This is a genomic window from Halobacillus sp. Nhm2S1 (assembly GCF_019599545.1).
In the GTDB taxonomy this organism is placed as follows: Bacteria; Bacillota; Bacilli; order Bacillales; family Halobacillaceae; genus Halobacillus.
The window spans coordinates 1-56,287 of the sequence record NZ_JAIEZV010000007.1; the positions used below are offsets into that span (position 1 = coordinate 1).

The following is a 56,287-nucleotide window of genomic DNA, read 5'->3' on the forward strand; positions in this document are numbered from 1 at the left end:
CTTGCATGTATTAGGCACGCCGCCAGCGTTCGTCCTGAGCCAGGATCAAACTCTCCATAAAAGTTAAGTTTGACTTGCTCATTTGCACACCGAATGTGCTTTGTTTCAAATCTCTTCTATAAAAGAAGAAATGTTTTGACGTACTGGTTGGTTCGTTCAGTTTTCAAAGATCAAATGTCTTGCCCGCCGCTTTGTCAGCGACTTTATTAGTTTATCACTTTCGGTTGTTTGTGTCAACAACTTTTTTGTGATGTTTTTTCTGTGTCGTTTTGGCGACAAGTAATAATTTATCATGTCTGCCTTGCAGTGTCAACAACTTTTTCCGAAATAAATTCTGTTGTTTCGCTGCTTTATTTTGTTTTCCGACAACGTTTAATAATATATCACAGACTAAAAAAGAAAAGCAATGCCTTTTTTGAAATTCATTAAAAAAAGTTGGTTCAATGAGCAAACATGCATATGAAAAGCCCTGATCTACATTCAGGGCTCTATTTTTGACCTATAACATTATTGATAAGCTGAAATGATTATAGCATTAATTTTGCTTCTTCTTCCTGGGCATATACTGTAGACATTCTTCTCTGGTTGCAAATCTGCGGAAGATTTGAAAAAGAACTTCATACCTTTCTTCCATCGCTTTTTTCAGTCCTTGGTCGATTCTGTGGTCTCCGAGGTCAAACGTGATTTCTTCCATTTCTCTCTTTAGTAAGTATTCAATTTCACGACGTTCCTGTTCATTAATCATTAAACCATGCACCTTAAAGGACCTCCCTTGAACAACTCTCTATATTTTTACCCTAAATCTTGTGTTTTTAGCATAGGTTGTCCTTTTTTTCATATGTATAGAACATATTGGAAGGAAGGTGAACCGTGCAATGAGTTTCTACACATGGAAAGCTGAGCGGATGAAACGCTATGGAGTGGTGGTGGCTTTGGCATTTTTTTGTGCCCTCTTCTTGTGGATCGGACAATGGAGTCAACTCCCCGTGTTTTCTAATGAAGGATCGCCCCGTGCGTTAACACAAGGAAGTGATAAAAATCCGAACGTTGCACTGACATTTAATATAAGCTGGGGAACTGAGAAGGTCCACGATGTGTTGAAGCAGCTAGAGGCAAATAAAGCCCAGGCAACTTTTTTCGTAAGTGGAGAATGGGCGGAGCGTCACCCCGATATTATTAAGACGATTCATGAGGGAAAACACGAAATTGGAATGATGGGTTATAAATACGAAAGTTACCTTGAACAGAAGCCTGCACAAGTACAACAAGACTTAAACAAAGCAAAGGATGCATTCGGGAAATTAGGTTTTGAAGAGATCAAATGGATCCGACCTCCTCATGGTCATATGGATAAAGAGGTCTTAAAAGTCATTGAAAACGAGGGATTGCAAGCGGTTCAATGGAGTATCAACCCTAGAGACTGGGAGAATCCAGGAACCAATACCATCATAGATACCGTCCTGAATGAGGGTTCTGAAGGAGATATCATTTTGATGCACGCTTCTGACTCAGTGAAGCAGACAGCGAAAGCACTTGAGGTGATCTTACCCGGTTTGAAACAAAAAGGACTGAAATTTGTAAGTATTACAGAGCTGGTTAGTGGCACAGAATCAGAAACCACACAAGTTGAATAATGCTTAAAAAACAACCACCGCTTTTTTTAGGCGGTGGTTGTTTTTTAAGCAGCTTTTTCAGATGGTTTTGTTATACGGTGAAGTAAAATGAGTTGATAGGCATTACAGATAAACAAAGGAATAATCATCAACCACACATAATCACTGCCCTGAGCCCTTAAAGCAGGGACCCATTCTACACTCGTGACTACGACCATAAAGAATAGTGCAGGAATAAACGCGTGCCACTTCGTTTCCTTTGCTTTTATGTAAGCAACGACCACGGAAAGACCAAGCAGACCTAAGGCTGTCCATAAAAATGGCCAGATCGATGCGCCTTCTGCTGCTTGATATCTAAAGTACACAAGATCAAATAGTGTAAAAGCGATTAAGAAGAGCTGGACAGGGACCCACAAAGAACGGAAAATTCCCTTCCCGAACTGATTGACTGTCAGGTAGGCGAAGAACCCCATTTGACTAATAATGCTGAATATAAACCCAAGACCTGCAAAAAATAACAATAAGCCAAAGAGCTCAAAGAGTTGGAAGGGCTTCAGCACTTCAGCATATGAATCATATTTAAAAACAAAACTGATGATCAACGTCGTCAAACCGCCAATCCATAAGGTCGTTAAAAACAACCTGACCCATTTACGACTATTCACGGAATTTCCCCCTATATATACAAAAGACTTTTCCACCGTATTTTACCACGAAGTCGAGCTTTTTTCCTCCGGTCTTCGTATAAATTCTCCCGAATCGCAGATAGTAAACGTAAGGAGAACTTAAGAAAGGGGACATGCAAAATGTCCAAACTCCGATTCTTATGTCCCGTCCTGCTCCTTGTACTACTGGCTGCTTGCAGCGGCGCTTCCAGTGCAAGTGAACAGACGGATTATGATACAACGAAAAAAATGATCGTTGATATTCTGAAATCGGACGACGGGAAGAAAGCAATGACTGAAGTCCTTTCTGATGAGAAAATGCAGCAACAGATGGCCCTTGAGTCAGAAGTTGTATCGCAGGCAGTCCAAAAGACACTGGTATCTGAAGAAGGAAAAGCTTTTTGGAGTAAATTGTTCTCCGATCCGAAGTTCGTCCAAGAGTTCAGCAAAGTCCTTGAAGATCAGCAGAAAAAGCTGATGAAAGGATTAATGAAAGATGCCGAGTACCAAAAATTGATGATTGAGCTTTATAAAAACCCTGAAATGATGAAGGAAATGGTCACCGTCATGGAAGGGCAGCAATTCCGTGCGCACCTGCAAAAAACAATTGAAGAAACATTGAACAGCCCTGTTTTCCAAGCGAAAATGAGTGAGACCTTATTGAAAGCAGCGGAAAAAATGCAGAGTGGTGGCGGAGAGAAATCTGATTCTTCCGGTGAAGGTGGAGGAAGTAGCAGCGAAGAACAATCTGGCGGTGGCAGCAGTGGTGAAGGCGAAAAAAGTCAGTAAGGCTGACCACAAGCCAAAAAAACACGCACTTCTTTGAGAAGTGCGTGTTTTAGTATTAATACTTATCGATTACTTTTGCAGCCATATTACGGTAAATAACACCGATTGGATGATCTGCCTGGTAGACAGATGGCGCGAAAACGTCCTCTTCTTCGTACGGCTGTTGAAGCGGCACATGCCCAAGTACTCCAGTCTGCAGAGTTTCTGCGAGCTTCACACCGCCTCCTCTACCGAAGACGAACTCTTTGTTCCCTGTCTCTTTACTTTCAAAATAAGCCATATTTTCAACGACACCAAGAATTTCATGTTCCGTTTTCAGAGCCATTTGCCCTGCCCGTGCAGCTACAAAAGCGGCCGTCGGGTGCGGAGTCGTGACGATGATTTCTTTAGAAGACGGAAGCATCGAGTGTACATCCAATGCCACATCCCCCGTTCCTGGCGGCAGATCAAGAAGCAGATAATCGAGGTCGCCCCATTCTACTTCTTTGAAAAAGCTCGTCAGCATTTTACCGAGCATAGGTCCACGCCAGATGATTGGAGAGTTATCTTCCACAAAGAAGCCCATCGATACAAGCTTGACTCCGAATCGCTCGACAGGAATAATCTTCTCCCCGCGTACGACCGGCCGTTCTTCTACACCCATCATATCCGGCACACTGAATCCGTAAATATCCGCGTCAATGATGCCAACTTTCTTACCAAGGCGTGTCAAGGCTACAGCAAGGTTAACAGTGACCGTAGATTTTCCTACGCCACCCTTACCACTCGCAATGGAGATGAATTTCGTCCCTGTATTTCCACCTAGAAGAGAAGCTTCTTGATCCTGCTCCGCTTCTGGTTGGAATCTTTGAATCACTTCATCTGGAAGCTGATCGAAACGTAAGCCGACCGTTGCCGCTCCACCACTTTTCAGCGCATTGACAATTTTCTGCTGCAATTCCATTTGTTCAGCCGTGTTTGTCTTTCCGATCAAGATCTTTACGCTGACGTGATTTTTTTCTTCCTTAATTTTTATCTCTTCAACTCCACCGGTTTCTTCCAACGTTTTATGTAAAAACGGGTCTTCGATTGAATGGAGGATTTCTAGTACTTTTCCTTCTGTCAACAAGCCGGTTCACCATCCTTAGAAATATGTTTCACTATGGCTAGTATAACATATATGAAACGCTTTCTAAGTGATTTGCTTCAATCAGTCTTCAGAAGGCAGCTCTCTTTCTGTGACATAGCGGAGCACTCCTTGATAGATGGACGCTGACATTTTTCTTTGGTAGTCATTATCCTTTAACAATTCCCGCTCCCCTGGGTTTGATAAAAATCCAGCTTCCACTAAAACCCCCGGGGCTTTTGCGTGCTTTAGAATATAGATACTGGACAAACCAAAAGCTCCCCGATCCGTGTTCCCTATATTCTCTTTGATTTCAGATTGAATAAACTTGGCCAAAGTTTTACTTTCCTCGTTCTTTGGATAATAAAAGGTCTGGGCCCCGCTCCATTTTTCAGATGGAATCGCATTCAGATGTAAACTGATGTATAAATCCGCTTCCTTTTCTTCGATGTACTGTACTCTGTTCCTGACATCTTCCGCCTGCCTGCGCCGCGCTCTTTCTGCTTCGTCGGATGCAAGGTCATTGTCATCATCACGGGTGAGATACACGAGTGCTCCTCCTTGCTGCAAATAATCACGAAGGTACTCAGCCATTTGCAAAGTAATGACTTTCTCTTCCGTACCATCTTTGCCAGAAGCACCAGCATCAGGTCCTCCATGCCCTGGATCCAGTACAATCACTTTCCCGGACAGAGGAGATGACCATACCGTCCACGCATCCTTCGCTTCCTGAATCGGATAGGACACAGCGCACACCAGTACAATGATCCCTGCTAACCATAAAAATGTCTTCAACCTAGGTTTTCGCATGCCTCACACTCCCTTATACTCCTCCCTTTTTCACTATATGGGACAGGGTGGACAAATATGAGAAAGCATAAGGTAGCTTTTTTCAGCAAGGGGAAAGGCTCTCAAACCTTGTTTTCATTTTAGACAAGCAGCCTGATGCGATTCTTTGAAGGGTCTAAGGTGTAAATCACCCCTTCATGTTCATCGACAGCAGCCCCCATTCGCCGGATTCTATCCATCGCTTCTTTCCTAGAGTGGTCCTGAGGAAAATGAATATCAAACCATTTCAACCCTGCTTCCTGATCCCCTGCAGGCGGGGCATCGGCACCCTTCCATGTGTTGAGGCCGATATGGTGATGATAGTTAGCCGATGATATAAACAAGGCCTCACCACCGAGCCTGCTTACTAAATCGAATCCTAAACCTTCACAATAAAATTGCTTCGCTTTTTCAAGATCGGAGACATGGAGATGTATATGTCCCATCACCGTCCGATCCGGAAGCCCCATCCACCCGGCGTTGGTTTCAAAGCGAAACAACTCCTCAATATCCAATGGGTCAACCGCCATCTTCACCTCACTCCCGAACCATTCCCATAGTGATGAGGGGCGATCGATATATACTTCAATGCCATTACCATCAGGATCCGAAAAGTAGATCGCTTCACTAACGAGATGATCTGCCGACGCTACCTGGATGTTATTCCTGGTCAAGTGTTTGACCAAATCGGCAAGGTCTGCCTTTTCCGGCAGAAGAAGAGCAAAGTGATACAACCCTGTTGCTTTTCTGTTTGGTGGTTTAACATCCTTATCCTCTTCAAGGACGAGAAGCGGCCTTTCTTCCCCTGCACTTAAATAAACAGCACCATCGGACTGATTCCATATTTGAAACCCGATCATGTTTGTATAAAACTTTATGGATTGCTTCAGATCCATGACCCTCAAAGTGACCTGTGTGACATGGGTGTTTTCTTTTTCATGAAAAAGCATGTGAACCCCTCCATACGGATATCTTTTCCCTCAGTATATCGGAATAGGAATTCTGCAGGTATTCATATGCTTTTAAGCATGCCTGACCCCGGTTTTGCTTTCATTGGCGCCAGGCACCTATCCGCGAGATTCAGTGTCTGGCACCATGTGTCCGACACCACCTGTCAGCAACCAAAGTCATGACCATGAGCTAAACGCACAAAAAAAGACTCCCAACCGAGTCGGTTGAGAGTCTTTTGTATAAGCATCGATTAACGCTTGGAGAATTGTGGAGCGCGACGTGCACCTTTAAGACCGTATTTCTTACGCTCTTTCATACGTGCGTCACGAGTCAATAGACCAGCGCGCTTCAATGGTGTACGGTATTCAGGATCCGCTTGTAACAATGCACGAGCGATTCCGTGACGGATTGCACCTGCTTGTCCTGTGAATCCACCGCCATCTACGTTTACATATACATCATAGTTACCTTCAGTTTCTGTAACAGCTAGAGGCTGTTTCAGAATCATACGAAGAGTTTCATATGGGAAAAAGTCTTCAGCATCACGTTTGTTTACTACTACACGACCAGTTCCTGGAACAAGACGTACACGAGCTGTTGAGCTCTTACGACGACCAGTACCTGAGTATTGTACTTGTGCCACTAAGATTACCTCCTTTGATTATCCGCGAAGTTCGTAAACTTCTGGTTTTTGTGCTTCATGCTTGTGGTCCGCACCAGCGTAAACATGAAGTTTCTTGCCCATCTTACGTCCAAGACTTCCTTTTGGAAGCATCCCTTTAACAGCAAGTTCTAGCATTTGCTCAGGGTATTTCGTACGCATTTCGTTAGCCGTACGGGATTTCAAACCACCTACGTGGTTAGAGTGACGATAATAGATCTTATCGTTGATTTTGTTACCTGTAAGTTGGATCTCACCAGCATTGATGATGATGACGTGGTCACCTGTGTCAACGTGTGGTGTGTATGTTGGTTTATTTTTACCGCGAAGGATCGCAGCAACTTCGCTCGCTAAACGGCCGAGTGTTTGCCCTGCAGCATCCACAACATACCATTTACGTTCAACGTTGTTTTCATTTGCCATGAAAGTTGTGCGCATATCGGTTTCCCTCCTGAAATGTTTGATTTCTCATAGACTTCGTTACTACTTTATCATTTATCTCGAATACGATTAGTTTTCCGGGGCTAACCGTGGTACAGAAATAAAATGCCATAGAATATAATATAACACCTTGTAACTATATGTCAAGGGCATGCACACCTGGATTCGTTGTTTTTTTAAAAAGAGTTCCTCATTTTCGGGGTCCAACCCCAACTAATAAAACACTTCCCATAAAAACAAGCCTTGCGGGGGTGCCGTCTTGCCTGCTTCGTTACGGTTTTTCGCTTCGATGATCCGCTTTACATCTTTGGGATCACGTTCGTTCCTTCCAACCTCTAACAGAGTTCCGACAAGAATCCGGACCATGTTATAGAGGAACCCTGACCCCCGGAAGACAAATACAATGTCATTTCCCTCTTTTGATACCTCCGCTTTATAAATCGTCCGAACCTTGGTCCCTTTGAGGTCTGTCTTCGGTGAACAAAAAGAGGTGAAATCATGCTCTCCCTCAAGGTGTCTGCATGCTTCTCTCATCCTTTTGATATCGAGTTCTGCGCGGACATGATGCGTATAATGACGGCGGAAGAGATCAGGCCCATGAGCCTGATGCACATAATAGCGGTACTCTTTTCCCTTCGCATTGTATCTCGCATGAAATTCTTCAGAAACCTGGTCCGCAGAAACGACTTGAATATCGTCCGGAAGAAGCGAGCCTAATGCTCTTTTCCAATTAGCGATTGGAATATGAAGAGGAGTGTCGAAGTGAATCACCTGACCGACGGCGTGAACCCGTGCATCCGTCCGTCCAGAAGCGACCACTTTTACCTGGTCCCCTTTATGCATTTTCCTTAATGCTTTTTCAAGTTCTGCCTGAATGGTATTTCCATTAGGCTGAACTTGATAGCCGGCATAATTCGTCCCATCATAACGAATGACCATACGAATTCTTTTCATAAAAAGTTCCTCCCCGTCAGCTTCTCGTCATGAATAGGGCGATGACTAATAGAGCGAACAGAACATACAAAGAAATATCAAGCTTTGATATCCTCAGTTCCCTGAGCTTCGTACGACCTTCCCCTCCTCGATAACCACGTGCTTCCATAGCCATAGCAAGCTCCTCAGCTCGTTTGAAGGCGCTCACGAACAACGGGACTAAGAGAGGGACTATCGCCTTCACACGGTCCTTTAACGCGCCTGTGCGGAAATCTACCCCTCGGGAGGCCTGGGCTTTGGAAATCTTCTCTGTCTCCTGCATCAAAGTTGGGATAAAGCGGAGAGAGATCGACATCATCAACGCCAGTTCATGGACAGGGAACTTCACTTTTTTCAAAGGACCTAACAACTCCTCAATGGCATCTGTAATTTCAATCGGCGTTGTTGTCAATGTAAGCAGCGAGGTTACAAGGATCAGGAGGAAGAACCGTAATGAAATGGCTCCCCCCTGGACAAGACCTTCTCTGTAGACATCCCAGCCCAATATGGAAAACACGACGTCCCCTTCCCTCGTGACAATCAAATGGAGAAGGAACGTAAACACAATAAGGAACCATACCGGTTTCAAACCTTTCATAATGTAACGGAATGGCACCCGGGAAAGCAACGCACTTCCAACAGCAAAGAGTGCAAGTACCCCGTAGCTCATAACAGAGTTAGCAAAAAATACGATCACAACATAAAAGAAAATGATAGCGATTTTTGAACGAGGGTCAAGGCGGTGGATCACGGAATCTGACGGTATATATTGGCCGATAATCAAAGAACTACTCATGATCGCTGTCCCCTCTCACTTTGCGGGCTAATTCTTTTGCTAACTCAGCTATGGTCTGTCCTTTATATTCAAGTTCAATCCCATACTCTTTCTCCGCTTTACTCAGGAAAGCAATAACTTCGGGAACATCCAACTGTACATTTTCAAGGTCTTCCTTCTGGCGAAAGATCTCCAATGGTGTCCCTTCCTTATAAAGTTCCCCTTGGTTCATAATTAAAATATAATCCGCATAGGCAAGAGCATCTTCCATACTGTGAGTGACTAAGATGGTCGTCAGCCCCTTTTCATGATGAAGGTCATGAAACATGTCCATTACTTCTCTCTGCCCGCTGGGATCTAGTCCTGCGGTCGGTTCATCCAAGACAAGGACCTCGGGATCCATCGCCAGCACACCTGATATAGCTACACGGCGCATCTGCCCGCCGCTCAAGTCGAATGGTGAACGGTCGAGCAAATCTTCAGGGAGCTTTGTTGCCTTAACCGCAGCTTTCGTACGTCGCTCAATTTCTTCTTGGGGAACACCGAAATTTTGTGGACCGAAGGCAATGTCTTTGGCGACTGTTTCCTCGAACAATTGATGCTCAGGATATTGGAAAACAACCCCGACTTTTTCACGCAGGTCTCTCAAGTTCTTGTTTTTAACTCCAGCTTCAATAGTATAATCACCCAGCTGTATTTTCCCTTCGGTTGGTTGCAGCAGTCCGTTTAAGTGCTGGATCAATGTCGACTTTCCTGAACCTGTGTGGCCGATGACAGCTACAAATGATCCCGATTCGATCGAAAACGACAAATCATTCAGTGCTTTGTGTTCGAATGGGCTGTTCGGTTGATAGGTATAGCTTACGTGGTCAAACGAGATGTGCATAAGTCCTCCAACAACTCCTGGTGATTGAGTGGCTCACGAGATAGGCTTAAACCTTCTTCTTTAAGGTGGTCAGCCATTTTACTTACAAACGGAGTATCCAAGCCAATTTCAGTCAACTGTTCTTTTCTTGAGAATACGTCTCTGGGTGTTCCTTCCATCCAAACCTCTCCACCATTCATGACGATCACTCTTGAAGCCATTGTCACTTCTTGAAGATCATGGGTGATGGTCACTAATGACAGATCTCTTTCCTGCTGCACATCGCTTACGGTCTGCATGATTTCTTTTCTTCCTTTTGGATCAAGCATGGCGGTTGCTTCATCAAGAATAATGAATTCCGGTGACACAGCAAGAACGCTGGCGATAGCAACCCGCTGTTTTTGTCCTCCTGATAACCGATGGGGTTCATGGCTCTCGTATGCTTCCATACGGACAGAGTCCAGGCTTTCTTTAATGCGCTCAACCATAAGTTCCCGAGGCATGCCGTGGTTTTCCATACCGAACGCAACGTCATCTCTGACCGTGGTCCCTACAAATTGGTTATCCGGGTTTTGAAAAACCATCCCCACCTGTTTTCTGACATCCCACACTGTCTCATGTGTCACTTTCATTCCATTGACGATGATTTCCCCTTCCTGAGGAAACAAAAGTCCATTCATTAATTTAGCAATTGTCGATTTGCCTGATCCATTATGACCGATGATGGCTACCCACTCATCCGGACCTATGGTGAAGCTCACGTCCTTTAACACCCAGGGCATGTCTTCCTGGTATTTAAAAGACACATGACGAAACTCGACTTGTCTCTCTCCCATCTGTGTTCCTCCTCTGCTCAACTGACTATTTCCCAGGAAATATGACATCATTTCCTATCAACCGGAGGATGGGTCATTTAAAAATCGACGCCATCCCAACGGCATTTCCTTCGATTTGGATATAAAAAAAGGGCTGGATGTAACCTCGCGATGAGATTCAGTCCTGCCCTTTAACCCTCATGGTATTCATTAAACTAGTTCAATGATCGCCATTTTCGCTCCATCACCTTTACGCTCGCCTAGCTTAAGCACGCGAGTGTAACCACCTTGACGGTCTTCATAACGTGGGCCGATGTCAGAGAATAGCTTTTGCAAAGCTGTTTGCTCTCCTTCTTCGTCCGCTTGCGCATTGTAAAGGAATGATTCAGCTTGACGACGGGCATGTAGATCGCCGCGTTTCCCTAGTGTAATCATTTTTTCTACAACAGATTTAAGCTCTTTCGCTTTAGCTTCTGTTGTTTCCAAACGTTCGTGAATGATCAAGTCTGTCGCTAAGTTACGAAGTAGCGCCATACGCTGATCTGTTGTACGTCCTAGTTTTCTAGCCATTGATAATCCCTCCCTTATCTGAATCTCTTAGATGTGTTCTATCAATCAATCGTCTTTTCTTAGACCTAATCCAAGTTCGTCCAACTTGTGCTTCACTTCTTCAAGTGACTTGCGACCAAGGTTACGTACCTTCATCATGTCTTCTTCAGACTTATTCGCAAGTTCCTGCACTGTATTAATACCAGCGCGCTTCAAGCAGTTGTAAGAACGGACAGATAGATCAAGTTCTTCGATCGTCATTTCTAGAACTTTTTCTTTTTGGTCCTCTTCTTTTTCAACCATGATTTCAGCTTTTTGAGCTTCATCTGTAAGGCCTACAAAGATATTGAGGTGTTCCATATAGATTTTAGCCCCAAGAGAGATCGCTTCTTCCGGACGAATGCTGCCATCCGTCCATACATCCAACGTCAACTTATCAAAGTTAGATGTTTGACCGATTCTAGTGTTCTCTACTTGATACGTTACACGGGATACCGGCGTAAAAATAGAGTCAACTGGAATAACGCCAATTGGTTGATCCTCATGGTTGTTTCCTTCAGCCGGACGATATCCTCGGCCGCGTTCTGCTGTAATACGTGCACGGAAGCTGGAGTTGCTATCTAATGTTGCGATGTGGAGGTCCGGATTAAGGACTTCTACATCACTGTCGTGCGTAATGTCAGCCGCTGTAACTTTTCCTTCACCCTGTACATCAATCTCCAAAGTCTTCTCTTCGTCGGAATAAACCTTCAAAGCTAGTTTCTTCAGGTTAAGAATGACTGTGGTTACGTCTTCGACGACACCTTCAATGGTTGAGAACTCATGAAGGACCCCGTCAATTTGAACTGATGTGACAGCAGAGCCGGGAAGTGAGGATAATAGGATACGACGCAAGGAGTTCCCTAGAGTTGTACCATACCCACGCTCAAGCGGTTCTACGACGAACTTACCAAAAGTAGACTCATCGCTGATCTCGACCGTTTCAATCTTTGGCTTTTCAATTTCGATCATTTACACTAAACCCTCCTTCAAAACGTCGAAACCCCGGTTAGACAATAGGTCTAACCGAAATTCCTCAGGTAGGCAGTCCCGATAAAAAGACAACTGCATATTTTCTCTGTCTAAGACGGTGATGATATAAAAGCTATCATAAACCATTATAGACAGGGTGACAAATTCTATTCAGAACTATTATACGCGACGACGTTTTGGTGGGCGGCAACCATTGTGTGGTACTGGAGTTACGTCACGGATTGCCGTAATTTCAAGACCTGCTGCTTGTAGAGAACGGATTGCTGCTTCACGACCAGCACCAGGGCCTTTAACTGTTACTTCAAGAGTTTTCATACCGTTGTCCATAGCGTCTTTCGCTGCAGCTTCAGAAGCCATTTGAGCAGCGAATGGAGTAGATTTACGGGAACCTTTGAAACCAAGGGATCCGGCACTGCTCCATGAGATAACGTTACCTTGAACATCAGTGATCGTTACGATTGTGTTGTTGAAAGTAGAGCGGATGTGTGCCACACCGGACTCTATATTCTTTTTCACGCGACGCTTACGACTACGAGTGTTTCCTTTACGTGCCATATAGTTAGCTTACCTCCTTTGTGTTGCTTATTATTTACGTTTGTTAGCCACGGTACGACGTGGGCCTTTACGTGTACGAGAGTTGTTTTTTGTCTTCTGTCCGCGAAGTGGAAGTCCACGACGGTGACGGATACCGCGATAAGAACCGATCTCGATCAAACGCTTGATGTTAAGAGAGTTCTCACGACGAAGGTCACCTTCCGTGTTGTGTTGTTCCACTGCTTTACGGATTTTACCTAGTTCGTCTTCTGTAAGATCGCGAACGCGAGTATCTTCAGAAACGCCAGCTTCAGCTAGTACGTCTTTGGCAAGGGATTTACCGATACCGTAAACGTAAGTTAGGGATACGACTACTCGCTTGTCACGAGGAATATCTACACCTGCAATACGTGCCATAAGTTACGTGCACCTCCTTCAGTTTTAGCCTTGTTTTTGTTTATGCTTAGGGTTTTCACAGATAACCATGACTTTACCTTTACGTTTGATGACTTTGCATTTTTCGCAAATTGGTTTTACAGAAGGCCTTACCTTCATCATCCATACCTCCTTTAAGATCGGAGTTTTATTTATAACGGTACGTAATACGTCCTTTAGTTAAGTCATAAGGGGAAAGTTCTACCGTTACCTTGTCTCCTGGTAAGATTCGAATGAAGTGCATGCGAATTTTACCGGAAACGTGAGCTAAAACGGAGTGACCGTTCTCGAGTTCAACCTTGAACTGTGCGTTCGGTAAGGTTTCAACGACGGTCCCTTCTACTTCAATTACATCGTCTTTCGCCATCGAGTTGATCTCCCTTCTTCAAATCAGTCACTGCTTCATTGACATATTTTGATACGGCAAATCGAAGCTTGCCATTTGTGACACGACCAGTTTCCAGAAGGCTGTCCTGGACTTCCGGAGAGATGAAATCCATAAGCTCAACATGTTGCAAATTCTTTTTCTTTGGTCGATCATACTTACGTTTCTCTCCGTCGGCAAGCAGCACAAAGCGGCCATCCAGTACATCGATTACTACCGCGTACTGTCCTGCCTCACGCCCCTGCACAATACGAACAATTTGACCTATTCGCGGACTCGACTCAGATTCGTTCAAAAACGATCACCTTCATTTAGGATTTTGTAAGGATTTCGTATCCTTCATCCGTAATTGCAATCGTGTGCTCAAAGTGAGCGCACTTTTTACCATCTTGAGTGACTACCGTCCAATGGTCGCCGAGCGTCTTCACATAGCGAGAGCCTGCGTTCACCATTGGTTCTACAGCCAATACCATTCCAGGCTTAAGACGTGGTCCTTTGTTTGGCGGGCCGTAATGAGGAATTTGAGGATCCTCATGAAGCTCCTGCCCTACGCCGTGTCCCACATACTCTCTTACGATTGAAAAACCTTCAGGCTCAACGAAGCTCTGGATGGCATGAGATATATTTGAAAGGCGTACACCTGGTTTTGCTTCATCAAGTCCTTTAAACAATGATTGCTCAGTAACTCTCAACAATTCCATGGTTTCATCATCGACGGTTCCGACCGGATACGTCCAGGCCGAGTCTCCGTGATAACCTTTATATTTGGCACCAATATCGATGCTGATGATATCACCTTCGTTCAACACCCTGTCTCCAGGGATGCCATGAACGAGTTCTTCGTTGACAGATGCACAGATACTTCCACGGAATCCATTATAACCTTTAAAAGATGGGATTGCATCCATACTGCGTATGAATTCATCTGCAATCTTATCCAATTCCCCGGTTGTTATACCTGGTTGGATCTTTTGTTCCAGCTTTTGGTGCGTCAAGGCGACGATCCGCCCTGCTTCTCGCATAATATCTAATTCCCGTGAAGTCTTACAAATAATCATTCAGCTAGTTCTCCCAGCTTTTGATCGATGTCTTGGAATACTTCGTTGATATCTTTGTCACCTTCGAATGATACCAAGTACCCTTTTTCTTGGTAGAAATCAAGTAGAGGTTGTGATTGCTCAACATTGACCTCCAGGCGCTTTCTTACGGTGTCAGGCTGATCGTCTTCGCGCTGAATCAACTCAGAGCCATCGTGATCACATTTGCCGTCTTCTTTCGGCGGGTTGAAGACCACGTGATAGGTAGCACCGCACGTCGGGCAGATGCGTCGTCCAGTAAGACGCTCGATGAGTTGCTCCTTAGGAACATCGATATGAAGAACATAGTCCAAAGACTCTTCCATATCAGTCAAGAGGTTCTCAAGGGCTTCTGCTTGGGCGATTGTTCTTGGGAAACCGTCTAACAGGAATCCTTTTTGACAATCGGGTTTACTTAGACGCTCACGAACGATTCCGATGGTCACTTCATCGGGAACCAATTCGCCTTTGTCCATATAGGATTTGGCTTCTTTGCCCAGTGCTGTTCCTTCTTTGATAGCTAATCGGAACATATCTCCAGTTGAGATATGAGGGATGTCATATTTTTCGACTATCTTCTCAGCCTGAGTACCTTTACCGGCACCAGGGAGACCCATCAGAATTAAATTCAACGTGTTCCCCTCGCTCTCATTTATTCATTAGCTTTCACACTAATTATTTAATGAATCCTTGATAGTGGCGTTTAACAAGCTGACTTTCCAGCTGCTTCATAATCTGAAGGGCAACCCCTACAACGATTAGAAGACCGGTTCCTCCGATTTGAATACTTGGCGGCAACTGCGCAGCAGAGCCCAAGATGATCGGTAGGATAGAGACAGCTGCTAGGAAGATGGATCCTACGAACGTCAAACGGTACATCACACGAGTCAAGTACGTTTCCGTATTTGCTCCAGGACGAATCCCCGGGATATACCCGCCTTGCTTCTTCAAGTTTTCAGCCATTTGTTCCGGATTGACTTGAACAAATGTATAGAAATAAGTGAAGGCAATGATCAACGCTACATAGATAATCATTCCAGGCCAGTTTTGATAATCAAATATATATTGAATGACGGAGGCGACTTCACTGTTCTCAAAGAGACCAGCTACGGTTCTTGGTGCGATAATGAAAGATATCGCAAAGATGACCGGGATGACTCCTGCAGCATTCACTTTTAGTGGTAAGTGAGTGGAATGCCCACCTACTGGCGAACGGTTAACCAAACGTTTTGCATATTGAATAGGAATTTTACGAAGGGCTTGTTGGATGAAGATGACTCCCACAACAACCGCAATAATAACAAGTACAATCAGAGCGATGATAACCAAGTTAATGAACAACTCTTCTCCGGCACCGGAGATGTATTGATCATACAACTGGTTCACACCGTTCGGGATTGCAGCAACAATTCCTGCAAAGATTAGAATGGATATACCATTTCCAACGCCGTGTTCAGTGATTTGCTCACCAAGCCACATTAGAAACGCTGTACCGCCTGTCAAGACAAGAGCAATGATTAAGAATTTTGTAACCCCTGGATCAGCGATCAATTGACCACCAGCCAGCGCATTAAAACCTATAGACATGCCGATGGCTTGAATGAAAGCGAGCACGATCGTTCCATAGCGGGTAAACTGAGCTAATTTTCGACGGCCGACTTCACCTTGCTTCTTCCATTCCGCAAACTTAGGAACAACGTCCATCTGCAACAATTGCATGATGATGGAGGCAGTAATGTAGGGCATGATCCCCATAGCAAAGATGGAGAAGTTTTGTAATGCCCCGCCTCCGAATGTGTTCAGGAAACCGAACGCATTCTGTTCATCCATGAAATTGATGGCTTCTCTATTTGTAAAAGGAACCGGGATGAATGTTCCCAGGCGAAAAACAATGAGCATCAACATAGTGAAAATAATCTTCCGTCGAATATCACCCACGCGCATAAAATTGGAGATTGTCCGGAACATTAAATCACCTCAGTTTGACCGCCCGCTGCTTCAATTGCTTCTTTCGCGGAAGCAGAGAACTTGTGAGCTTTCACTGTAAGTTTCTTTTCGATTGAACCTTTAGCTAGCACTTTGATTCCGGCTTTTTGGTTGCTTACCACACCAGACTCAAGCAATAGCTCAGGAGTAACCTCTGTGCCTTCTTCGAAGCGATTCAGTGCATCAAGGTTGATAATCGCAAATTCCTTACGGTGAACGTTAGTGAAACCACGCTTAGGCAGGCGTTGGAAAAGTGGCATTTGACCACCCTCGAAACCTGGGCGAGTTTTGCTTCCTGAACGCTGGCCTTGACCTTTGTGACCACGGCCGGAAGTTTTACCGTTACCAGATGCCATACCACGACCTACGCGGTTACGTTCTTTACGAGTACCTTTAGCAGGTTTTAGTTCATGCAGTTTCATGCGTTGCACCTCCTTATATCTTTTGTAGAATTAAACTTCTTTAACCGAAACTAGGTGAGACACCTTATTAGCCATACCTCGGATCGCTGGGTTATCTTCAAGTACGACAGTTTGACGGATCTTGTTCAGACCTAGCGCCTTGACAGTAGAGCGCTGATCTTGCGGTCTACCAATAACACTGCGCGTGAGGGTAATTTCTAACTGTTTAGCCATTTTATTTCCCTCCTTATCCTACAGTTCTTCTACTGATTTACCACGAAGTTTAGCGACGTCTTCTGCACGCTTAAGCTCGCTAAGTCCAGTGATTGTAGCACGTACCATGTTGATTGGCGTGTTAGAACCAAGTGACTTAGATAGGATGTCTTGAACACCTGCAAGCTCAAGTACCGCACGGACAGGTCCACCAGCAATGACTCCGGTACCTTCTGCTGCTGGTTTCATAAGAATGTTACCTGCACCAAAACGTCCATTGATTTCGTGTGGAATTGTCGTGTTCTTCACTGGTACTGTGATTAGATTTTTCTTAGCATCATCAATGGCTTTTTTGATCGCTTCCGGCACCTCTTGGGCTTTCCCTGTACCGAATCCGACATGACCATTTTTATCTCCTACTACAACCAAAGCAGCAAAACGGAAACGACGTCCACCTTTAACTACCTTAGCTACACGGTTGATGGTAACTACGCGTTCTTCAAGATCAAGTTTGTTAGGGTCGATGTTTGTAATCATTTATGTCCCTCCTTTAACTATTAAAATTCTAGGCCGGCTTCGCGAGCGGCTTCAGCTAGTGCTTTCACACGTCCATGATACAAGTAACCTCCACGGTCGAATACAACAACTTTAAAACCGTTGTCGATCGCACGCTTAGCCACTAATTCACCGACTTTTTGAGCAGCCTCGACATTGCCTGTAGCATCAAGGTTGAAGTCATTGTCGACAGTAGACGCACTGGCTACTGTTACTTGGCTTTCATCGTTGATTAGCTGAGCATAAATGTGTTTGTTAGAGCGATATACGTTCAAGCGTGGGCGTTCAGCGGTGCCAAAGACATTCTTACGAACGCGTGCATGACGCTTTTTACGTACGACATTTTTATCTGCCTTCGTGATCATCAGGGTCACTCCTTTCTATACGTTAGCTACGAAACTTACTTAGCTGTTTTACCTTCTTTTCTGCGTACATATTCGCCTTCGTAGCGAATTCCTTTACCTTTATAAGGCTCTGGAGGACGGATCGCACGGATCTTCGCAGCTACAGCACCAACAAGTTCTTTGTCGATTCCTTTAACTGTTACTTTCGTGTTGGATGGAACCTCGATTTCGATACCTTCGTGGTTATCGACTTCAACAGGGTGAGAGTAACCAGCATTGATTACAACATTTTGACCCTGTTTCTGCGCACGGTATCCTACACCGATGATTTCAAGACTCTTCTCATAGCCTTTAGAAACACCTTCAACCATGTTACCGATCAGGCTGCGTGTAGTACCATGAAGAGCACGGTGTTCTTTGTGGTCGCTCGGACGAGCTACAGTAAGAACGTTGTCCTCAACTTTAACTGTGATGTCCTTGTGGAATGTACGAGTCAATTCCCCTTTAGGACCTTTAACTGTAATCGTGTTGTTATCCTGGATGATTTCTACACCTTCAGGAATTTCAAGTGATTTTAAACCTACGCGAGACATATGTTTGCACCTCCTGTCTGATCTGTTTTTTTACCAGATGTAAGCTAGAACTTCGCCACCGATGGCTTGTTCACGAGCTTCTTTATCTGTTAATACACCTTTTGAAGTGGATACAACGGCTACACCTAGACCGTTAAGAACTTTCGGAAGTTCTTCAGCGTTAGCGTAAACACGTAGACCTGGCTTACTGATACGCTTCACACCAGTAATTACACGCTCATTGTTTTGGCCGTACTTAAGGAAGATGCGAAGAACTCCTTGCTTGTTGTCTTCAACAAACTCGTAGTCACGTACAAAACCTTCACGCTTAAGGATATCAGCGATTTCTTTTTTAACGTTGGAAGCTGGAAGCTCAAGCTTCTCGTGACGCACCATGTTAGCGTTACGAATACGTGTCAGCATATCTGCAATTGGATCTGTCATTGTCATAACTCATTAACCTCCTTCCCTGTTTCGGGTTTACCAGCTGGCTTTTTTGACACCAGGGATTTGACCTTTATATGCAAGTTCACGGAAACAAATACGGCAAAGCTTAAACTTACGAAGTACGGAGTGCGGACGTCCGCAGCGTTCACAACGCGTGTATTCGCGCACTTGGTACTTCTGTTTACGCTGTTGCTTCGCGACCATTGATTTTTTAGCCACTATTTTCCCTCCTTATAGTTAGCTCATTATTTTTGGAACGGCATACCGAACTGAGCTAGAAGTTCACGTGCTTCTTCGTCAGAGTCAGCTGTAGTGACAATAACGATATCCATACCACGCACTTTGTTTACTTTATCGTAATCGATTTCTGGGAAAATCAATTGCTCTTTAACACCAAGTGTGTAGTTTCCACGACCGTCGAAAGCTTTCTTAGAAATACCACGGAAGTCACGCACACGCGGAAGAGATACAGCAATCAGCTTTTGGAGGAATTCGTACATGCGCTCTCCACGAAGTGTAACCTTCGCACCGATTGGCATACCTTCACGTAGGCGGAATCCTGCAATTGATTTCTTCGCTTTAGTGATGACTGGTTTCTGACCAGTGATCAATGTTAGTTCTTCTACAGCTGTATCAAGTGCTTTCGCGTTTTGAACAGCGTCACCTACACCCATGTTGACAACGATTTTCTCAACTTTTGGTGTTTGCATGATGGAATCATATTCAAATTTGTTCATCAAAGATGGAACAACTTCTTCTTGATATTGTTTCTTTAGTTCGTTCATCGTGTGGCCCTCCTTTCTTCTATGGCTTATTTATCTAGTGCTTCACCAGATTTTTTCGCGATACGAACTTTCTTGCCGTCCTCGACTTTGTAACCAACACGTGTCGGCTCACCAGTCTTAGGGTCGATTGGCATTACGTTGGATACGTGGATCGCAGCTTCTTGTGTTAGGATTCCACCTTGTGGATTTTCCTGAGAAGGCTTCGCGTGCTTTTTCACTTCGTTCACACCTTCAACAAGAACACGATCTTTCTTCGGATAAGCTTCAAGGATCGTTCCTTGCTTGCCTTTATCCTTACCAGTAATCACCATTACTTTGTCACCTTTTTTTACGTGCATTCTTCGCGCACCTCCTTAACAAGGCATTTCATTCAGGCTTTTATAATACTTCTGGAGCTAGAGATACAATCTTCATGAATTTAGCATCACGAAGTTCACGAGCTACCGGTCCGAAGATACGAGTACCGCGTGGTCCTTTGTCATCACGCACGATTACTGCTGCGTTTTCATCAAAACGGATGTAAGAACCATCTTTACGGCGTACTCCACTCTTAGAACGTACGATAACAGCTTTAACAACTTCACCTTTTTTAACAACGCCCCCTGGTGTTGCCTGCTTCACAGTAGCAGTGATGACATCACCAATGTTAGCTGTTTTGCGGCCGGATCCACCCAATACTTTAATCGTTTGGATTTCACGAGCACCAGAGTTATCTGCGACTTTCAGACGAGATTCCTGTTGAATCATACCATGTAACCTCCCTTCGGATTAACTCCGAGCGAACTTTAATTAGATAATGACAGACTCTTCAACAACTTCTAGAAGACGGAAACGCTTAGAAGCAGACAATGGACGAGTTTCCATGATGCTTACGATGTCGCCGTTTTTCGCTTGGTTGTTTTCGTCATGCGCTTTGAACTTTTTGGAATACTTTACGCGCTTGCCGTAAAGTTTGTGGAACTTATAAGTTTCTACTAGTACAGTGATGGTTTTATCCATCTTGTCAGAAACGACACGGCCAGTATAAACTTTACGATTATTACGTTCAGTCATGTGAGGGTGACCTCCTCTCATCTATTAGTTATTTACGCCTAGCTCACGTTCACGAGCAACGGTCTTCATACGTGCGATGGACTTGCGAACTTCACGGATACGTGCAGTGTTCTCAAGTTGACCTGTTGCCAATTGGAAGCGTAGGTTGAAAAGTTCTTCTTTAAGAGACTTAACTTTTTGTTCAATTTCGGCAGTGGTTAATTCACGGATCTCATTAGCCTTCATTGATTTCACCACCAATTTCTTCACGTTTTACGAATTTCGTACGGATCGGCAGTTTGTGTGAAGCAAGACGCAACGCTTCGCGTGCAACCTCTTCAGATACACCTGCGATCTCGAACATGATTTTCCCTGGCTTCACGACAGCTACGAAACCTTCTGGAGCACCTTTACCGGAACCCATACGTACTTCTAGGGGTTTAGCAGTATAAGGCTTATCAGGGAAGATTTTAATCCAAACTTTACCGCCACGCTTCATGTAACGAGTCATCGCAATACGCGCTGCCTCGATTTGGCGGGCTGTGATCCATGCTGGATCGATTGCTTGCAAACCATATTCACCGAAAGCTACTTCAGTACCGCCTTTTGCACGGCCTTTTAAGCTTGTACGGTGTTGACGACGATATTTAACACGTTTAGGCATTAACATAATGCTTTTCCCCCTTCCTTACTTGTCAGTTTTAGTTGGAAGGACTTCTCCACGATAGATCCACACTTTAACACCAAGTTTACCGTAAGTGGTGTCAGCTTCTGCAGTTCCGTAATCGATGTCTGCACGAAGTGTGTGTAGTGGTACTGTTCCTTCACTGTAATATTCAGCACGAGCGATATCCGCGCCACCTAGACGACCAGATACTTGGGTACGAATACCTTTAGCTCCTGCACGCATAGCGCGTTGGATTGTTTGTTTCTGAGCACGACGGAAAGATACGCGGTTTTCCAATTGACGTGCGATATTGTCAGCTACAAGAGTAGCGTCAAGATCTGGTTTTTTCACTTCAACGATGTTGATGTGAACGCGTTTACCAGTTAGTTGGTTTAGTGCTTTACGAAGTGCTTCTACTTCAGAACCGCCTTTACCGATAACCATTCCTGGCTTAGCTGTGTGCACAGTAATGTTTACACGGTTTGCTGCGCGTTCGATTTCTACCGTAGAAAGAGCAGCATCTTTAAGACGATTTTCAACATATTCACGAATCTTAATGTCTTCATGTAACAAGTCTGCATAGTCTTTGCCAGCGTACCACTTGGATTCCCAATCGCGGATGACGCCGATACGAAGACCTACCGGATTAATTTTTTGACCCACTGATTATCCCTCCTTTTTTTCTGATACGACCACTGTGATGTGGCTTGTGCGTTTGTTGATTTGGCTTGCGCGGCCCATTGCACGAGGGCGGAAACGTTTAAGAGTTACGCCTTCGTTTACAAACGCTTCGGAAACGTATAGGTTTTCCGGGTCCATTTCATAGTTGTGTTCTGCGTTAGCGATCGCGGAGTTAAGAAGTTTCTCAACTACTGGAGATGCGCCACGCTGTGTTAGACGTAGTGTAGCTAGAGCTTCACCAACATTTTTTCCTCGAATTAAATCAATTACCAAACGAGCTTTACGAGGAGCGATACGAACGGTTTTAGCAACTGCTTTAGCTTGCATTAGAGTGCCTCCTCTCTATATTAACGTTTTGTTTTCTTATCGTCGCCAGAGTGTCCCTTGAACGTACGGGATGGCGCGAATTCACCTAGTTTGTGACCAACCATGTCTTCAGTCACATAAACTGGTACGTGCTTACGACCGTCATAAACGGCGATTGTGTGTCCGACGAAGTTAGGGAAGATCGTAGAACGGCGAGACCAAGTCTTTACGACCTGCTGTTTATTATCTTCGTTCAACTTCTCGACTTTTTTCATTAAATGATCATCTACAAAAGGTCCTTTTTTCAGGCTGCGGCCCATGAATAAACCTCCCTTCGCGATTGAGAGACGGGTGTTATTGCCCGCCCGACAATCCCGTTATTTTTTACCGCGTCTACGCACGATATATTTATCAGACGGCTTGTTGCGTTTTCTCGTTTTGTATCCAAGAGTTGGTTTACCCCATGGAGATACTGGAGATGGCATACCGATTGGTGCGCGTCCTTCACCACCACCGTGTGGGTGATCACTAGGGTTCATTACGGAACCACGTACTGTAGGGCGCTTACCTTTCCAACGAGAACGTCCAGCTTTACCTACGCTGATTAGTTCGTGCTCAAGGTTACCAACTTGACCGATCGTTGCACGGCAAGAGCTTAGTACCAAACGAACTTCACCAGAAGTTAGACGTACAAGCGTGTATTTCTCTTCACGACCAAGGATTTGTGCAGAAGCACCTGCAGAACGGACAAGTTGTCCTCCGCGTCCCGGCTTAAGTTCTACGTTGTGTACGATTGTACCAACTGGAATGTCTTTCAACTGAAGTGCGTTACCTGGTTTGATATCTGCACCTTCACCAGAAATAATTTCCGTTCCAACCTTCACACCTTTTGGAGCTAGGATGTAACGTTTTTCACCATCAACATAATTGATTAGTGCAATGTTAGCGGAGCGGTTCGGATCATATTCGACTGTAGCAACGCGTCCAGGTATTCCATCTTTGTCACGCTTGAAGTCGATAATACGATACTGACGCTTGTGGCCTCCGCCCTGATGACGAACTGTCAGCTTACCCTGGTTGTTACGTCCACCTTTTTTATGAAGTGGAGTGACAAGGGAGCGTTCAGGCTTATCAGTTGTGATTTCAGCGAAATCAGATACTGACATGTGTCGACGACCGTTAGTAATTGGTCTGAACTTTTTAATCGCCATCTTTATTTCCCTCCTTCATATTTCAATTCGTGTATTTTATGCTTCGAAGATTTCTAGTTCTTCGCTGTCCTGAGTCAATGTGATGACTGCTTTCTTACGATCGGAGCGGTAGCCGCCGTAACGACCCATACGCTTGAACTTACCTTTAAGGTTCATTGTGTTGACTTGTGCAACTTGAACGCCAAAGATTTCTTCAACTGCTTTTTTAATTTCAGTTTTGTTAGCTTTCGGGCTAACTTCAAACGTATATTTCTTTTCTCCCATAAGATCAGCAGAATGTTCAGTAATGACAGGGCGCTTGATAATATCGCGTGGTTCTTTCATTATGAGAGCACCTCCCCTGCTTTTTCAGCTGCTTCCTTAGTAAGGATCAGCTTGTCATGCGTTAGCAAGTCTAACACACTTACTTGTTCTACAGGAAGACTTTTCACTGTAGGGATGTTGTTAGATGAAAGAGTTACATTTTCGTCTGCTTCAGCAGTAACGATCAATGCTTTCTCGTTAACATCTAGTGCCTTCAGGATGTTTGCAACTTCTTTTGTTTTTGGAGCATCAAGAGATAGGCTCTCAAGAACAATGATGTTATCTTCTTTCACTTTAGAAGAGAAAGCAGATTGAAGTGCTAAACGACGTACTTTTCTAGGCATTGTGTAGCTGTAGCTGCGTGGTGTAGGACCGAATACAGTTCCGCCACCTACCCATTGTGGTGAACGGATAGATCCTTGACGCGCACGGCCTGTACCTTTTTGGCGCCATGGTTTGCGTCCGCCGCCACTAACTTCAGAACGTCCTTTTACTTTGTGTGTGCCTTGGCGAAGATTCGCGCGTTGCATCAACACAGTTTCGTGTAATACGTGAGTATTGGGTTCAATTCCAAAAACAGATTCGTTTAGTTCGATTTCACCAACGTTAGAACCGCTTTGGTTTAATAGTGCTACTTTAGGCATGACATATCCTCCCTTCGTTTATTATTTGCTAGCCTTAATTGCACTTGTAATCTTAACGTAAGATTTCTTCGCGCCTGGTACGTTACCTTTGATAAGTAGTAGATTACGCTCAGCGTCCACTTTTACTACTTCAAGGTTTTGTAGAGTTACTGTTTCGCCACCCATTTGTCCAGCAAGACCTTTGCCTTTGAAGACTTTGGATGGGTCAGCACCTTGTCCCATAGAACCGGAACGACGGTGGAAACGGGAACCGTGAGTTTTAGGTCCAGTAGATTGGTTGTGGCGCTTGATCGCACCCTGGAAACCTTTACCTTTAGAAGTTCCTGTAACGTCAATAGCGTCACCAGCTTCGAAAATATCAACTTTAACCTCTTGACCTAGTTCATAGTCATCAAGGTTTGTATTACGGAATTCACGAACGTAGCGCTTAGGTGTTGTGCTTGCTTTATCAGCGTGCCCTTGAGCAGCTTTCTTCAAGCGGTTTGACTTTTCATCAGCAAAACCTAGTTGGATCGCTTCATAACCGTCGTTTTCTGTTGTTTTCTTTTGAAGAACAACGTTTGGCTCAGCCTGAACGACTGTTACTGGGATCAACTCGCCATTTTCAGAGAAAATTTGAGTCATGCCGACTTTTCGTCCTAAGATTCCTTTCGTCATCCGTTACACCTCCTATTATCTTTACGATTTATTTATAGTTTGATTTCGATATCCACACCAGATGGTAGATCCAAACGCATAAGTGAATCAACAGTCTGTGGTGTTGGATTAACAATGTCGATTAGACGTTTGTGTGTGCGCATTTCGAACTGCTCACGAGAATCTTTATACTTGTGAGTCGCACGAAGTACAGTATAAACAGAACGCTCTGTCGGAAGCGGGATCGGACCAGATACATTAGCTCCGGAACGCTTCGCAGTGTCTACGATCTTTTCTGCGGACTGATCAAGTACTCTGTGATCATACGCCTTTAAACGAATACGAATTTTCTCTTTTGCCATTATTTTCCCTCCTTCTTCGCCCATTTTTGAAATAGACATTCTCCGCGAAAAAACTTGACCACCAGCCATGGCAAAGGGGCCGGGTGTGTCAACAACCTTTCGCTTCATCGCCTTTTATGACCAACATTACTTATTATATAGAAGAAATGCGGTCAATGCAAGGATAAATCCATAATTCTTTTCATTACGGACACTTAAAATATTATACTAGCGTTCAGTACTTTTTTCAAGGGGATAAAAAGCATTCATGGGCTTCCCGTCGATTGCTTCCGAATACCTCTCTGAAATCCATTGTCCATTAAAACAAATATGCAGGAGGATATCAACCATCTCTGTGTAAAGAATAATTTTCTAAACATTAGATAAAATCATCTTGATCCTTATCAGCATATCAGTAATGGAATGATAAAATACTGATCATCGATAAATCAGTATGCTACCTATTGTGTTACAGGGCAGTAGGATAAAGGAGAAAGAAATACATAATTTCAGGAAAGGTTTCAATGACAGTTTTGTATTTATTCACTAAAAAAGAGCAACAGCCAGAAGCTGTTGCTCTCTATATAGGATAGAACTGAAATTACTTAGTGATTTCAGATACTACGCCAGAACCTACTGTACGTCCACCTTCACGGATAGAGAAACGAGTTCCGTCCTCGATCGCGATTGGGGAGATAAGTTCTACAGTCATTTCAACGTTGTCCCCAGGCATAACCATTTCTACGCCTTCAGGAAGTTGAATAACACCAGTTACGTCCGTAGTACGGAAGTAGAACTGTGGGCGGTAGTTAGAGAAGAATGGAGTGTGACGTCCACCTTCGTCTTTAGCTAGTACATAAACTTCTGCTTTGAAGTTTGTGTGTGGAGTGATAGAACCAGGCTTAGCTAGTACTTGTCCACGGTTGATGTCTTCACGCTTAACACCACGAAGAAGTGCACCAATGTTGTCTCCAGCTTCAGCGTAATCTAGAAGCTTACGGAACATTTCAACACCAGTTACTGCAGTTTTGCTGGACTCTTCAGCCATACCGATGATTTCAACTTCGTCACCGACTTTAACTGTTCCACGCTCAACACGACCAGTTGCAACTGTACCACGACCAGTGATAGAGAATACGTCCTCAACTGGCATCATGAATGGCTTGTCAGTGTCACGGTCTGGAGTTGGAACGTACTCGTCAACTGCGTCCATTAGGTCGTAGATTGCTTGCTCGTACTTCTCTTCACCTTCAAGAGCTTTAAGAGCAGAACCGCTGATTACTGGTACGTCATCACCATCGAAGTCGTACTCAGAAAGTAGATCGCGAACTTCCATTTCTACTAGCTCAAGAAGCTCTTCATCGTCTACCATGTCAACTTTGTTCAAGAATACAACGATAGCTGGTACACCTACGTTTTTAGAAAGTAGGATGTGCTCACGAGTTTGTGGCATTGGACCGTCAGCTGCAGATACAACTAGGATCGCGCCGTCCATTTGAGCAGCACCAGTGATCATGTTCTTAACGTAGTCAGCGTGACCTGGGCAGTCAACGTGTGCATAGTGACGAGTTTCAGTTTCGTACTCAACGTGTGCAGTGGAGATTGTGATTCCACGCTCACGCTCTTCAGGAGCACCGTCGATCATGTCATATGCCATTGCTTCACCAGAACCAGAACGCTTGTGAAGTACAGTCGTAATCGCTGCAGTTAGAGTTGTTTTACCGTGGTCAACGTGTCCAATTGTACCAATGTTAACGTGGGACTTGGACCGGTCAAATTTTTCTTTACCCATTGTATATTTCCTCCTTTAGATAAGTAACAAATTTGGTTTTTGTAGATTTATGATGCAGCTTAGGAGTAAGCGGATGTCACTCCTAAGCTTACAATACAAGTTATACTTTAACTCGTTTAAAAAATCAATTATTCACCAGCATTTTTCTTGATGATTTCCTCAGAGATGCTCTTCGGAACTTCTTCATAGTGGTCGAAGTGCATTGTGTACGTACCGCGGCCTTGAGTGTTGGAACGCAACGCTGTTGCATAACCGAACATCTCAGAAAGTGGAACGAATGCTTTAACCACTTGTGCATTACCACGAGTTTCCATACCTTCTACACGTCCACGACGGGAAGTTACGTCACCCATGATGTCGCCCATGTATTCCTCTGGAATAACAACTTCTACTTTCATCATTGGTTCAAGTAGAACAGGCTTACACTTGTTTTTCGCCTCTTTAAGTGCCATGGATGCGGCAACTTTAAAGGCCATTTCGTTGGAGTCGACATCGTGGTAAGAACCGTCATATAGAGTCGCTTTGATGTCTACCATAGGGTATCCAGCCAATACACCATTTTCCATAGACTCTTTAATACCTTGTTCTACAGATGGAATGTATTCACGTGGTACAACACCACCGACGATCTTGTTAACGAATTCAAATCCAGCGCCTTCTTCGTTCGGTTCGAACTCAACCCAAACGTGACCGAATTGTCCACGACCACCAGATTGTCGTACGAACTTACCTTCCACTTGCGCACTTCCGCGGAATGTTTCACGGTAAGCTACTTGTGGAGCACCAATGTTCGCTTCAACTTTGAACTCACGCTTCAGACGGTCAACGATGATATCTAGGTGAAGTTCACCCATACCTGCGATGATCGTTTGACCAGTTTCAACGTTTGTTTCAGTTTGGAACGTTGGATCCTCTTCAGCTAGTTTACCAAGAGCGATAGACATCTTATCTTGGTCAGCTTTAGATTTAGGCTCGATAGCAACAGAGATTACCGGATCAGGGAATTCCATGGACTCAAGAATAACAAGACTCTTCTCGTCACATAGCGTATCACCTGTACCTGTATCTTTCAGTCCTACCGCACCTGCGATATCCCCTGCGTATACAGTGGAGATCTCTTCACGAGAGTTTGCGTGCATTTGTAGGATACGACCTACACGCTCACGTTTATCTTTCGTGGAGTTTTTCACGTATGAACCAGCACTCAAAGTACCAGAGTACACGCGGAAGAATGTCAATTTACCTACATAAGGGTCTGTCGCAACTTTAAATGCCAATGCAGAGAATGGCTCGTTGTCGTCAGGCTTACGTACGACTTCTTCATCTGTTTGTGGTACGTGACCTTCAATTGGAGGTACATCTAATGGAGATGGAAGATAGTCAAGAACACCATCAATTAGAAGTTGAACACCTTTGTTTTTGAAGGCAGAACCACAGAAGACAGGATAGAATTCAACACTTAGAGTCGCTGTACGGATCGCCGCTTTCAGCTGGTCGTTCGTGATTTCTTCTCCCTCTAGATACTGCATCATCAAGTCTTCATCAAGTTCTGCGACAGCTTCTACAAGCTTGCCACGGTACTCTTCAGCTTGATCTTGGTACTCATCAGGAATCGGGCGAGCTTCCGCACGTGTTCCCAAGTCGTCCATGTAGTAGTATGCTTCCATCGTTACTAGGTCGATGATTCCTTCGAACTCATCTTCTGCTCCGATAGGAAGTTGAACAGCTGCTGCATTTGCTCCAAGGCGGTCTTGCAATGTGCCTAGGGAGTAAATGAAGTCAGCTCCGATTTTATCCATTTTGTTAATGAATACGATACGTGGAACACCGTATGTTGTAGCTTGGCGCCAAACAGTTTCTGTTTGAGGCTCAACACCAGATTGTGCGTCAAGGACAGCTACGGAACCATCAAGTACACGTAGGGAACGTTCAACTTCAACAGTGAAGTCTACGTGACCTGGAGTGTCAATGATGTTGATACGGTGACCTTTCCACTGAGCAGTTGTAGCGGCGGAAGTGATTGTAATTCCGCGCTCTTGTTCCTGCTCCATCCAGTCCATTTGGGAAGCTCCTTCGTGAGTTTCACCAATTTTGTGGATACGTCCTGTGTAGAAAAGAATACGCTCTGTCGCCGTTGTTTTACCAGCGTCGATGTGAGCCATGATCCCGATATTACGGGTCTTTTCCAAGGAGAACTCTCTAGCCATGCATCTTTCTCCTTCCTGTTTGAACCTTTATTTTTTTGGTGATTACCAGCGATAGTGAGCGAATGCTTTGTTCGCTTCCGCCATCTTGTGCATTTCTTCGCGACGCTTCACAGATGCACCTGTGTTGTTAGCTGCATCTAGAATTTCGTTAGCCAAGCGCTCTTCCATCGTTTTCTCCCCGCGTAGACGAGCGTAGTTTACGATGAAACGCAAGCCTAGAGCCTGACGACGTTCTGGACGAACCTCAACAGGTACCTGATAGTTGGAACCACCTACACGACGAGCGCGTACTTCCAATACAGGCATTACGTTCTTCATTGCTTGGTCAAAAGTTTCCATAGCGTCATTTCCGCTACGCTCCTGAACTAGTTCAAAAGCTTTGTAAAGAATCTTTTGTGCTTTACCGCGCTGACCATTGACCATGATTTGGTTGATCAAGCGAGTAACAAGCTTAGAGTTATACATCGGATCTGGTAACACATCACGTTTAGCTACTGGACCTTTACGTGGCATATGTTCCCCTCCCTTCTTAGGTGTTTTTATTTAAGCGATATTTGCATATCGATTATTTTTTAGCTTTTGGCTTTTTCGTTCCGTATTTGGAACGACCTTGCATACGGCCATCAACACTTGCTGTGTCAAGGGCACCACGTACAACGGTATAACGTACACCTGGCAAGTCTTTAACTTTACCGCCACGGATAAGAACAACACTGTGCTCTTGTAGGTTGTGGCCTTCACCAGGGATATAAGCGTTAACCTCAAGCTGGTTAGTTAGACGAACACGTGCATACTTACGTAGGGCAGAGTTCGGTTTCTTAGGTGTCATTGTACCAACACGTGTGCAAACTCCACGTTTTTGTGGAGAAGAAAGGTCAGTCATACGCTTTTTATAGCTATTGTAACCTTTGTTCAAAGCTGGAGAGTTAGACTGCTTTGTTTTGCTCACGCGTCCTTTGCGTACCAATTGGTTAATTGTTGGCATGTTTGTATCCTCCCTTCATACTTTTTTAATACCACACATCCAGGTGGTTCATAAAAAGGCAAAAAACAAAGCTTTCGCGTAAAACGCCAAAACTTTATTGCTTTATCGCCACTGTAGCCGCACCAACATCAATACCACATGCATTCCCGAGCTCCTCCATCGAAGGTACCCGTATATGAGGAATGTTCAGTTGTTGGGCTAATTTAGCTACTTTAAGTGTCATCGACTGATCGGCATCGTCAGCCGTTATGACTTCAACCACTTCGCCATTTTTCATAGCTTTCAGTGTTTGTTTGGTTCCAATAATTATATCGGATTTAGCCTGTGCTACTTTTTCATAAGACATCTTCATATCCTCCAAAGTAACAAGGATAAATGGAAGCACCTTGATTATATTATCACTCACCCATATGCATGTCAACTGCATCTGGGTGAGTTTTTTGGTGCTCCCTTTAATTTTACACCTTGTTAACATCTACTTCTTTATTTTAAGAATGTGTGACTTCTTCCGTCACTTCTGGAACCTCTTGTCTTTGTTGCTCGGATTGCGCCTGGATCTTGCGGTAACGAGTCATACCCGTACCTGCAGGAACAAGCTTACCGATAATAACATTCTCTTTCAATCCTAGCAACTCATCGCGCTTACCTTTAATAGCTGCGTCTGTAAGGACACGTGTTGTTTCCTGGAAGGATGCAGCGGATAGGAAGCTGTCTGTTTCAAGAGACGCTTTGGTAATACCAAGGATGACTGGTCGGCCGACTGCCGGCTGGCCACCTTCCATAAGCGCTTTTTGGTTCGCTTCTTTGAATTGGTGAATTTCAAGTAGAGAACCTGGAAGTACATCGGTATCACCAGAATCAAGGACACGTACTTTACGAAGCATCTGGCGTACCATAACTTCGACGTGCTTATCGGAGATTTCAACCCCTTGCATTCGGTAAACTTTCTGCACTTCTTTGAGAAGATATTCTTGAACGCCGTCAAGTCCTTGTACGGTCAGCAATTCTTTAGGATCAATAGAACCTTCAGTCAGAGGTTCACCTGCTTTGACCTCATCACCAACGGACACTTTCATCCGGGCACCATATGGGGCCGTGTAAGAACGTGACTCTACAGCACCTTGAACGACGATTTCCTGCTTCTCTTTAACTTCATTGACCTCGTGTACCGTACCATCAATTTCTGTGATAACGGCTTGACCTTTCGGATTACGTGCTTCCACGATCTCCTGGATACGCGGAAGACCCTGCGTGATATCGTCTCCGGCTACACCACCTGTGTGGAAGGTACGCATTGTAAGCTGTGTACCTGGCTCACCGATGGATTGTGCAGCGATGATTCCGACTGCTTCACCGACTTCAACTTCATCACCTGTTGCAAGGTTACGGCCATAACACTTCTTACAAACACCATGCTTCGTGTTACATGTGAATGCCGTACGGATTACGATTTCTTCAATGCCAGCATCAACGATTTGACGCGCGACATCTTCAGAAATGACTTCATTTCTTTCAACCATAACAGCGCCAGTTTCAGGATGTTTCACTGTCTGGAACGCTGTACGTCCGATAAGACGATCGATTAATGGTTCGACCACTTCGGTACCCTCTGTCAATGCAGCTACCGGGAGACCTCGGTCCGTTCCACAGTCATCCTCACGAACAATAACATCCTGCGCTACGTCTACAAGACGACGAGTCAAGTAACCAGAGTCAGCTGTCTTAAGGGCCGTATCGGCAAGTCCTTTACGGGCACCGTGTGTAGAGATGAAGTACTCGAGTACCGTCAGACCTTCACGGAAACTAGACTTGATCGGAAGTTCGATGATTCGTCCAGCCGGGTTGGCCATCAGACCACGCATACCAGCAAGCTGCGTAAAGTTAGAGGCGTTACCACGGGCTCCGGAATCACTCATCATGAAGATTGGGTTACGCGGGTTCAAGGACTTCATCAGACGGTTCTGAATATCATCTTTGGCCGCAGACCAAATTTCGATGACGCGATCGTAACGTTCTTCTTCAGTGATTAGACCACGACGGAACTGCTTCATGACCTTATCTACTTTCTCCTGTCCTTCATCAAGGATTTCCTGCTTCTCTGGAAGTACGACAACGTCGGATACACCGACAGTGATACCGGCCTTCGTGGAGTAAGCAAAACCAAGGTCCTTCATACGGTCAAGCATCTTAGACGTTTCACTGATAGAGAAACGTTTAAACACTTCTGCAATGATATCACCAAGGATACCTTTCTTGAATGGAGATACTTCTTCACGCTTCGAAATCTCTTCACGGATATCTGTACCTTTTTCAATGAAGTAATGATCAGGAGTCTTGATTTCCAAGTTCTCTTTCGTCGGTTCATTGATATATGGGAATGAATTCGGCAGCATTTCGTTGAAGATCAACTTTCCTACTGAAGTCAGTAGAAGCTGCTGATTCTGTTTTTCTGTAAATGTTTCGTTATTTAAGGAGCTAGCCTGAACTGCCACACGAGTGTGCAGGTGGGCATAGCCATTTTGGTAAGCCATTAGAGCTTCGTTCAAGTCTTTGAAGAACATGCCTTCTCCGATGGCACCTTTTCTTTCAAGGGTCAGGTAGTAGTTACCTAGTACCATGTCCTGGGAAGGTGTAACGACCGGCTTACCATCCTTAGGGTTAAGGATATTTTGAGCAGCTAGCATCAAGATGCGCGCCTCTGCCTGAGCTTCTGAAGATAGTGGCACGTGTACGGCCATTTGGTCTCCGTCGAAGTCGGCGTTGTATGCAGTACATACAAGCGGGTGCAGACGAATGGCACGACCTTCTACAAGTGTCGGTTCAAAGGCCTGGATACCCAAACGGTGCAATGTTGGTGCACGGTTGAGTAGAACCGGGTGTTCTTTGATGACATCTTCAAGGACATCCCATACTTCGTGGTGCACGCGTTCGATCTTACGCTTCGCTGATTTGATGTTATGAGCAAGACCTCGGGATACGAGTTCTTTCATAACGAATGGTTTGAACAATTCAAGGGCCATTTCTTTAGGAAGACCACACTGGTACATCTTCAAAGATGGTCCCACAACGATAACAGAACGGCCGGAGTAGTCGACACGCTTACCTAGCAAGTTCTGACGGAAACGTCCTTGCTTACCTTTCAGCATGTGAGAAAGGGATTTAAGCGGGCGATTCCCTGGTCCTGTTACAGGACGGCCGCGACGACCATTATCAATCAAGGCGTCGACAGCTTCTTGCAGCATACGCTTCTCGTTTTGAACGATGATTGTCGGTGCGCCAAGATCCAACAAACGCTTCAAGCGGTTGTTACGATTGATCACACGACGATACAAGTCATTCAAGTCAGAAGTGGCAAAACGTCCACCATCAAGCTGGACCATTGGACGAAGTTCCGGTGGAATGACCGGAAGAACGTCAAGAATCATCCATGATGGATCGTTCCCTGAGTTACGGAAGGATTCTAATACTTCAAGACGCTTGATTGCACGTGTACGACGTTGTCCTTGAGCTGTCTTCAGCTCTTCTTTCAACGTATCCACTTCACCATCAAGGTCGATATCGAATAGAAGCTTACGGATCGCTTCTGCACCCATAGCTGCCTGGAATCCTTGTCCGAATTTCTCTCGGTAAGAGCGGTACTCTTTTTCAGAAAGCAATTGCTTCTTCTCAAGAGCCGTCTCCCCTGGGTCCGTAACGATATAGGCTGCGAAATAGATGACTTCCTCCAACGCTCTCGGAGACATATCTAACACAAGCCCCATACGGCTAGGGATTCCTTTGAAGTACCAAATGTGAGAGACAGGGGCAGCTAGTTCAAGGTGCCCCATACGCTCACGGCGAACTTTCGCCTTTGTTACTTCAACGCCACAGCGGTCACAAACGACACCCTTATAGCGGACACGCTTATATTTTCCACAGTGACATTCCCAGTCTTTCTGCGGGCCGAAGATTCGCTCGCAGAAAAGACCGTCTTTTTCTGGTTTCAACGTACGATAGTTGATGGTTTCTGGCTTCTTAACCTCACCGTAGGACCAAGAACGAATCTTATCCGGTGAAGCCAGGCCTATTTTCATATACTCAAAGTTATTTACATCTAGCAAGGGGCCTACCTCCCTTTCAGTATCCAGGTTTTACCCTAAGCTTAGAACACGAGCAGCAGCAGTGTTTCTATCTTAATCGTCTAAGTTCAAATTCTCGGATTCTTTGGTTTGCTCTTCTTCGATATCACGCATTTCGATCTCTTGTTCATCACCAGAAAGGATCTTCACATCCATACCCAGACTTTGCAATTCTTTAATCAGAACCTTGAACGATTCTGGCACTCCAGGTTCAGGGACGTTGTCACCTTTAACGATGGCTTCGTACGTTTTCACACGGCCGACGACATCATCTGATTTCACAGTCAAGATTTCTTGAAGAGTATAAGCAGCACCATATGCTTCAAGTGCCCATACCTCCATCTCACCGAAACGCTGACCACCGAATTGTGCTTTACCACCAAGCGGTTGTTGTGTAACCAATGAATATGGTCCTGTAGAACGCGCGTGAAGCTTATCATCAACCATGTGCGCAAGTTTAATCATATACATGACACCTACGGATACACGGTTGTCGAACGGCTCACCTGTACGTCCATCATAAAGGATTGTCTTGGCGTCACGAGCCATTCCTGCTTCTTGCAATGTCTCCCAAACGTCTTCCTCTCGTGCACCGTCAAATACTGGGGTAGCAATCCTTTCACCCATCAAACGAGCAGCCATACCCATGTGCAGCTCTAGTACCTGACCGATGTTCATACGTGATGGAACACCTAGTGGGTTCAACATGATGTCAACCGGTGTACCATCTGGAAGGAAAGGCATATCCTCTTCTGGAAGAATCTTAGAGATAACACCTTTGTTTCCGTGACGACCAGCCATCTTATCCCCTTCAGAAATCTTACGCTTCTGAACGATATAGACGCGGATCAATTGGTTCACACCTGGTGGAAGTTCGTCACCGTCTTCACGGTTGAAGATCTTCACATCAAGGACAATTCCGCCTGCACCGTGCGGCACACGCAAGGAAGTGTCACGAACTTCGCGGGCTTTTTCACCAAAGATTGCGTGAAGAAGGCGTTCTTCTGCAGATAGTTCTGTCACACCTTTTGGCGTAACTTTACCAACTAGCAGATCTCCATCACTTACTTCAGCACCGACGCGAATAATACCGCGGTCGTCCAAGTCACGAAGAGCATCTTCACCAACGTTCGGAATGTCACGGGTGATTTCTTCTGGTCCAAGCTTCGTATCACGAGCTTCAGACTCATATTCTTCAATGTGAATGGACGTGTACACATCATCTTTAACGAGACGTTCACTCATGATGATCGCGTCCTCATAGTTGTAACCGTCCCATGTCATGAAGGCAACAAGCGGGTTTTGACCCAGTGCCAGTTCACCCATATCCATGGAAGGTCCGTCAGCCAGGATTTCACCTTGCTTAACGCGATCTCCTTTAGAAACGATTGGACGCTGGTTGTAACAGCTTCCTTGGTTAGATCGAATGAATTTCTGCAAACGGTAGCGATCAAGATCTCCTTCGACCTCTTTCCCATCCACTTCAGAAATGCGGCGCACGCGAACTTCTTTCGCTTCTACACGCTCAACAATTCCTTCGTGTCTACAAATGACTGCAGCACCAGAATCTTTACCAGACACATACTCCATGCCTGTACCGACAAGCGGTGCATCAGGTTTAAGCAATGGTACCGCTTGACGCTGCATGTTCGCACCCATCAAGGAACGGTTGGAGTCATCGTTCTCTAGGAAAGGAATACATGCGGTCGCTGCAGAGACAACCTGCTTCGGTGATACGTCCATGTAGTCGATTCGGTCGCGACTAACAACGGTGTTCTCACCACGGAATCGTGCGATAACTTCTTCATCTGTAAAGGCTCCATCATCTTCAAGCTTGGCGTTTGCCTGAGCGACTACGTAATTGTCTTCCTCATCAGCCGTAAGATAATCGATTTGCGCTGTTACTTTATTCGTATCTGGATCAACGCGGCGGTAAGGTGTTTCAATGAAACCAAACTCATTCACTTTCGCATAGGAGGAAAGGGAGTTGATCAAACCGATGTTTGGTCCTTCCGGCGTTTCGATCGGACACATACGACCATAGTGGGAGTAGTGTACGTCACGAACTTCAAATCCTGCACGCTCACGAGTCAGACCACCAGGTCCTAATGCTGAAAGACGGCGCTTGTGCGTCAGCTCTGCCAACGGGTTCGTTTGGTCCATGAACTGAGACAATTGCGAGCTTCCGAAGAACTCTTTGATGGATGCAATAACAGGACGAATATTAATCAATTGTTGTGGTGTGATGGAAGATGTGTCTTGGATAGACATACGCTCACGAACCACACGCTCCATACGGGAAAGACCGATACGGAATTGGTTCTGCAGCAATTCACCAACAGAACGCAGACGGCGGTTTCCAAGGTGGTCGATGTCATCTGTTCCACCCACATCGTGCAACAAGTTGAAGAAGTAGCTGATAGAAGATAGGATATCCGCAGGAGTAATGTTCTTCACGTCACGGTCGATGTTTGCATTGCCGATGACATTGATGGAACGTTCACCTTCTGGGTCCGTCGGGTCAACAATTTTGACAGACTGAACCTGGATAGGATCTTCAAGGACACCGTCCACCGGCTCCAGCGTTTCTTCACTCAATGTGCCTTCTTCGTCATCAAAGTGAGGGATCAGCTTATTCAATAGACGACGATCAATCTTGTCCCCTTTTTCAGCGATCACTTCGCCTGTTTCTTCATCCACTAGCGTTTCTGCCAGCGTCTGGTTGAACAAACGATCTTTGATGTGAAGCTTTTTATTCATTTTATAACGACCCACACGGGCTAGGTCATAGCGTTTCGGGTCAAAGAAACGGGAAACAAGCAAGCTTTTCGCATTTTCTACTGTCGGCGGCTCGCCAGGGCGTAGACGCTCGTAGATCTCAAGCAACGCTTTCTCTGTGTTTTCCGTATTGTCTTTTTCCAACGTGTTCTTCAAGTATTCATTATCACCAATAAGATCGATGATCTCCTGGTCCGTTCCGAATCCTAGAGCACGTAAAAGCACGGTGATCGGTAACTTACGAGTACGATCGATACGGACGTGCACCACGTCTTTTGCATCGGTTTCAAACTCAAGCCACGCTCCGCGGTTCGGGATGACGGTAGCTGTGTAACCTCTCTTACCATTCTTGTCAATCTTCTTGTTAAAGTACACGCTAGGAGAACGAACAAGCTGAGAAACGATAACACGCTCAGCACCATTAATTACAAAGGTACCTGTGTCCGTCATAAGCGGGAAGTCACCCATAAATACTTCTTGTTCTTTCACTTCTCCCGTCTCATTATTTAAAAGACGTACTTTCACACGAAGTGGTGCGTTATATGTTACATCGCGATCCTTTGACTCATCGACTGGATACTTTGGTTCGCCAAGGCTGTAGTCCACAAACTCCAGTGACAAATTACCTGTGAAATCTTCGATTGGGGAAATATCCTGGAACATTTCCTTCAAACCTTCTTCTAAGAACCAATCATAAGAAGCGGTTTGAATTTCAATCAAGTTCGGTAATTCTAATACCTCACTGATGCGTGCATAACTTCTACGCTGGCGGTGTCGTCCATACTGAACTAGTTGACCTGTCAACTGATTCACCCCTCAAATCAAGCATTTTAATAACGAAAAAAGGGTCCGGCAAGACATGCCGAACAGGCTTGCGGTTGATCTTGCCACAAGCACTATTTAAACATCCGTTTCACAACGAATGGTGATTCTTCATTTCTCTCTAACGTTAGACAAAAAAGAAAAAGGCTTTTCATACATAAAAACCTCATTTACTTTCAGTGTTCGATTTTACCATTCTGACCATCTATCAACTTTTTATACATATTTCTAAAAAAAGACTTGACAGACTTCAGATATATTGGCATTTTTCAATACTAGCACAAGTAATAGGGCTAGTCAAACTTTTTAGCTTTAAGGATGTAGTACCCTTTCTGCTTTTCCATGACCTCTGCATTACCGAACAGTTCTTCGAGTTTCTTCTTCGCAGACGGCGCCCCCTGCTTCTTTTGAATCACGACCCACAACTCTCCTTCACCAAGTAGAGCTTCCTTCGCTTCTTCAAACATCTTGTGGACGACTTGTTTCCCGGCTCGGATAGGTGGGTTTGTTAAGATAGCGGCAAACCTCTGATCTTCTACCCCTTGCAAACGATCACTTTCTTGAATCGTGACGTTCACAACTTCATTATCCGCGGCATTCTTTTCCGCAAGTCCGAGGGCTCTCTCATTCACGTCGACCATGACTACGTGGCGACCTTCGTATGCTTTAGCTAGAGACAAACCGATTGGTCCATACCCACACCCAAGGTCAAGAATGTCACCTTGGACATCTGGTTCTTGAAAGGTTTCGATCAACAAACGCGATCCGAAATCCACTTCTTTTTTAGAAAAGACGGCATTATCCGTCGTAAATGCGAACACATGACCGAGCAACTCAAAGTTCCACGTCTTTTCTTCACTGCCCGTCGTTGTTTTCTTTGAATAGTAATGCTCCGACATAATCCGAACACCTTCTTTTTCATCTATTGAAATGGCAAGGTTTATTCCTGATTCTAGCAAGTCTAGCAAAACATGCGAGCTCTTGCTTAATATGCCTGTTAAGAAAAAGAAAGCCCGCCGATAAATCAGCGAGCTTTACTTTAAACATTCTCTTACTTAACTTCGACAGAAGCGCCTGCTTCTTCAAGCTTAGATTTGATCTCTTCAGCTTCTTCTTTAGAAACAGCTTCTTTGATTGTTGCTGGAGCACCATCAACCATTTCTTTCGCGTCTTTAAGACCAGCACCAGTGATTTCACGTACTGCTTTAACTACTTTGATCTTAGAAGATCCAGCAGATTCTAGTACTACATCAAATTCAGTTTGCTCTTCAGCAGCTTCGCCACCTGCAGCAGGCGCGCCAGCAGCAACTGGAGCTGCAGCAGATACACCAAATTCTTCTTCAATTGCTTTAACTAGGTCGTTAAGCTCAAGAACAGACATTTCCTTAATCGCTTCGATAATTTGTTCGTTAGACATGAGAAATTTCCTCCTTAGTTTTTGTTGTTATAGTTTAAACGAACGCTAACTTACGCGCTTTCTTCTTCTTTTTGATCCGCGATCGCTTTTGTAGCGTAAGCGAAGTTGCGGATAGGTGCTTGTAGTACGCTTAGGAACATAGATACAAGACCTTCGTAGTTTGGAAGGTTTGCAAGTTCTTTGATTTGCTCAAGAGTTGCAACTTGTCCTTCAACTACCCCACCTTTGATTTCAAGGCTATCGTGATCTTTAGCGAAGTTGTTCAATACTTTAGCCGCAGCTACAGCATCGTCTTCATGGAAAGCGACAGCTGTCGGTCCTTGAAGGACTTCGTTAAGTTCAGATAGTTCGACTTCGTCAGCAGCACGACGGACCATTGTGTTTTTATACACTTTGAAATCTACGCCTGCTTCACGAAGCTGGGTACGAAGTTCAGTAACTTCTGCTACATCAAGTCCGCGGTAGTCTACAACGACTGCAGATTTACTGTTGCGGAACTTGTCAGCCAAGTCAGATACAATCTGTTTCTTCTGTTCGATAACACTGCTCATTGTTCCACCTCCTATTGACTTTTCATCATACCGTTCGAAGGTTTTACTCATAGAAAAACACCTCCACATAGACATGGAGGTGTTTCATAGAGCAGGGCAGACTGCGCTGCTCTATTTATATCACACACCTCGGCAGGACTTTAAGCGGAAACCCGCACCTGCTGTCTACGGTACAACGTATTTATTTATACAACGCTACCTAGTATATATCGTAGATAACGGAAAGTCAACACTTTTTATTACTTCGTGTAACCAGAAACGTCTACTTTGATTCCAGGCCCCATCGTAGATGAAACAGCAGCGTTACGCATATAAGTTCCCTTAGATGCTTGTGGCTTCGCCTTAACAAGTGTTTCAGTGATTGCTGCGAAGTTTTCAGCCAGCTTGTTCTCATCGAAAGAAGCTTTTCCGATTGGAACGTGGATGTTTGCTGCTTTATCAACGCGGTATTCTACTTTACCAGCTTTGATTTCGTTAACAGCTTTTTCTACTTCGAATGTCACTGTACCTGTTTTAGGGTTTGGCATAAGACCTTTTGGTCCTAGTACTCGACCTAGCTTACCAACTTCAGCCATCATGTCAGGAGTTGCTACTACGACATCAAAATCGAACCAACCTTGGTTGATCTTGTTGATTAGGTCTTGTTCACCTACGTAGTCAGCACCTGCTGCTTCTGCTTCTTTCGCTTTATCACCTTTAGCGAAAACAAGCACACGCTGAGATTTACCTGTACCGTGTGGAAGCACCATCGCGCCACGGATCTGTTGGTCCGCTTTCTTAGGATCTACACCTAGACGGAATGCTGCTTCGACAGTTTCGTCAAAGTTCGCTTTTGAAGTTTCTTTTACAAGCTTGATGGCTTCTTGCACATCGTAAGCTTTTGTACGGTCAACAAGCTTCGCTAGCTCTTGTTGCTTTTTTGATTTCTTAGCCATTATTAATTTCCTCCTCGTTGTGGTTTTAACGGATTTTCCTCCCACGAATAAAGGTTGCGAAAGAGTCACAAGCTCCATTTCCGCAACCTTTTCCTATCTCCATGTGACGCTGTGGGATTAATCTTCGATCGTGATTCCCATGCTGCGCGCTGTACCTTCAACCATGCGCATAGCAGCTTCAACGTCAGCAGCGTTCAAATCAGGCATTTTCGTTTCTGCGATTTCGCGTACTTGGTCGCGTTTAACAGAAGCTACTTTGTTACGGTTCGGTTCACCGGAACCTGATTCAACTCCTGCCGCTTTCTTAAGAAGAACAGCAGCTGGTGGAGTTTTTGTAACGAATGTAAAGGAACGGTCCTCATAAACCGTAATTTCTACTGGAATGATCGTACCTGCTTGTTCCTGTGTACGAGCGTTAAATTCCTTACAGAATCCCATGATGTTAATACCTGCTTGACCAAGTGCTGGTCCAACTGGCGGTGCTGGGTTCGCTTTACCTGCAGGAATCTGAAGCTTTACAACATTAATAACTTTTTTAGCCACGAGACACACCTCCTTAAAGTCCGTGATGTGGTAATAGGGTTCAACCCCTCCCACTCATTGCGATATCTACGCAATCGCCCTCTTTTGGGGCGCATATAGAACATAAAAATTCTAGCATCTTTATTTCTAATATGCAAGGGGAGAGATGAATTTTATAATTTTTCGATTTGGGTAAAGTCTAACTCTACCGGGGTTTCACGCCCGAACATATTGACGTGGACTTTCACTTTTTGTTTGTCCGTATCAATATATTCAATGGATCCTGTGAAGTTTGCGAAAGGTCCGTCTGTCACCTTAACACTTTCCTTCACATCGAAGTCAACCTCCGCTTTAGGCTGTTCGTTCATACCCATGCGCTTAAGAACCGTTTCTACTTCTTCAGGCAGGAGAGGGATCGGCTTGGATCCAGAACCGGTGGATCCCACGAAACCAGTCACACCTGGTGTATTTCGGACCACGTACCAGGAATCATCTGTCATGACCATTTCAGCCAATACATACCCAGGGAACACCTTTTTCTTGGCTACTTTCCTTTTGCCATTCTTAATTTCTGCTTCTTCGTCCTCGGGAACAAGAACACGAAAGATCTTGTCTTCCATTCCCATTGATTCCACACGCTTCTCCAGGTTTGTTTTTACCTTGTTCTCATATCCTGAATAGGTGTGCACTACATACCATCTTTTTTCCATATTCGCAGGACAAGTGCTTGCCCTTCCCTCCCTTATACTAGAGTTGATGAATATTACTCCAACATGAAAAAACCCGCTGGACGGGTTTTTTGTAAGTCTATCTCCTATTATAGCATAAAATCCACTCTACTATTCTTGAGCAATGAGTTCAAGCACCTGGGAAATCCCAAGATCTACAATAGCGAAGAATACAGCTACGAAAGCGACAGTTAAAATAACCGTAACCGTGTACTTATACAGTTCCTGACCTTTAGGCCAGCTCACCTTCTTCATCTCTCGTGCTACATTCTTGAAGAACTTAAACATGCTGTAATACCCCCAAACTTGCGCCAACTGGCTTCCTTCTCTATTTCGTCTCGCGATGTAAAGTATGCGTTCCGCACTTTTTACAAAACTTGCGGACTTCAAGACGTTCGGATTGGTTGGATCGATTTATATATGAACTATAATTCCGACTTAAACATTCTGTACAAGCTAAAATGACTTTTTTTCTCATTATCCGTCACCTCAATCTAGAGAGGTTTACACATACTCACTAAATGTAGCACTCTTACCGATTACTGTCAATGCAGCTCTTATAGAGTGATTTCGTTGATTTCCAAGTATTTTTCGAGCTTTCTCTTCACACGTTGTAAAGCGTTATCAATAGATTTCACGTGTCGATCGAGCTCGACCGAAATCTCCTGGTAGGAACGTCCGTCCAAGTAGAGGGTCAGCACTTTTTTCTCTAAGTCACTTAATAACTCCGACATTTTCTCTTCCATATCAGAGAACTTTTCTTTATTAACAATCAATTCTTGTGGGTCGATAGCTTTTGAACCAGCGATGACATCCAGTAATGTCCGATCTGATTCCTCATCATAAATAGGCTTGTCCAAAGAGACGTAGGAATTCAATGGGATATGCTTCTGTCTTGTGGCGGTTTTAATTGCGGTGATAATTTGACGGGTGACACATAACTCTGCAAAGGCTTTGAAGGAAGATAGTTTGCCTTCTCTGTAATCGCGGATGGCTTTGTAAAGACCGATCATCCCTTCCTGGACGATATCCTCCCGATCTGCGCCAATCAGAAAGTAAGTCCGAGCTTTCGCGCGCACAAAATTCTTGTACTTATTGATCAAGTAATCTAGCGCCTGGACTTGTCCTTGATTGATCCGTTCAACGACTTCTTCGTCATCAAGCTTGCTAAGATCCAAATCGTTGATGCTTTTCTCCGTTTGTAAGATGCTCACACAGGATCCCTCCGACCGTGCTACCTCAATATAGCAATATTATACAGTACGATTCTGAAAAGCGTCAACAAGTTGTCAGAATTATTTATCTCCTCGCCGCCATTTCTCAAAAAGTTCCCTGACCTCTTTATTGATTGGAATCTTAGATTGATAAGGATATTGATTCTGGCTTTCGACATCTTTCTCTATTTGGTTTTCAATATTTTTCACTTCGATATACAGCTCTCTTGCTGATTTCCTGAAGGCTCCCTGCCCGAAAATGGTTCGTTGTTCCGCATAATCTGACGTCGCTACATAAACTTGTGTACGAACATCATTCAATTCTCCAGCCAGCTTTTCGATTCGTTCATCAGCGGTTTCATTTTCTTTTGTAAAGATGACTTCCACTTTGTAATTTTTTTGTTTTTTTTCAACTCCCCGGACATGATAAGCATCAAAAACAACCATGATCCGGTCCCCGGTATAAGATTGATACTCCGCCATCATTTCTATAAGGAGATCCCGGGCCTGCCCGAGATCTTTTTCCTTTAAACTTTTCAATTCCGGCCAAGCGCCAATCATGTTATATCCATCGACGATTAAGACGTTCATGCCTTACTCCCCTAACGGATGACGCTTCCTGTAAACTTCGTACATTAAAAGGGAAGCCGCTACAGACGCATTCAAAGAAGTCACTTCTCCAGCCATCGGCAGGCTGACGGTCCAGTCGCATTTATCTTTCGTTAATCGGCTCATGCCGCGGCCTTCACTTCCAATGACGAGGGCAATTGGCATGTTCCCGTCAAGCTGGCGGTAATCCTCCGTGCCAACAGCATCAGTTCCGACGACCCAGACAAACCTTTCTTTTAGCTCATCAATGGTCCTGGCAAGGTTCGTTACACGAGCAACCGGAATATATTCAATCGCACCTGTCGACGTTTTCGCAACAGTTGCCGTTAAAGACACCGAACGCCTCTTCGGAATGATAACCCCATGTGCTCCTGCCGCATCTGCCGTCCGCAGAATGGAACCGAGGTTATGAGGATCTTCAATTTCATCACATATAATGAAAAATGGAGGCTCGTCCTTTTCTTCCGCTTTCGCAAATAAATCTTCCAAATCACTGTATTCATACGCAGCTACAGAAGCAATGACCCCCTGGTGGTTTCCATCAACAAGCTGATCTATTTTCTTCTTCGGCACTTTTTGGACAATGAGTCCCTGTTCTTTGGCCAGCTGTTCAAGCTTTTTATACGCCTGGTGCTGCAGTTGATCTGATACCATCACTTTATTGATCGGTCTGCCTGACCGGATGGCTTCCTGGACTGAATTCTTTCCGATGATCCATTCTCCATTCATTACGCTTCACTCCTTTCTTCAACAATTTGAATGGCATGTTGTATCAATGTTTCCAGCCGCTTCGTTTGTCCGGATAAATATAAATACCCCAACACCGCTTCGAATGCGGTCGAATATCGATAGGTCTGTACGTTGGTGTTCTTAGGGACGGATCCAGATTTTGCGTTCCGCCCCCTTCTAAGCACACCTTCCTCTTCTTCCGTGAGCCTTCCTTCTTCCTGCCATACACGGACAACATCCGCCTGTGACACAGCAGACACGAACCGGATCGCTGCCTGGTGGAGGTGTTGAGGCATAACCTCTCCTTTTTCAAGCAGATGCTCCCTGACGTAAAGCTCATACACAGAGTCGCCCATATAGGCGAGAGCAAGACTCTTCATCTGTTTCGCATTTGCGATCGTCATAACCTTACCCCCGCTTCCATCTCGTGCCCTGAGAGGTATCTTCAAGGATGATGTTACGGTCTTTCAACTCATCACGAATTTCATCGGCACGCGCGAAGTCACGGTTCTTTCTCGCTTGCTTACGCTCTTCGATCAGAGCATCCACTTCCTCATCAAGCAACTCTTCCTGCGCCTGGAGCGGAATGCCGAGGACCCCTGTCAATTCTTCGAACAACTCTTCAAAAGCCGTTAAGACCTTTTCATGAGTCTGGTCCTCCTGCAAATATAAGTTCGCAGCTTTAGTTAAATCGAACAAGACGGAAATCGCATTCGCTGTGTTAAAGTCATCATCCATTTCCTTAATGAACTGCTCTTTAAAACCAGCCACTTTATCGAGCCATTCGCTTTGATCTTCCTCCAAACTCATCGTGGAATTTTTCCGGTGTTGAATGTTCTCATACGCATTCTTGATGCGATCAAAGCTGCTTTTCGCCCCTTTCAACAACTCATCACTGAAGTTGATTGGATGACGGTACTGCACACTCAGCATGAAAAAGCGGATCACTTGAGGATCGTGCTTTTTCACAAGATCATGGGCAAGAATGAAATTTCCGAGGGACTTCGACATTTTTTCATTATCAATATTAATGTACCCGTTATGCATCCAATAACGGGCAAAAGATTCCCCATTATGTGCTTCTGATTGAGCGATCTCATTTTCGTGGTGCGGGAACGTCAAATCCTGCCCGCCTGCGTGGATATCGATGGTTTCGCCAAGGTATTTCTTCGCCATCGCGGAGCACTCGATATGCCAGCCTGGGCGGCCTCTTCCCCAAGGACTATCCCAAGTAATTTCGCCTTCCTTTGCATCTTTCCAAAGGGTGAAGTCAAGCGGATCTTCTTTTTTATCCCCAACTTCAATGCGGGAACCGGATCTTAACTCATCAATGGACTGATGGGAAAGCTTCCCGTATTGATCGAAGGAACGGGTACGGAAATACACGTCTCCTCCCGCTTCATAAGCGAATCCTTTGTCGATCAAACCCTGGATGAAGCTGATGATCTCATCCATGTTTTCCGTCACACGTGGATGATCCACGGCTTCTTTGACGCCTAGTGCACCGACGTCCTCTTTGTAAGCCTCAATAAAACGATTGGCGATATCTGTAACACCTTCGCCCATTTCATTCGCTGCTTTGATCAATTTATCATCAACATCTGTAAAGTTGAGCACATAATGCACATCGTAGCCTCTGTATTCAAAGTACCTTCTCACTGTATCGAATACGATCGCCGGTCTTGCGTTCCCGATATGAATGTAGTTGTAAACCGTCGGTCCGCATACGTACATTTTCACTTTTCCTTCTTCGAGCGGTTGGAATGGTTCTTTTTTTCTTGTCAGTGTGTTGTATATGTTAATTGCCATGTTGGTTCACTCCTTTGGTTTCCTCCAATTGTTTACGCAGTTCCGCCATTTCCTTCTCAATCTCGTTCAGCCGGTCGTACACAGGGTCTGGAAGTTTATGATGGTCCAGGTCCTTCTTCTGAACTTTCTTTCCATCTTGAATGACGACATGACCAGGGATGCCGACGACGGTCGAATTGTTCGGAACATCGTGGAGTACAACAGAACCTGCCCCCACTTTAGAGTTTTCCCCAATCGTGATCGACCCCAGCACCTTTGCTCCCGTAGCTACTAATGAGTTGTCAAGAAGCGTCGGGTGTCTCTTTCCTTTTTCTTTCCCTGTCCCTCCAAGCGTTACCCCTTGAAAAATCGTTACGTTATCCCCAATCTCACACGTTTCCCCAATGACAACACCCATGCCATGGTCGATGAAGAAGCGACGTCCGATTTTCGCTCCGGGATGGATTTCAATGCCTGTCAGGAAGCGGCTCCACTGAGAAATAAGCCGGGCCAGGAAGAAAAACTTCCGTTTGTGACAAGCATGGGCCACCCGATGTGCCCATATCGCATGTAGTCCTGAATACGTCAGGATCACTTCAATATAAGAACGAGCAGCAGGATCTTGATCGAACACCACATCGACATCTTCTTTAAACATTTTGAACAGCCCCATACTTGCTCCCCTCCTTGTACTGAAACAGAAGCGTTCCCATAAAAATAAAAAACGCGTCTCTGTGCCAATGGCACAGAGACGCGTCAAACGTGGTTCCACTCTGTTTGGGATCGGCTAATCCGCCTTTCCCCGCTTCACCCTTGATAACGGAAGGTACCCGCTTCAGCGTACTTCGTTCAGCTGAAGACTCCGAGGTGCATTTCAAAGGCTTCTCTACGAATCACTTCCAGCCGTGGTGATTCTCTCTGTAGAAGAGAGGGCCTCTTACTTCTCCTCATCAACGTTTCGTATAGGTAACTCTACTATATGATATTCTTTCCCACTTGTGAATGAATTAAGCTTGCAACTTGCTTAATACATCATTCAGACGGACCGTTACCGTTTCTAGTCCAAGCAAGTGAATCGCATTTGGAAGTTCAGGACCATGGGTTTGACCTGTTGTCGCTACACGGACAGGCATAAACAACTTCTTCCCTTTATGGCCCGTCTCTTTCTGAACCGCTTTGATTTGTTTTTTGATGTTTTCAGGTGTGAACTCTTCCAGCTCATGAAGGTTCTTCTTGAACGTTTCCAATACTTCCGGTACTTGTTCTCCTTCAAGGACTTCCATCGCAGCTTCATCATACTGAATTTCCTGTTTGAAGAACAATTCGGTCAGCTCGACGATTTCTTCCCCGTAGCTCAGTTGTTCCTGATAAAGGCTGATCAGTTCACGCGCCCACTTACGATCTTCCTCGTTCATATCTTGAGACAAACGTCCAGCCTCAACTAAATGAGGAAGGGCAAGATCGACTACGCGGTCCAGATCAGACGCTTTGATGTACTGATTGTTCATCCATTTCAGTTTCGCCGGATCGAAAACCGCCGGTGAAGTAGAAAGGCGATCTGCATCGAAGATCTCAACAAGCTTGTCCTGGGTGAAAATTTCTTCTTCCCCGACTGGTGACCAGCCTAGTAAAGTGATGAAGTTGAAGAGAGCTTCTGGAAGATAGCCAAGATTCTTATACTGCTCAATAAACTGAAGAATGTGCTGATCACGCTTACTCAGCTTCTTACGCTCTTCGTTAAGAATCAACGTCATATGACCGAACTTCGGCGCTTCCCAATCGAACGCTTCATACACCATCATTTGTTTCGGTGTATTGGAAATATGCTCCTCCCCACGAAGGACGTGTGTAATTTTCATTAAGTAATCATCGATCGCAACAGCGAAATTATACGTTGGTGTTCCGTTCTGCTTAACGATGACCCAATCACCAAAATCACTGGATTCAAAAGTGATGTCGCCACGGACGATATCATTGAACGTGTACGTATGGTTTTCAGGGACACGGATACGAATACTAGGCTTACGGCCCTCCGCTTCAAATGCGGCGATTTGTTCCTCTGTAAGGTCTCTGTGGGCACCAGAGTATTTCGGAGCTTCGCCTCGTGCCATTTGCGCTTCACGTTCTGCTTCAAGCTCTTCTGATGTCATATAGCATTTGTAAGCAAGACCGCGTTCCATCAGTTCGTCGACATATTTCTTATAAATATCCAGACGTTCCATCTGACGGTAGGGACCATATTCGCCCCCTTTTTCTGAACTCTCATCCCATTCGATTCCCAACCACTTCAAGTAGTCGAGCTGGCTCTTTTCTCCACCCTCGACGTTTCGCTTTTCATCCGTATCCTCAATACGAATGACTACCTTTCCACCTGCATTTTTCGCATAAAGGTAGTTGAATAGAGCCGTCCTTGCATTACCAATGTGAAGGTGCCCTGTTGGACTTGGTGCATAGCGCACCCGTACTTCGTTAGACATAATTGTTCTCCTTTCCTATTCCGGTCTATATCCTTGACTTATTTTATCATTTTTTGTTTAGGAATGCTGATTATTTTGCAAAAGGACGACTGCCTGTGCGGCAATTCCTTCTTTCCGGCCCGTAAAACCGAGTTTTTCTGTCGTCGTTGCTTTCACGTTGATCCGTCCAGGTTCCACTCTAAGGAGGGAAGCGATATTTTCACGGATTTTTTCAATATATGGAGCCATTTTAGGGGCTTGGGCAATGACCGTACAATCCATATTCCCAAGTTCATACCCATGCTCTGTCACGATATCCCACACGTGCTGAAGCAATTTGCCGGAGTCTGCATCTTTAAATGCCGGATCGGTGTCTGGAAAATGTTTACCGATGTCTCCTTCGCCTATTGCTCCAAGACAGGCATCTGCAATGGTGTGAAGCAGAACATCTGCATCTGAATGGCCGAGCAGGCCTTTCTCATGTGGGATTTCAATACCTCCGATGATACATGGACGTCCTTCCGTCAACTGGTGTACATCAAATCCTTGGCCGACACGAAACATAGGGCCATCCTCCACCTTTCCTTTTGTTTGGTTACTCAAGTAAGCTTGGGCTTTATGTAAATCTTCCGGAGTCGTAAGCTTGATATTGTCATAGCTTCCCTTTACGATGGCCACTTCTTTATCCAACCGCTCCACGAGGGAAGCATCATCTGTGCCGTAGTATCTGCTTTTCCTCGCCTGTTCATGCGCTTCATAAATTAAATCATAAGCGAAGGCTTGAGGCGTCTGAGCTGCCCATAGCGTACTTCTATCCAGTGTATTCAAACCATGATCCGACTTCTGCTTAATTGTATCCGTCACAGGGACAGCAAGAAGAGCGGCCTCTTTTTCGTATGCCGTCACAGAAAGTTCGTGTAATAGCTCTTGCGGTACGAACGGGCGCGCCCCGTCATGAATAAACACAGGAAGCTCTCTGTTCCGAACGGCCCGGAGCCCTTCAAATACACTATCCTGCCGTTCTGCTCCACCATCGACGAGGTGAACCGGCTGACGGAGCGGATATTCTTTTAGAAGTTCTTCCATCTGAGACCGTTCGCGCTCATTGGTTACTAGGATCAACTCTTCACACCACTCATCTTGATCAAAGGCGGAAAGAGTATGACAGATCAACGGCTGGTCCCCGATTTTTAAGAACTGTTTATTGCGACCTGCGAGCATCCGTTTGCCCTGGCCTGCCGCAAGTATAATGGCTGTATATTTTTTCATGCGTATCCATCCTACGTTTGTTTAGACGTTCATAAAACAACAAAAGCGATAACACGCATGTTATCACTTTTGTCATTCTCTATTTGTTTATACCGTTTTTATAAGGCTTTTTCAAGTGATTTCGGCTTTGCAAAGATCATACGGCCAGCCGATGTCTGCAGCACGCTGGTGACCACGACTTCAATCGTCTTTCCGATAAAGTCTTTCCCTTCTTCGACCACGATCATCGTGCCGTCATCCAAGTAAGCGACCCCTTGATTTTGTTCTTTCCCATCTTTGATCACTTGAATCGTCATCTCTTCTCCAGGTAGCACGACCGGCTTGACAGCATTCGCAAGATCATTAATGTTCAAGACTTGGACATTTTGAAACTCACAGACTTTATTCAAGTTGAAATCGTTCGTGACAACAATCCCGTCCATCACTTTAGCGAGCTTCACAAGCTTACTGTCTACTTCCTGAATATCCTCAAAGTCCCCTTCGTAAATTTCAACATTCACCGGAAGGTCTTTTTGAAGACGGTTCAAGACATCCAATCCACGACGACCTCGGTTTCTTTTCAAACCATCAGATGAATCGGCGATGTGCTGCAATTCTTCCAATACGAATTGCGGAATCACAATGGTTCCTTCAAGGAAATGTGTGTCACATATGTCCGCAATACGGCCATCGATGATCACACTTGTATCCAAAATTTTTCGTTTCGGAATCAGATCAGGATCCACAGCATTATCTTCTTGACGTTCGTCGTCAAGCTTCTTGTCTTTCTTTGAAACCAAGTTCAAGAATTCATCCTTACGCTTAAAGCCGACCTGAAAGCCAAAGTAACCCAATAAAAATGTTAAAAAGATCGGAACGACCTGGTTCACCACTTGAATCTGGATATCTTGTACAGGGATATTGATCAAGTAGGCGATGATCAGCCCAACAATCAAACCGAGACTTCCGAACAGCAAATCCGCTACCGGTGCCCGGACGAGGGTATCCTCGACCCACCTTAAAAAATCGACAATATAATCCACAATCCAAAAAGTAAATAAAAATAATATAAGTGCTCCTAGTACGGCCCCTAAGACAGACTGAATCCAATTCTGCCAAGTCAGCCCCATGGTTGTAAATAGCTCTGGAAAATAGAGGTAACCGATAGTTCCGCCGGTTATGACAATAAACAACTGTACGATACGTTTAAGCACTTGTATTCACCTCCTCAAACACAGTATGACCAAACCTAACAACCATTAACCATATAAAAAAGGAATGATGGTTTTTAACTTAGCACAACTTCCAAATTAAGTCAATGAGCAAACAAATTATCATATCACATTGTTCACAAATAAGTCAATATTCTTATATATGTCGATCCACGAACAACTGTTCTTGTATGCGGTCAAGGCCATCTCTAATTTTCATAGCACGGATCTCCCCTACACCATCAACTTCTACAAGCTCTTTCGGAGAAGCCTGAATCAACTCTTCCAACGTACCGAATCTTTCAACCAAATGTTCAATGATGAGAACAGGAAGCCTGGGGATCCGGCTCAAAATCCGGTATCCTCTTGGAACGATAGGATCCGTCAACTTCGTATTCACTGAATACCCCATAAGTTTCAGTACCTGCTCATCGGAGAGAAGTTCCGTATTGGTGATTTCCTGCATTTTTCTCAGTATATAATAGGGTTCATAATCAGGGCGCTTACTGTAATCCCGGAGGAGCAAGGTTGCTTCATCTTCGATATTTGAAACTAATTCCGTTAATTGCAGCTGAATCAAACGGCCCTCTGTACCAAGCTCATTCACATAGTTTAAGATCTCCGTCTTCGTCCGAAGAACCATTTCAATCCGGTGGACGACCTGTACGACTTCAGAAAAGGATACCATGTTTTCAAACTCCATCGCACCGAGGTTTGTCACGCTTTGATCGAGCACATTTTTATACTTTTCCAGGGTCTGGATCGCCTGGTTCGCCTTCGTCAAAATAACACCAATATCTTTCAGTGAGTAACGGAGCGACCCTTTATACAGAGTGATCACGTTTCGGCGCTGAGATATAGCTATGACGAGAGCGCCCGTTTGTTTAGCCACACGTTCGGCCGTCCGGTGTCTCATCCCCGTTTCCGTGGAGAGGATATCAGGATCCGGCATCAATTGCGCATTGGCATAAAGAATACGCGTCCCTTCATCATTTAATATTAATGCCCCATCCATTTTCGCCAGTTCGTAAAGATGAGCAGGAGTGAAATCAGACTGGATATGGAACCCACCATCCACAAGGTCCCGCATATGGTCGCCATATCCGAGCACAATCAACCCCCCGGTTTTTGCACGAAGGACATTGTCAATCCCGTCTCGTAAAGGGGTCCCAGGTGCCACCAGTTGAAGAATTTCTCCGATTCCATTTTCTTTGATTTCATGCCATTCCATTTATGAATCCCCCAGTGTAACCTTCATGGCCTCCTGAACGGTACTGACACCGATCACTTCAATTTGAGAAGGAGGCGTCCAGCCATCCATGTTCTTTTTCGGGATGATGACCCTTTTGAAGCCTAACTTCGCCGCTTCCTGGACTCTTTGTTCAATTCTTGCTACTCTTCGTATTTCACCCGTCAAGCCAACCTCTCCAACTACGACGTCGTCTCCGTTTGAAGACTGATCCCGAAAACTTGAGGCAATGCTGATCGCAACGGCTAAGTCAATCGCCGGCTCATCCAGCTTCACGCCACCAGCGACTTTCACATAGGCATCCTGGTTCTGAAGCAAAAGCCCCGCTCTCTTCTCCAAAACCGCCATTAAAAGTGGCACACGACTGTTATCAAGGCCTGTGGCCATCCGTCTCGGGTTGCCATAGGCCGTAGGTGAAATCAGTGCCTGGATTTCAACAAGGACGGGTCTTGTCCCTTCCATGGAAGCCACGACAATCGAACCTGCAGCCCCTTGCGAGCGTTCCTCAAGAAAAATCTCGGAAGGGTTCAGCACCTCCTCCAAACCTTTCTCCTTCATTTCGAAGATTCCCATTTCATGAGTGCTTCCGAAACGGTTCTTCACACTTCTTAGAATTCTGAACGTGTGATGCCTTTCTCCTTCAAAATAAAGGACTGCATCGACCATGTGTTCAAGCAGACGTGGACCCGCAATTGAACCTTCTTTAGTAACATGCCCCACGATAAAAATTGGAATACCTTTGCTTTTTGCGATTCTCATCAAATGACTCGTACACTCACGAACTTGAGAAACGCTTCCCGGAGCAGAGGTGACGTCTTCTTTAAAAATCGTCTGAATCGAGTCTATGACCACAAACTTTGGTTCAATATTTTCGATTTGATTGATGACATCCTGTAAATTCGTTTCTGATAAAACATAGAGTTCATCGGACGTAATGTCCAAACGTTCCGCCCGAAGCTTCGTTTGTCTCGATGACTCCTCACCGGATATGTAGAGGACAGGAAAGTCTTTTTTCGCGATTTGCGCAGAGACTTGAAGTAAAAGAGTGGATTTACCGATTCCCGGATCTCCACCGATCAAAACTAAAGACCCCGCTACGATTCCTCCACCTAAGACCCGGTTGAACTCAGGCATATCCGTTGGCATACGCGGTTCTTTTTGAGACTTAATTTGTGTGATTTTTTCTGGTTTCGTTGTTGCGGAAGTGGAGCTTGTCTGAAACACATGTCTGGAATTCGCCGGAGCAGCCGTCATTTCTTCGACCAGCGTGTTCCATTGATTACACCCCGGGCATTTCCCCATCCATTTAGGTGTCTCATACCCACATTCCTGGCAAACAAACTTCGTTTTCCTTTTTGCCAAGATTATCTCGCCCCTTATTCTTATTATTTTATACGTAAAAGATTGTGAATGAGTTTCACAATCTTATCAATTGTATTAAATCATTTATAGTAAAATCATAGCGGAAGATGAAAAAAATCGGAAGGCAAACCCTTCCGATTTTTCTTAGGCTCTGTTCACTTTATGATGGATGTCTTTGAAATAGAAGAAGGGGAGCAGCCCTTTCTCCGCGTTCGTTCAATCATCCGTGAGTCTAGCCTTACTTTAAGAATCTATTTAATTTGTAGACTCTTGCTGTGTGTGGACGACAAAGTTCTTATCATCATCAAGGTCAATTTTCACACTTTGCCCTTTGGCAATGTTCTCTTTCAAGAGTTCTTCTGAGAGCAGGTCTTCAACGTTCTTCTGAATAGAGCGGCGCAATGGACGTGCTCCGTATTCAGGATCAAACCCTGATTCTGCAATATGCTGAATAGCGGCATCAGACAAGACGAAGTCGATTTCTTGCTCTTTCAGACGTTTACGCAGTTCTTCTACCATCAAGGTTACGATATCTTTCATGTGTTTTCTCTCCAGGGAGTGGAACACAATCGTTTCATCGATACGGTTCAGGAATTCTGGACGGAACGCTTTCTTCAACGCATCCGTAACTTTAGACTTCATGTCTTTGTAGTCCTGATCCGTATCACCCATGGAGAAGCCAACATATTTGTTCTGCTTCAATTCTTGAGCTCCTACGTTGGAGGTCATGATCAACACTGTGTTACGGAAGTCAACGACGCGTCCTTTGGAATCAGTCAGACGTCCATCTTCAAGAACCTGGAGTAAAATGTTGAATACTTCCGGGTGCGCTTTTTCAATTTCATCAAGGAGGACGACAGAGTATGGCTTGTTGCGTACTTTCTCTGTTAATTGTCCGCCTTCATCATAACCGACGTAACCTGGAGGTGAACCGACAAGACGGGACGTGCTGTGTTTTTCCATGTATTCAGACATGTCGATCCGAATCATCGCATCTTCTTCTCCGAACATGCTTTCTGCTAACGCGCGAGCAAGCTCTGTTTTACCGACCCCTGTTGGTCCAAGGAAGATGAAAGAACCGATTGGACGTTTTGGATCTTTAAGTCCGGCACGGGCGCGGCGGATCGCTTTGGAGATCGCTTTGACCGCTTCTTCCTGGCCAATCACACGGTTATGAAGCGTATCTTCAAGATGAAGGAGGCGTTCGCTCTCATCTTTCGTCATCTTGGAGACAGGCACTCCCGTCCATGTGGATACGACAGAAGCAATGTCTTCAACTGTAACTTCGGAGTCTTCCTGGCCTTGTTTTTCTTTCCACTCATCTTTCGTTTGTTCCAATTCATCTCTCAAGCGCTGTTCACTGTCTCTTAAGGAAGCGGCTTTTTCAAATTCCTGACTCTGGACAGCGGCATCCTTCTCTTTTCGCACCTCTTCAAGCTTCTGCTCTAACTCTTTCAAGTTCGGTGGAGCTGTGTAGGAGCGAAGACGAACTTTGGATGCAGCCTCATCAATCAAGTCAATCGCTTTATCCGGTAAGAAGCGGTCTGTGATGTAACGATCAGAAAAACGAACCGCAGATTCGATGGAATCGTCTGTAATCGTTACACGGTGGTGCGCTTCATAACGATCACGAAGACCCTGCAGGATTTGGATCGATTCATCAAGATTCGGTTCATCCACTTGAATAGGCTGGAACCTACGCTCAAGTGCAGCATCCTTCTCAATATATTTACGGTACTCATCAAGGGTTGTCGCACCGATACATTGCAATTCACCACGGGCAAGGGACGGCTTAAGAATATTAGATGCATCAATGGCACCTTCTGCGCCACCAGCACCAATCAACGTGTGAAGCTCGTCGATGAACAGGATGATGTTCCCTGCCTGGCGAATCTCTTCCATCACTTTTTTCAAACGGTCTTCAAATTCACCGCGATACTTGGTACCCGCA

Annotated in this window: 71 protein-coding genes, 1 rRNA gene and 2 other annotated features (1 of these 74 cut by a window edge); of the genes, 2 read left to right on the forward strand and 70 right to left on the reverse strand. The window is 44.9% G+C overall.

The window, feature by feature from the left end:
• A 16S ribosomal RNA gene (locus K2225_RS19225) occupies positions 1-61 on the reverse strand; the annotation flags it as partial.
• A gap of 474 nt (positions 62-535) precedes the next feature.
• A complete protein-coding gene (locus K2225_RS19230; RefSeq protein ID WP_160917533.1) occupies positions 536-757 on the reverse strand; it encodes a hypothetical protein in 222 nt (73 codons plus the stop codon).
• 118 nt (positions 758-875) lie between these two features.
• On the opposite strand from K2225_RS19230, the gene pdaB reads away from it, so the two are divergent.
• Entirely contained in the window at positions 876-1,634 is a 759-nt protein-coding gene (pdaB, locus tag K2225_RS19235; RefSeq protein WP_220586226.1) for a polysaccharide deacetylase family sporulation protein PdaB, read from the forward strand.
• Positions 1,635-1,678: 44 nt separating this feature from the next.
• On the opposite strand, the gene K2225_RS19240 is transcribed toward pdaB, so the two are convergent.
• On the reverse strand, positions 1,679-2,278 hold the full coding sequence (locus K2225_RS19240) for a KinB-signaling pathway activation protein (protein ID WP_220586227.1): 600 nt from the start codon (positions 2,276-2,278) through the stop codon (positions 1,679-1,681).
• Between the two features lie 141 nt (positions 2,279-2,419).
• Between K2225_RS19240 and gerD the strand changes: the two genes are divergently transcribed.
• Positions 2,420-3,067 (forward strand): spore germination lipoprotein GerD, encoded by a 648-nt coding sequence (gerD, locus tag K2225_RS19245; protein WP_146818434.1) that lies wholly within the window; start codon positions 2,420-2,422, stop codon positions 3,065-3,067.
• A gap of 55 nt (positions 3,068-3,122) precedes the next feature.
• Here gerD and K2225_RS19250 read toward each other — a convergent pair whose 3' ends face one another.
• The 67 genes from K2225_RS19250 to clpC all read right to left on the reverse strand — a co-directional run.
• Positions 3,123-4,175, reverse strand: a complete 1,053-nt coding sequence (locus K2225_RS19250) for an Mrp/NBP35 family ATP-binding protein (protein WP_220586228.1) — start codon at positions 4,173-4,175, stop codon at positions 3,123-3,125.
• Positions 4,176-4,256: 81 nt separating this feature from the next.
• On the reverse strand, positions 4,257-4,982 hold the full coding sequence (cwlD, locus tag K2225_RS19255) for an N-acetylmuramoyl-L-alanine amidase CwlD (RefSeq protein WP_220586229.1): 726 nt from the start codon (positions 4,980-4,982) through the stop codon (positions 4,257-4,259).
• Between the two features lie 119 nt (positions 4,983-5,101).
• Entirely contained in the window at positions 5,102-5,950 is an 849-nt protein-coding gene (locus K2225_RS19260; protein ID WP_220586230.1) for a VOC family protein, read from the reverse strand.
• A gap of 251 nt (positions 5,951-6,201) precedes the next feature.
• Positions 6,202-6,594 (reverse strand): 30S ribosomal protein S9, encoded by a 393-nt coding sequence (gene rpsI, locus K2225_RS19265; RefSeq protein ID WP_075038155.1) that lies wholly within the window; start codon positions 6,592-6,594, stop codon positions 6,202-6,204.
• Between the two features lie 18 nt (positions 6,595-6,612).
• Entirely contained in the window at positions 6,613-7,050 is a 438-nt protein-coding gene (gene rplM, locus K2225_RS19270; protein ID WP_146818442.1) for a 50S ribosomal protein L13, read from the reverse strand.
• Between the two features lie 216 nt (positions 7,051-7,266).
• The gene (gene truA, locus K2225_RS19275; RefSeq protein WP_220586231.1) at positions 7,267-8,007 is read right to left on the reverse strand and encodes a tRNA pseudouridine(38-40) synthase TruA; all 741 of its coding nucleotides are present in this window, start codon (positions 8,005-8,007) and stop codon (positions 7,267-7,269) included.
• Between the two features lie 16 nt (positions 8,008-8,023).
• Positions 8,024-8,821, reverse strand: a complete 798-nt coding sequence (locus K2225_RS19280) for an energy-coupling factor transporter transmembrane component T family protein (RefSeq protein ID WP_220586232.1) — start codon at positions 8,819-8,821, stop codon at positions 8,024-8,026.
• Entirely contained in the window at positions 8,814-9,686 is an 873-nt protein-coding gene (locus K2225_RS19285; RefSeq protein WP_220586233.1) for an energy-coupling factor ABC transporter ATP-binding protein, read from the reverse strand. The genes K2225_RS19280 and K2225_RS19285 overlap by 8 nt, the downstream gene beginning before the upstream one ends.
• The gene (locus K2225_RS19290) at positions 9,662-10,501 is read right to left on the reverse strand and encodes an energy-coupling factor ABC transporter ATP-binding protein (RefSeq protein ID WP_220586234.1); all 840 of its coding nucleotides are present in this window, start codon (positions 10,499-10,501) and stop codon (positions 9,662-9,664) included. The genes K2225_RS19285 and K2225_RS19290 overlap by 25 nt, the downstream gene beginning before the upstream one ends.
• Positions 10,502-10,690: 189 nt before the next feature.
• Entirely contained in the window at positions 10,691-11,050 is a 360-nt protein-coding gene (gene rplQ, locus K2225_RS19295; protein WP_146818453.1) for a 50S ribosomal protein L17, read from the reverse strand.
• 45 nt (positions 11,051-11,095) lie between these two features.
• Complete coding sequence (locus K2225_RS19300) at positions 11,096-12,040, reverse strand: DNA-directed RNA polymerase subunit alpha (RefSeq protein WP_089654419.1); 945 nt, start codon at positions 12,038-12,040, stop codon at positions 11,096-11,098.
• Positions 12,041-12,220: 180 nt separating this feature from the next.
• Positions 12,221-12,616, reverse strand: a complete 396-nt coding sequence (gene rpsK / locus K2225_RS19305; RefSeq protein ID WP_220586235.1) for a 30S ribosomal protein S11 — start codon at positions 12,614-12,616, stop codon at positions 12,221-12,223.
• Positions 12,617-12,646: 30 nt separating this feature from the next.
• Positions 12,647-13,012, reverse strand: coding sequence for a 30S ribosomal protein S13 (gene rpsM, locus K2225_RS19310; protein ID WP_160916740.1), 366 nt, complete (start codon positions 13,010-13,012; stop codon positions 12,647-12,649).
• A gap of 24 nt (positions 13,013-13,036) precedes the next feature.
• A complete protein-coding gene (gene rpmJ / locus K2225_RS19315) occupies positions 13,037-13,150 on the reverse strand; it encodes a 50S ribosomal protein L36 (RefSeq protein ID WP_002509257.1) in 114 nt (37 codons plus the stop codon).
• Between the two features lie 28 nt (positions 13,151-13,178).
• Positions 13,179-13,397: a translation initiation factor IF-1 gene (gene infA / locus K2225_RS19320; RefSeq protein WP_008636026.1), complete on the reverse strand. Its 219-nt coding sequence runs from the start codon at positions 13,395-13,397 to the stop codon at positions 13,179-13,181.
• A complete protein-coding gene (locus K2225_RS19325) occupies positions 13,375-13,710 on the reverse strand; it encodes a KOW domain-containing RNA-binding protein (protein ID WP_035511657.1) in 336 nt (111 codons plus the stop codon). The genes infA and K2225_RS19325 overlap by 23 nt, the downstream gene beginning before the upstream one ends.
• Before the next feature lie 16 nt (positions 13,711-13,726).
• Positions 13,727-14,473 carry a type I methionyl aminopeptidase gene (map, locus tag K2225_RS19330; protein ID WP_220586236.1) on the reverse strand — a complete coding sequence of 249 codons (747 nt, stop codon included), beginning with the start codon at positions 14,471-14,473 and terminating at the stop codon, positions 13,727-13,729.
• Entirely contained in the window at positions 14,470-15,123 is a 654-nt protein-coding gene (locus K2225_RS19335; protein ID WP_146818461.1) for an adenylate kinase, read from the reverse strand. Before K2225_RS19335 ends, map begins: the two co-directional genes overlap by 4 nt.
• Positions 15,124-15,166: 43 nt before the next feature.
• On the reverse strand, positions 15,167-16,459 hold the full coding sequence (secY, locus tag K2225_RS19340; protein WP_220586237.1) for a preprotein translocase subunit SecY: 1,293 nt from the start codon (positions 16,457-16,459) through the stop codon (positions 15,167-15,169).
• Positions 16,459-16,899, reverse strand: a complete 441-nt coding sequence (rplO, locus tag K2225_RS19345) for a 50S ribosomal protein L15 (RefSeq protein ID WP_089654425.1) — start codon at positions 16,897-16,899, stop codon at positions 16,459-16,461. The genes secY and rplO overlap by 1 nt, the downstream gene beginning before the upstream one ends.
• 30 nt (positions 16,900-16,929) lie before the next feature.
• A complete protein-coding gene (gene rpmD / locus K2225_RS19350) occupies positions 16,930-17,112 on the reverse strand; it encodes a 50S ribosomal protein L30 (RefSeq protein WP_089654426.1) in 183 nt (60 codons plus the stop codon).
• A gap of 18 nt (positions 17,113-17,130) precedes the next feature.
• Positions 17,131-17,625, reverse strand: coding sequence for a 30S ribosomal protein S5 (rpsE, locus tag K2225_RS19355; protein WP_326315280.1), 495 nt, complete (start codon positions 17,623-17,625; stop codon positions 17,131-17,133).
• Between the two features lie 23 nt (positions 17,626-17,648).
• A complete protein-coding gene (gene rplR / locus K2225_RS19360; RefSeq protein WP_115895005.1) occupies positions 17,649-18,011 on the reverse strand; it encodes a 50S ribosomal protein L18 in 363 nt (120 codons plus the stop codon).
• 35 nt (positions 18,012-18,046) lie between these two features.
• A complete protein-coding gene (gene rplF, locus K2225_RS19365) occupies positions 18,047-18,583 on the reverse strand; it encodes a 50S ribosomal protein L6 (RefSeq protein WP_089654428.1) in 537 nt (178 codons plus the stop codon).
• A gap of 30 nt (positions 18,584-18,613) precedes the next feature.
• Complete coding sequence (gene rpsH / locus K2225_RS19370) at positions 18,614-19,012, reverse strand: 30S ribosomal protein S8 (protein ID WP_089654429.1); 399 nt, start codon at positions 19,010-19,012, stop codon at positions 18,614-18,616.
• Positions 19,013-19,042: 30 nt separating this feature from the next.
• Positions 19,043-19,228, reverse strand: coding sequence for a type Z 30S ribosomal protein S14 (locus K2225_RS19375; RefSeq protein WP_035511674.1), 186 nt, complete (start codon positions 19,226-19,228; stop codon positions 19,043-19,045).
• Between the two features lie 26 nt (positions 19,229-19,254).
• Complete coding sequence (rplE, locus tag K2225_RS19380) at positions 19,255-19,794, reverse strand: 50S ribosomal protein L5 (protein ID WP_220586238.1); 540 nt, start codon at positions 19,792-19,794, stop codon at positions 19,255-19,257.
• Positions 19,795-19,820: 26 nt separating this feature from the next.
• Positions 19,821-20,132: a 50S ribosomal protein L24 gene (gene rplX / locus K2225_RS19385; protein WP_035511676.1), complete on the reverse strand. Its 312-nt coding sequence runs from the start codon at positions 20,130-20,132 to the stop codon at positions 19,821-19,823.
• A gap of 40 nt (positions 20,133-20,172) precedes the next feature.
• Positions 20,173-20,541: a 50S ribosomal protein L14 gene (gene rplN, locus K2225_RS19390; RefSeq protein ID WP_220586239.1), complete on the reverse strand. Its 369-nt coding sequence runs from the start codon at positions 20,539-20,541 to the stop codon at positions 20,173-20,175.
• 42 nt (positions 20,542-20,583) lie between these two features.
• Entirely contained in the window at positions 20,584-20,847 is a 264-nt protein-coding gene (rpsQ, locus tag K2225_RS19395) for a 30S ribosomal protein S17 (protein ID WP_035511679.1), read from the reverse strand.
• Between the two features lie 24 nt (positions 20,848-20,871).
• Positions 20,872-21,072, reverse strand: a complete 201-nt coding sequence (rpmC, locus tag K2225_RS19400; protein WP_008636054.1) for a 50S ribosomal protein L29 — start codon at positions 21,070-21,072, stop codon at positions 20,872-20,874.
• Positions 21,062-21,496: a 50S ribosomal protein L16 gene (rplP, locus tag K2225_RS19405; protein WP_027953416.1), complete on the reverse strand. Its 435-nt coding sequence runs from the start codon at positions 21,494-21,496 to the stop codon at positions 21,062-21,064. The genes rpmC and rplP overlap by 11 nt, the downstream gene beginning before the upstream one ends.
• 18 nt (positions 21,497-21,514) lie before the next feature.
• A complete protein-coding gene (gene rpsC, locus K2225_RS19410) occupies positions 21,515-22,156 on the reverse strand; it encodes a 30S ribosomal protein S3 (RefSeq protein WP_035511682.1) in 642 nt (213 codons plus the stop codon).
• 3 nt (positions 22,157-22,159) lie between these two features.
• The gene (gene rplV / locus K2225_RS19415) at positions 22,160-22,501 is read right to left on the reverse strand and encodes a 50S ribosomal protein L22 (RefSeq protein ID WP_035511684.1); all 342 of its coding nucleotides are present in this window, start codon (positions 22,499-22,501) and stop codon (positions 22,160-22,162) included.
• Positions 22,502-22,521: 20 nt separating this feature from the next.
• Complete coding sequence (rpsS, locus tag K2225_RS19420) at positions 22,522-22,800, reverse strand: 30S ribosomal protein S19 (RefSeq protein ID WP_035511685.1); 279 nt, start codon at positions 22,798-22,800, stop codon at positions 22,522-22,524.
• Positions 22,801-22,857: 57 nt separating this feature from the next.
• Positions 22,858-23,691: a 50S ribosomal protein L2 gene (rplB, locus tag K2225_RS19425; RefSeq protein WP_146818467.1), complete on the reverse strand. Its 834-nt coding sequence runs from the start codon at positions 23,689-23,691 to the stop codon at positions 22,858-22,860.
• Positions 23,692-23,727: 36 nt separating this feature from the next.
• Positions 23,728-24,015: a 50S ribosomal protein L23 gene (gene rplW / locus K2225_RS19430; RefSeq protein ID WP_146818469.1), complete on the reverse strand. Its 288-nt coding sequence runs from the start codon at positions 24,013-24,015 to the stop codon at positions 23,728-23,730.
• Entirely contained in the window at positions 24,015-24,638 is a 624-nt protein-coding gene (gene rplD, locus K2225_RS19435; RefSeq protein ID WP_160917553.1) for a 50S ribosomal protein L4, read from the reverse strand. Before rplD ends, rplW begins: the two co-directional genes overlap by 1 nt.
• 21 nt (positions 24,639-24,659) lie before the next feature.
• Positions 24,660-25,295 (reverse strand): 50S ribosomal protein L3, encoded by a 636-nt coding sequence (gene rplC, locus K2225_RS19440; protein WP_220586240.1) that lies wholly within the window; start codon positions 25,293-25,295, stop codon positions 24,660-24,662.
• A 32-nt stretch (positions 25,296-25,327) separates the two neighbouring features.
• Positions 25,328-25,636: a 30S ribosomal protein S10 gene (rpsJ, locus tag K2225_RS19445; RefSeq protein ID WP_089654435.1), complete on the reverse strand. Its 309-nt coding sequence runs from the start codon at positions 25,634-25,636 to the stop codon at positions 25,328-25,330.
• A 580-nt stretch (positions 25,637-26,216) separates the two neighbouring features.
• Positions 26,217-27,407, reverse strand: coding sequence for an elongation factor Tu (tuf, locus tag K2225_RS19450; protein ID WP_089654436.1), 1,191 nt, complete (start codon positions 27,405-27,407; stop codon positions 26,217-26,219).
• 128 nt (positions 27,408-27,535) lie between these two features.
• Positions 27,536-29,614 (reverse strand): elongation factor G, encoded by a 2,079-nt coding sequence (gene fusA, locus K2225_RS19455; protein WP_146818471.1) that lies wholly within the window; start codon positions 29,612-29,614, stop codon positions 27,536-27,538.
• 42 nt (positions 29,615-29,656) lie between these two features.
• Positions 29,657-30,127 (reverse strand): 30S ribosomal protein S7, encoded by a 471-nt coding sequence (gene rpsG, locus K2225_RS19460; RefSeq protein WP_146818473.1) that lies wholly within the window; start codon positions 30,125-30,127, stop codon positions 29,657-29,659.
• 52 nt (positions 30,128-30,179) lie between these two features.
• A complete protein-coding gene (gene rpsL / locus K2225_RS19465; protein WP_089654439.1) occupies positions 30,180-30,599 on the reverse strand; it encodes a 30S ribosomal protein S12 in 420 nt (139 codons plus the stop codon).
• Positions 30,600-30,693: 94 nt separating this feature from the next.
• Positions 30,694-30,945: a 50S ribosomal protein L7ae-like protein gene (locus tag K2225_RS19470; RefSeq protein WP_220586257.1), complete on the reverse strand. Its 252-nt coding sequence runs from the start codon at positions 30,943-30,945 to the stop codon at positions 30,694-30,696.
• A gap of 142 nt (positions 30,946-31,087) precedes the next feature.
• Entirely contained in the window at positions 31,088-34,699 is a 3,612-nt protein-coding gene (gene rpoC, locus K2225_RS19475) for a DNA-directed RNA polymerase subunit beta' (RefSeq protein WP_220586241.1), read from the reverse strand.
• A gap of 72 nt (positions 34,700-34,771) precedes the next feature.
• Positions 34,772-38,299: a DNA-directed RNA polymerase subunit beta gene (gene rpoB / locus K2225_RS19480; RefSeq protein WP_220586242.1), complete on the reverse strand. Its 3,528-nt coding sequence runs from the start codon at positions 38,297-38,299 to the stop codon at positions 34,772-34,774.
• A 311-nt stretch (positions 38,300-38,610) separates the two neighbouring features.
• A complete protein-coding gene (locus tag K2225_RS19485; protein ID WP_370632789.1) occupies positions 38,611-39,219 on the reverse strand; it encodes a class I SAM-dependent methyltransferase in 609 nt (202 codons plus the stop codon).
• A 149-nt stretch (positions 39,220-39,368) separates the two neighbouring features.
• Positions 39,369-39,734 (reverse strand): 50S ribosomal protein L7/L12, encoded by a 366-nt coding sequence (gene rplL / locus K2225_RS19490; protein WP_160917558.1) that lies wholly within the window; start codon positions 39,732-39,734, stop codon positions 39,369-39,371.
• Positions 39,735-39,784: 50 nt separating this feature from the next.
• Entirely contained in the window at positions 39,785-40,285 is a 501-nt protein-coding gene (rplJ, locus tag K2225_RS19495; RefSeq protein WP_089654444.1) for a 50S ribosomal protein L10, read from the reverse strand.
• 43 nt (positions 40,286-40,328) lie between these two features.
• Positions 40,329-40,474 (reverse strand) — a sequence feature (ribosomal protein L10 leader region).
• A gap of 50 nt (positions 40,475-40,524) precedes the next feature.
• Complete coding sequence (gene rplA, locus K2225_RS19500) at positions 40,525-41,220, reverse strand: 50S ribosomal protein L1 (protein ID WP_146818485.1); 696 nt, start codon at positions 41,218-41,220, stop codon at positions 40,525-40,527.
• A 117-nt stretch (positions 41,221-41,337) separates the two neighbouring features.
• On the reverse strand, positions 41,338-41,763 hold the full coding sequence (gene rplK / locus K2225_RS19505) for a 50S ribosomal protein L11 (protein WP_035511717.1): 426 nt from the start codon (positions 41,761-41,763) through the stop codon (positions 41,338-41,340).
• A 152-nt stretch (positions 41,764-41,915) separates the two neighbouring features.
• A complete protein-coding gene (gene nusG / locus K2225_RS19510) occupies positions 41,916-42,452 on the reverse strand; it encodes a transcription termination/antitermination protein NusG (protein ID WP_220586244.1) in 537 nt (178 codons plus the stop codon).
• Between the two features lie 129 nt (positions 42,453-42,581).
• Complete coding sequence (gene secE, locus K2225_RS19515; RefSeq protein WP_146818489.1) at positions 42,582-42,758, reverse strand: preprotein translocase subunit SecE; 177 nt, start codon at positions 42,756-42,758, stop codon at positions 42,582-42,584.
• Between the two features lie 40 nt (positions 42,759-42,798).
• A complete protein-coding gene (gene rpmG / locus K2225_RS19520) occupies positions 42,799-42,948 on the reverse strand; it encodes a 50S ribosomal protein L33 (protein ID WP_074736204.1) in 150 nt (49 codons plus the stop codon).
• Positions 42,949-43,027: 79 nt separating this feature from the next.
• Positions 43,028-43,684, reverse strand: coding sequence for an RNA polymerase sporulation sigma factor SigH (gene sigH, locus K2225_RS19525; RefSeq protein WP_146818491.1), 657 nt, complete (start codon positions 43,682-43,684; stop codon positions 43,028-43,030).
• An 81-nt stretch (positions 43,685-43,765) separates the two neighbouring features.
• Positions 43,766-44,275 carry an NYN domain-containing protein gene (locus tag K2225_RS19530; RefSeq protein ID WP_220586245.1) on the reverse strand — a complete coding sequence of 170 codons (510 nt, stop codon included), beginning with the start codon at positions 44,273-44,275 and terminating at the stop codon, positions 43,766-43,768.
• Positions 44,276-44,278: 3 nt separating this feature from the next.
• Positions 44,279-45,022: a 23S rRNA (guanosine(2251)-2'-O)-methyltransferase RlmB gene (gene rlmB / locus K2225_RS19535; protein ID WP_220586246.1), complete on the reverse strand. Its 744-nt coding sequence runs from the start codon at positions 45,020-45,022 to the stop codon at positions 44,279-44,281.
• Entirely contained in the window at positions 45,022-45,426 is a 405-nt protein-coding gene (locus K2225_RS19540; RefSeq protein WP_220586247.1) for a Mini-ribonuclease 3, read from the reverse strand. Before K2225_RS19540 ends, rlmB begins: the two co-directional genes overlap by 1 nt.
• Before the next feature lie 4 nt (positions 45,427-45,430).
• Positions 45,431-46,831 (reverse strand): cysteine--tRNA ligase, encoded by a 1,401-nt coding sequence (cysS, locus tag K2225_RS19545; RefSeq protein ID WP_220586248.1) that lies wholly within the window; start codon positions 46,829-46,831, stop codon positions 45,431-45,433.
• Positions 46,821-47,477 carry a serine O-acetyltransferase gene (gene cysE / locus K2225_RS19550; RefSeq protein WP_146818519.1) on the reverse strand — a complete coding sequence of 219 codons (657 nt, stop codon included), beginning with the start codon at positions 47,475-47,477 and terminating at the stop codon, positions 46,821-46,823. Before cysE ends, cysS begins: the two co-directional genes overlap by 11 nt.
• A 77-nt stretch (positions 47,478-47,554) precedes the next feature.
• Positions 47,555-47,773: a binding site (T-box leader), on the reverse strand.
• Between the two features lie 44 nt (positions 47,774-47,817).
• Positions 47,818-49,287 (reverse strand): glutamate--tRNA ligase, encoded by a 1,470-nt coding sequence (gene gltX, locus K2225_RS19555; RefSeq protein WP_220586249.1) that lies wholly within the window; start codon positions 49,285-49,287, stop codon positions 47,818-47,820.
• A gap of 57 nt (positions 49,288-49,344) precedes the next feature.
• Positions 49,345-50,535 (reverse strand): bifunctional 2-C-methyl-D-erythritol 4-phosphate cytidylyltransferase/2-C-methyl-D-erythritol 2,4-cyclodiphosphate synthase, encoded by a 1,191-nt coding sequence (locus K2225_RS19560; protein WP_220586250.1) that lies wholly within the window; start codon positions 50,533-50,535, stop codon positions 49,345-49,347.
• Positions 50,536-50,633: 98 nt separating this feature from the next.
• The gene (locus K2225_RS19565; RefSeq protein WP_220586251.1) at positions 50,634-51,728 is read right to left on the reverse strand and encodes a PIN/TRAM domain-containing protein; all 1,095 of its coding nucleotides are present in this window, start codon (positions 51,726-51,728) and stop codon (positions 50,634-50,636) included.
• A 154-nt stretch (positions 51,729-51,882) separates the two neighbouring features.
• On the reverse strand, positions 51,883-52,956 hold the full coding sequence (gene disA / locus K2225_RS19570) for a DNA integrity scanning diadenylate cyclase DisA (protein ID WP_220586252.1): 1,074 nt from the start codon (positions 52,954-52,956) through the stop codon (positions 51,883-51,885).
• Complete coding sequence (gene radA / locus K2225_RS19575; RefSeq protein WP_146818509.1) at positions 52,957-54,336, reverse strand: DNA repair protein RadA; 1,380 nt, start codon at positions 54,334-54,336, stop codon at positions 52,957-52,959. It lies immediately after the preceding gene.
• Positions 54,337-54,591: 255 nt separating this feature from the next.
• Positions 54,592-56,287, reverse strand: partial view of an ATP-dependent protease ATP-binding subunit ClpC gene (gene clpC, locus K2225_RS19580; protein ID WP_146818511.1) — the 3' portion only. Its footprint extends 764 nt past the window's final position; the window shows 1,696 of its 2,460 coding nt (coding positions 765-2,460); its start codon lies beyond the right edge, outside the window — the gene reads right to left on this strand; the stop codon is at positions 54,592-54,594.

Bases quoted from the DNA above. Each gene is read 5' to 3' on its own strand.
- pdaB (WP_220586226.1), top strand. From the start codon at position 876: ATGAGTTTCTACACATGGAAAGCTGAGCGGATGAAACGCTATGGAGTG.
- gerD (WP_146818434.1), top strand. From the start codon at position 2,420: ATGTCCAAACTCCGATTCTTATGTCCCGTCCTGCTCCTTGTACTACTG.
- cwlD (WP_220586229.1), bottom strand. From the start codon at position 4,982: ATGCGAAAACCTAGGTTGAAGACATTTTTATGGTTAGCAGGGATCATT.
- K2225_RS19260 (WP_220586230.1), bottom strand. From the start codon at position 5,950: ATGCTTTTTCATGAAAAAGAAAACACCCATGTCACACAGGTCACTTTG.
- rplM (WP_146818442.1), bottom strand. From the start codon at position 7,050: ATGCGCACAACTTTCATGGCAAATGAAAACAACGTTGAACGTAAATGG.
- truA (WP_220586231.1), bottom strand. From the start codon at position 8,007: ATGAAAAGAATTCGTATGGTCATTCGTTATGATGGGACGAATTATGCC.
- K2225_RS19280 (WP_220586232.1), bottom strand. From the start codon at position 8,821: ATGAGTAGTTCTTTGATTATCGGCCAATATATACCGTCAGATTCCGTG.
- K2225_RS19285 (WP_220586233.1), bottom strand. From the start codon at position 9,686: ATGCACATCTCGTTTGACCACGTAAGCTATACCTATCAACCGAACAGC.
- K2225_RS19290 (WP_220586234.1), bottom strand. From the start codon at position 10,501: ATGGGAGAGAGACAAGTCGAGTTTCGTCATGTGTCTTTTAAATACCAG.
- rplQ (WP_146818453.1), bottom strand. From the start codon at position 11,050: ATGGCTAGAAAACTAGGACGTACAACAGATCAGCGTATGGCGCTACTT.
- K2225_RS19300 (WP_089654419.1), bottom strand. From the start codon at position 12,040: ATGATCGAAATTGAAAAGCCAAAGATTGAAACGGTCGAGATCAGCGAT.
- rpsK (WP_220586235.1), bottom strand. From the start codon at position 12,616: ATGGCACGTAAAGGAAACACTCGTAGTCGTAAGCGTCGCGTGAAAAAG.
- rpsM (WP_160916740.1), bottom strand. From the start codon at position 13,012: ATGGCACGTATTGCAGGTGTAGATATTCCTCGTGACAAGCGAGTAGTC.
- rpmJ (WP_002509257.1), bottom strand. From the start codon at position 13,150: ATGAAGGTAAGGCCTTCTGTAAAACCAATTTGCGAAAAATGCAAAGTC.
- infA (WP_008636026.1), bottom strand. From the start codon at position 13,397: ATGGCGAAAGACGATGTAATTGAAGTAGAAGGGACCGTCGTTGAAACC.
- map (WP_220586236.1), bottom strand. From the start codon at position 14,473: ATGATTATTTGTAAGACTTCACGGGAATTAGATATTATGCGAGAAGCA.
- secY (WP_220586237.1), bottom strand. From the start codon at position 16,459: ATGTTCCGGACAATCTCCAATTTTATGCGCGTGGGTGATATTCGACGG.
- rplO (WP_089654425.1), bottom strand. From the start codon at position 16,899: ATGAAACTGCATGAACTAAAACCTGCTAAAGGTACTCGTAAAGAACGT.
- rpmD (WP_089654426.1), bottom strand. From the start codon at position 17,112: ATGGCTAAACAGTTAGAAATTACCCTCACGCGCAGTGTTATTGGTAGA.
- rplR (WP_115895005.1), bottom strand. From the start codon at position 18,011: ATGATCACGAAGGCAGATAAAAATGTCGTACGTAAAAAGCGTCATGCA.
- rplF (WP_089654428.1), bottom strand. From the start codon at position 18,583: ATGTCTCGCGTAGGTTTAAAATCACTTGAAATTCCTGAAGGTGTAGAA.
- rpsH (WP_089654429.1), bottom strand. From the start codon at position 19,012: ATGACAATGACAGATCCAATTGCAGATATGCTGACACGTATTCGTAAC.
- rplE (WP_220586238.1), bottom strand. From the start codon at position 19,794: ATGAACGAACTAAAGAAACAATATCAAGAAGAAGTTGTTCCATCTTTG.
- rplX (WP_035511676.1), bottom strand. From the start codon at position 20,132: ATGCACGTAAAAAAAGGTGACAAAGTAATGGTGATTACTGGTAAGGAT.
- rplN (WP_220586239.1), bottom strand. From the start codon at position 20,541: ATGATTCAACAGGAATCTCGTCTGAAAGTCGCAGATAACTCTGGTGCT.
- rpsQ (WP_035511679.1), bottom strand. From the start codon at position 20,847: ATGACTGAACGTAATAATCGTAAAGTTTATACTGGCCGTGTCGTTTCT.
- rpmC (WP_008636054.1), bottom strand. From the start codon at position 21,072: ATGAAGGCTAATGAGATCCGTGAATTAACCACTGCCGAAATTGAACAA.
- rplP (WP_027953416.1), bottom strand. From the start codon at position 21,496: ATGTTAATGCCTAAACGTGTTAAATATCGTCGTCAACACCGTACAAGC.
- rplV (WP_035511684.1), bottom strand. From the start codon at position 22,501: ATGCAAGCTAAAGCAGTTGCTAAAACCGTTCGTATCGCTCCTCGTAAA.
- rpsS (WP_035511685.1), bottom strand. From the start codon at position 22,800: ATGGGCCGCAGCCTGAAAAAAGGACCTTTTGTAGATGATCATTTAATG.
- rplB (WP_146818467.1), bottom strand. From the start codon at position 23,691: ATGGCGATTAAAAAGTTCAGACCAATTACTAACGGTCGTCGACACATG.
- rplW (WP_146818469.1), bottom strand. From the start codon at position 24,015: ATGAAAGAACCACGCGATATTATCAAGCGCCCTGTCATTACTGAACAT.
- rplD (WP_160917553.1), bottom strand. From the start codon at position 24,638: ATGCCTAAAGTAGCACTATTAAACCAAAGCGGTTCTAACGTTGGTGAA.
- rplC (WP_220586240.1), bottom strand. From the start codon at position 25,295: ATGACGAAAGGAATCTTAGGACGAAAAGTCGGCATGACTCAAATTTTC.
- rpsJ (WP_089654435.1), bottom strand. From the start codon at position 25,636: ATGGCAAAAGAGAAAATTCGTATTCGTTTAAAGGCGTATGATCACAGA.
- tuf (WP_089654436.1), bottom strand. From the start codon at position 27,407: ATGGGTAAAGAAAAATTTGACCGGTCCAAGTCCCACGTTAACATTGGT.
- fusA (WP_146818471.1), bottom strand. From the start codon at position 29,614: ATGGCTAGAGAGTTCTCCTTGGAAAAGACCCGTAATATCGGGATCATG.
- rpsG (WP_146818473.1), bottom strand. From the start codon at position 30,127: ATGCCACGTAAAGGTCCAGTAGCTAAACGTGATGTGTTACCAGATCCG.
- rpsL (WP_089654439.1), bottom strand. From the start codon at position 30,599: ATGCCAACAATTAACCAATTGGTACGCAAAGGACGCGTGAGCAAAACA.
- K2225_RS19470 (WP_220586257.1), bottom strand. From the start codon at position 30,945: ATGTCTTATGAAAAAGTAGCACAGGCTAAATCCGATATAATTATTGGA.
- rplL (WP_160917558.1), bottom strand. From the start codon at position 39,734: ATGTCTAACGAACAAATTATCGAAGCGATTAAGGAAATGTCTGTTCTT.
- rplJ (WP_089654444.1), bottom strand. From the start codon at position 40,285: ATGAGCAGTGTTATCGAACAGAAGAAACAGATTGTATCTGACTTGGCT.
- rplA (WP_146818485.1), bottom strand. From the start codon at position 41,220: ATGGCTAAGAAATCAAAAAAGCAACAAGAGCTAGCGAAGCTTGTTGAC.
- nusG (WP_220586244.1), bottom strand. From the start codon at position 42,452: ATGGAAAAAAGATGGTATGTAGTGCACACCTATTCAGGATATGAGAAC.
- secE (WP_146818489.1), bottom strand. From the start codon at position 42,758: ATGTTTAAGTTCTTCAAGAATGTAGCACGAGAGATGAAGAAGGTGAGC.
- rpmG (WP_074736204.1), bottom strand. From the start codon at position 42,948: ATGAGAAAAAAAGTCATTTTAGCTTGTACAGAATGTTTAAGTCGGAAT.
- K2225_RS19530 (WP_220586245.1), bottom strand. From the start codon at position 44,275: ATGAACGTCTTAATCGTCGATGGATATAACATGATTGGCGCTTGGCCG.
- rlmB (WP_220586246.1), bottom strand. From the start codon at position 45,022: ATGAATGGAGAATGGATCATCGGAAAGAATTCAGTCCAGGAAGCCATC.
- K2225_RS19540 (WP_220586247.1), bottom strand. From the start codon at position 45,426: ATGACGATCGCAAATGCGAAACAGATGAAGAGTCTTGCTCTCGCCTAT.
- cysS (WP_220586248.1), bottom strand. From the start codon at position 46,831: ATGGCAATTAACATATACAACACACTGACAAGAAAAAAAGAACCATTC.
- gltX (WP_220586249.1), bottom strand. From the start codon at position 49,287: ATGTCTAACGAAGTACGGGTGCGCTATGCACCAAGTCCAACAGGGCAC.
- K2225_RS19560 (WP_220586250.1), bottom strand. From the start codon at position 50,535: ATGAAAAAATATACAGCCATTATACTTGCGGCAGGCCAGGGCAAACGG.
- disA (WP_220586252.1), bottom strand. From the start codon at position 52,956: ATGGAATGGCATGAAATCAAAGAAAATGGAATCGGAGAAATTCTTCAA.